We start from the raw sequence: 57276 nt of genomic DNA, 5'->3' as shown, positions 1-57276 counted from the left end.
GCGTCCTCCATGAGGTTGAAGATGGCGACCGCGCCCATGCCGCGCAGCCAGGCCTCGATGTAGCGGATGCCGACCTGGACCGCGTTGACGAGGCCCGCGTACGTCGGCTTGGCTTCGAGGGAGTCGACGGCGATCAGGTCGGCGGCCTTGACGTCGACGTCCTCGCGCAGCCGGTCCTTCTGGTTCGGCTTCTCGCCGAGCACCGCGTCGAAGGACGCCATCGCGATCGGCACGAGGTCCGGGTGCGCGACCCAGGAGCCGTCGAAGCCGTCCCTCGCCTCGCGGTCCTTGTCGGCCTTGACCTTCTCGAAGGCGACCTTGTTGACCTCCTCGTCGCGCCGCGAGGGGATGAACGCCGCCATGCCGCCGATCGCGTGCGCCCCGCGCTTGTGGCAGGTGCGCACGAGGAGTTCGGTGTACGCGCGCATGAACGGAGCCGTCATCGTCACCGCGTTGCGGTCCGGCAGGACGAACTTCGGCCCGCCGTCACGGAAGTTCTTCACGATGGAGAAGAGGTAGTCCCAGCGGCCCGCGTTCAACCCCGAGGCGTGGTCGCGGAGTTCGTACAGGATCTCCTCCATCTCGTACGCCGCCGTGATCGTCTCGATGAGGACGGTGGCGCGGATGGTGCCCTGCGGGATGCCGACGTAGTCCTGCGCGAAGACGAACACGTCGTTCCAGAGGCGGGCCTCCAGGTACGACTCCGTCTTGGGGAGGTAGAAGTACGGGCCCTTGCCGAGGTCGAGCAGGCGCTGCGCGTTGTGGAAGAAGTACAGCCCGAAGTCGACGAGCGCGCCCGGCACCGCGGTGCCCGAACTGTCGACCAGATGGCGCTCGTTGAGGTGCCAGCCGCGCGGGCGCATCACGACCGTCGCCAGCTCCTCGGCCGGCTTCAGGGCGTACGACTTGCCCTCGGGGGACGTGAAGTCGATACGGCGCTCGTACGCGTCGGTGAGGTTGAGCTGGCCGAGGATCACGTTCTCCCAGGTGGGCGCGGAGGCGTCCTCGAAGTCCGCGAGCCAGACCTTGGCGCCCGAGTTGAGGGCGTTGATGGTCATCTTGCGGTCGGTGGGTCCTGTGATCTCGACGCGACGGTCGTTCAGGGCCTCGGGGGCCGGGCCCACCTTCCAGGAGTCGTCGGCCCTGATGGCGGCGGTCTCGGGGAGGAAGTCGAGCGTGGAGGTACGGGCGATCTCGGCGCGCCGCTCGGCACGACGGACGAGGAGCTCGTCACGCCGGGGCGTGAACCGCCGGTGCAGTTCGGCCACGAAGGCGAGTGCGGCGTCCGTGAGGACCTCACCCTGCCGGGGCAGAGGCTCGGCGTCGACGATGGCCAGCGGGGAGGGCGCTGGTGCGGACATGAGCTGTCACTTCCTTCAGCGAGCTGACTTCAGTACACGGCGGCACTGGATGCCAGTGGATACTAATTTCCTCATAGTGGAAGTTCAATGGCGAGCGGCTGTGGGCGGCTGTGGGCGGCTTTGGGTGGCACGTCACTCACTCCAAGTGGATCAGGTCGTCCTCCGTGTCGATGTCGTACGCCTCCGCCACATCACCGCACTCGACGAGCGTGATCGCGTCGTCGTGCGCCTTCAGATAGGCGCGTGCCCCGCGATCCCCGACGGCAGTCGCGCTGATACCGGTCCAGTGGTCGGCGCCGAACAGCACGGGGTGCCCGCGTACACCGTTGTACGAGGCTGCCGCGAGCGATGCCTCGGAGTCGTACGCGGCGAGCACGCGGGCCACCGCCTCCGGCCCGATGCCGGGCTGGTCGACCAGCGACACCAGGGCGGCCCGCGCCCCCGTTTCGGCCAGCGAGTCGAGGCCGGCGCGCAGCGAGGAGCCCATGCCCTCCTCCCACTGGGCGTTGTCGACGAGCACGCAGCCGGGCAGTGCGGCTGTCGCGCGGACCAGGTCCGCCTGCGCTCCCAGGACCACGTGCACTTGGGCGCAGCCGCCCTCGCGGAGTACGCCCGCCGCGTACTCGACGAGGGGGCTGCCTCGGTGTTCGAGCAGCGCCTTGGGGCGCCCGCCTAGCCGCCGGCCGCCGCCTGCCGCGAGTAGCAGGCCCGCCACCTGGTCCCGTTTCCCTGTCATGCCTCTTGCTTACCTGACACTGCGGCGAGTTCATGGTGTCGGTCGACTGAATTTCGGTCCTCGGAGTGGCGCCCACCGCTGCGGGTGGCGTTTACTGGCCCGCGGTCCCCGGTGCCTGACCAACGCCACGGGGTGTTCGACGGAAGCAGTACGTACGTCCGGCGCACGAAGGAGTGCGAGGGGGGAGAGCTGTGTTGCGGAGCTTGGGGCAGAGGTCAGTGACCGGCAGCGACGAGGATCCGAGGGTGGCGGAGCTCAGGACCGCGGTGTCCCGCTTGCGCCGCGAACTTGCCACGCATCCCGCCGAGTTCCCGGATCGCGGGATCGCGGAGGACGAGCTGGCTGCGCTGGCCGCGATGACGGTGAGCGGCATCCCCGAGGTACCGCGGCTGCGCCGCTCGCTGCTGTTGATCGCCGGCTCCATCGGCTCGGTGAGCGCGCTGGCGCCCGGGTTGCGGGAGGTGCGCAGCGCGGTGGAGATGTTCGGGGATCCTCCCCGGCGCTGAGCGCCACTGCCTTCGGCGGTTGGGGCGGTGGGTTCGTGTTTGGGTGCGGGTGCGTTGTGGCTGGTCGCTCCCCCACTCTCGGCTCCTCCCCCACTCTCGGCTTCGCTCGAGCGGGGGGACCCCCATGAGCGGGGGGACCCCCATCGCGGCGGAGCCGCAATTGTCACAGCCCCGCGCCCCTTGGGTCCGTGCGTGGGTCGGGGCCGTGGGCCGGTGCGTCAGCCCGTCGCAGGGCGGGCATACGGCTCTGGCCTGGTACAAGGCCCTGGTCCTCCGAGACCGGACCTAAGCGACGGGCATACGACGCACCGGCCCACGACCCCTCCCGCCGGAGAGAGGGTGCGGGTGCGTTGTGGCCGGCGTCCACGCGGCGGAGCCGCACATTGATGCAGCCCCGCGCCCCTTACGGGGCGCTTGGCCCCGAGCTCGCCAACGCCTCCGACAGTTCCACCGCGATCTGCTGCAGCACGGGCACCGTCTTCTCCGTCATCGCCTCCGTTACCCGGCCGGCCGGGCCCGAGATCGAAATCGCCGCCGCGGTGGGTGAGTTGGGGACGGAGACCGCCAGGCAGCGGACGCCTATCTCCTGCTCGTTGTCGTCCACCGCGTATCCGGAGCGGCGGACCTCTTCCAGTGCGGTGAGGAATGCGTCCGGTGACGTGATCGTCTTGTCCGTGGCGGCCGGCATGCCCGTACGGGACAGCAGGGCGCGTACCTCGTTCGCCGGGAGGTGGGCGAGCAGGGCCTTGCCGACGCCGGTGGAGTGCGGCAGGACCCGGCGGCCGACCTCGGTGAACATCCGCATCGAGTGCTTCGACGGGACCTGCGCTACGTACACGATCTCGTCGCCGTCGAGCAGCGCCATGTTCGCCGTCTCGCCGGTCTCCTCGACCAGGCGCGCCAGGTAGGGCCGGGCCCAGGTGCCGAGCAGCCGGGAGGCGGACTCGCCGAGGCGGATCAGGCGAGGGCCGAGCGCGTACCGGCGGTTGGCCTGCTGGCGTACGTAACCGCAGGCCACGAGCGTGCGCATCAACCGGTGGATCGTCGGCAGCGGCAGCCCGCTGCTCACGGAGAGCTCGCTGAGGCCCACCTCGCCGCCCGCGTCCGCCATTCTCTCCAGCAGGTCGAAGGCGCGCTCGAGGGACTGGACGCCACCGCTGGGTGCGGAGTTCTTCGATGCGGAGGCATCCGCAGGGGCGTCGCTGTCGCTGGACGTCGGCACGGGGCGTTCCTTTCAGGTCCGGCAGGAGAAGCAGCCTATCGGCCGGTCAGTTGGTTGACGGACCGGCTGTGGATAACTACGTTCTGCTCAATGAAAGCGGAATTCCGCTTTATGGAAGATTCCAGGCGGAGGGGTGCGCTCTTGACGAGGTGGAGCCTGCGGGGAAGACTCCTTCAACATAACGTTGAATTTCGCAATGCGGAAGAGGCGGAAGAAAACGGCAGCGCGGAACAGCACGGCTGAGAGGGGCCCGGGTGTCCGACCACGGATGGAGCGAGGGTCAGGGCGAGGTGCGGGGCGATCTGGTCCTGCGCTCGACGCGCGTCGTCACTCCCGAAGGGACACGCGCCGCCTCGGTCGCGGTCGCGGAGGGCAAGATCACGGACGTACTGCCGTACGACACTGAAGTGCCCCCTGGAGCGCGGCTGGAGGACTTCGGCGACGACGTCCTGCTACCCGGCCTCGTCGACACCCACGTGCACGTCAACGACCCTGGCCGCACAGAGTGGGAAGGCTTCTGGACCGCCACCCGCGCCGCGGCGGCCGGTGGCATCACGACGCTGATCGACATGCCGCTCAACTCCCTTCCGCCGACCACGACGGTCGACCACCTTCGTACCAAGAAGGACGTCGCCCGGTCCAAGGCCCATATCGACGTCGGCTTCTGGGGCGGCGCCCTGCCCGACAACGTCAAGGACCTGCGCCCGCTGCACGACGCCGGAGTCTTCGGCTTCAAGGCGTTCCTCTCACCCTCCGGAGTCGACGAGTTCCCCGAGCTGGACCAGGAGCAACTCGCCCGTGCGCTCGCCGAGATCGCGGGCTTCGACGGCCTGCTGATCGTGCACGCCGAGGACCCGCACCAGCTTGCCGCCGCCCCTCAGAAGAGCGGCGGCGCGTACGCCGACTTCCTCGCCTCCAGGCCGCGCGACGCCGAGAACACCGCCATCGCCCAGCTCATCGCGCAGGCGGGGCGCCTCCACGCGCGCGTGCACGTGCTGCACCTCTCCTCCAGTGACGCGCTGCCCCTGATCGCCACCGCCAAGCGGGAGGGCGTACGACTGACCGTCGAGACCTGTCCGCACTACCTCACGCTCACGGCCGAGGAAGTCCCGGACGGGGCAAGCGAGTTCAAGTGCTGCCCGCCGATCCGCGAGGCGGCCAACCAGGACGCGCTGTGGCAGGGCCTGATCGACGGCACGATCGACTGCATCGTGTCCGACCACTCGCCCTCCACCGCCGACCTCAAGACCGCCGACTTCACCACCGCCTGGGGAGGCATCTCCTCACTCCAACTGGGCCTTTCGGCGATCTGGACCGAGGCCCGTAGGCGAGGCCGGTCCCTCGAGGACGTCGTCCGCTGGATGTCCGCGCGCCCCGCCGAACTGGCCGGACTCTCCCAGAAGGGAGCCATCGAGGCCGGCCGCGACGCCGACTTCGCGGTCCTCGCGCCCGAGGAGACCTTCACCGTCGACCCCGCCGCGCTGCACCACCGCAACCGGGTCACGGCGTACGCGGGCCGGACCCTGCACGGCGTCGTCAAGTCCACCTGGCTGCGCGGCCAACGCATCGTGGCCGACGGCGAGTTCGGCGAGCCTGCCGGCCGATTTCTCGAGAGGAACCACTGATCACCGTGACGGCGCAGCATGAATCCCCTGTGGCTCGTTTCACCGGCGACGCGAGCCCGTACGGGGGCGGCGACCCGTACGCGGACTACCGCACCGCCGACTTCCCGTTCACGCGGTACGCCAACCTCGCCGACCGCCGGCTCGGCGCCGGGGTCGTCGCCGCCAACGACGAGTTCTTCGCCCAGCGCGAGAATCTCCTCGTGCCCGAGCGCGCCGAGTTCGATCCCGAGCGCTTCGGGCACAAGGGCAAGATCATGGACGGCTGGGAGACCCGGCGCCGCCGGGGCGCCTCCGCCGAGCATCCGTGGCCCACGGCCGAGGACCACGACTGGGCGCTGGTACGGCTCGGCGCCCCCGGTGTCGTACGCGGCGTCGTCGTCGACACCGCGCACTTCCGCGGCAACTATCCGCAGGCGGTGTCGGTCGAGGGCGTGTCGGTGCCCGGCTCCCCGTCGCCGGAGGAACTGCTGTCGGACGACGTGAAGTGGACAACTCTCGTGCCCCGTACGGCGGTTGGCGGGCACGCGGTCAATGGCTTCGACGTCGCTCTGGAGCAGCGCTTCACGCACCTGCGCGTCAATCAGCATCCTGATGGGGGCATCGCACGCCTGCGCGTGTACGGCGAGGTGGTCCCGGACCCCGAGTGGCTGTCCGTGCTCGGCACCTTCGACGTCGTGGCCCTGGAGAACGGCGGCCAGGCCGAGGACGCGTCCAACCTCTTCTACTCGCCCGCCACCAACACCATCCAGCCGGGCCGCTCCCGCGCGATGCACGAGTGCTGGGAGACGCGGCGTCGCCGCGACACGGGCCACGACTGGATCCGCTACCGGCTCGTGGCTCGGTCCGAGATCCGGGCGATCGAGATCGACACGGCGTATCTGAAGGGCAACTCGGCCGGGTGGGCCTCGGTGTCGTTGAGGGACACCGAGACCGGCGACTGGACGGAGATCCTGCCCCGCACCCGCCTCCAGCCGGACACGAACCACCGCTTCGTCCTGCCCACGCCGGCCGTGGGCACCCACGCACGCGTGGACATCTTCCCGGACGGCGGGATCTCACGGCTGCGGCTGTTCGGCTCGCTGACGGAGGAGGGCATGGCGGAGCTGCGGGGGCGGCTTCGGGAGGTGGAGGGCTGACGGGCGGGGGCGATGAACCCACGGACCGATGAGTTGCGGGCGCAAGAGCGGTCTGAACTGATGACAGAGACATCACCTCCCTCCACGGAAGGCAGTCATCATGGGCAAGCTCAGTCTCACCAGCTTCGTCACCCTCGACGGGGTCTATCAGGCCCCCGGCGGTCCCAACGAGGACACCCGCGACGGCTTCGAGCACGGCGGCTGGAGCGTTCCGTACGGCGATGAGGACTTCGGACGGTTCATCGACGAGGTCTTCGGCCGGGTGGGCGCGTTCCTGCTCGGGCGCCGTACGTACGAGATCTTCGCCGCGCACTGGCCCAGGGTCATCGACCCGGGCGACCCGGTCGCGAGCAAGCTGAACTCCCTGCCCAAGTACGTCGTCTCGTCGACCCTGACGCAGGCCGACTGGGCCGGTACCACGATCGTCCGCGGCGACCTCGCCAAGGAAGTCACCGCAATCAAGGAGAACACCGACGGCGAGCTCCAGGTCCACGGCAGCGGCGCCCTCGCCCAGTCCCTCCTGGCGCACGACCTGGTCGACACGGTGCACCTGCTGACCTTCCCCGTCGTACTCGGCACCGGCCGCCGCCTCTTCGCCGAGGGCGCCGTACCGACCGCGTTCACCCACACCGAGGCGCGCGTCACGAGCACGGGGGTCGCCATCCACACGTATGAGCTGGCGGGGCGCCCGCAGTACGGCTCGTACGAGCTGCCGCCGGACGCCGCGTAGCGCCGTGTGAGCTCTCGACCCGTGGCGATGTCCCTGGTCAGTTTGGCCAGATGTGTTCATTGAATGGACGTAGCGCTTTCGGTGCTGTCGAGGTGTCGGCAAGGATCCAAGCGTCAGCAGGACGCTCGCCCTCGAAACAGAGGAGTGGATCCATGCCCGCGCAGGTGCCAGGCCCGCGGATCGCCGTTGTCGGAGGCGGCATCGGCGGCCTGGCCGCCGCGGCCTTCTTGCGCCGGGCGGGACTGACCGCCACCGTCTACGAGCAGGCGCCCGCGCTCGGCGAGGTCGGCGCCGGACTCGTCGTCGCCCCCAATGCCGTACGACTGCTGCGGCGCCTCGGCGTCATGGAGCAACTGCTGCGCCGGGCCGTGCCGCTGGACTGGGGCTGGGAGTTCCGCCGTTGGGCAGATGGAAGCGTGCTGTCGGTGGAGAAGCTGAGCGGCGTGTGCGAGCGGCTCTATGGCGAGCGTACGTACGTCGTCCACCGGGCCGACCTGCTGGAGACCGTCAAATCGGCCGTGCCCGGCGACTGGGTCCTCCTGGGAGCCCGGTGCACCTCGATCGACGAGAACCCGCACGGTGTGCGGCTGCGCTTCGCCGACGGCAGCCGCGTAGAGGCGGACGTCGTGATCGGCGCCGACGGCGTGCACTCCGTCGTCCGGGGCACGATCGCCGATCCCGCACCACCGGCGTACTCCGGTATCTGCGCCTTCCGCACCATCGTGCCCGCCGACGCCGCCCCCGACTTCGCCCTGCGCTCCGCCCAGACTCTGTGGCTCGGGCCGGGCCGGCATTTCGTGCACTACCCGATCAACGGCGGACGGGCCGTCAATGTCGTCGCCTTCGCCCCCGCCGGGGACTACACGGACGAGTCGTGGAGCGCGACGGCCACGAGCGAGGAGTTCCACGCCGAGTTCGCCGGCTGGGACCCGAGGGTTACGGACCTCATCGCCGCCGGTGGTGTCCCCGGCCGCTGGGCGCTGCTGGACCGGGCGCCGCTGCGGCACTGGAGCCGGGGCCGGGCCACCCTGCTCGGGGATGCCGCGCATCCCATGTTCCCCTTCTTCGCCCAGGGCGCGGCCCAGTCCATCGAGGACGCCGCGGTGCTGGCGCGCTGCCTGGCCGCGTCGGCCGACGATCCCGAGCAGGCGCTGAAGCAGTACGAGGCGGTACGCATCGAACGCACCACCCGCCTCCAGCAGATCAGCCACGCCCGCCGCGACCTCAACCACCTGCCCGACGGCCCCGAACAACAGGCCCGCGACACGGCCCTCGCCGGCTCCGACCCCCTGGTGGGCAACGGCTGGATCTACGGCTACGACGCCGAGGAGGTGCCCATTTCATGAAGCGGCTCATGAACCCGCACGCCGACGACGGAAGGAACCACACCGTGACCGTCACCACGGACGACCAACAGCGCCAGGTCGAGGACGAGTTGGTACAGACCGTGCTTGCATCCTTCCGGAACACCCCGGATCCCCGGCTCAAGCAGCTGATGGAGGCCCTGGTGCGACACCTGCACGCGTTTCTGCGGGAGGTGCGCCTCACCGAGGCCGAGTGGCAGCACGCAGTCGACTTCCTCACCGCGGCCGGCCATATCACCAACGACAATCGGCAGGAGTTCATCCTGTTGTCCGACGTCCTCGGCGCCTCCATGCAGACCATCAACATGAACAACGAGGCGTCCGCCGGCGCCACGGAGGCCACCGTGGTCGGCCCGTTCTTCGTGGAGGGCTCCCCGGAAATCCCCCTGGGCGGCGACATGGCCTTCGGCGCCCCGGGAGAACCCTGCTGGGTCGAGGGCACCGTCACGGACACCGACGGCAACCCGGTGCCGGGCACGCGCTTGGAGGTGTGGGAGGCCGACGAAGACGGCCTGTACGACGTTCAGTACGACGACGGCCACACCGCGGGCCGCGCCCACCTGTACACCGACGACCGGGGCCGATATGCCTTCTGGGGACTGACTCCGACGCCGTACCCCATTCCCCACGACGGGCCGGTGGGGCGCCTGCTCGAGGAGACCGGGCGCTCGCCCCTGCGCGCGTCCCACCTGCACTTCATGGCCACGGCACCGGGCCTGCGCACCCTGGTCACCCACATCTTCGTGGAAGGCGACCAACTCCTGGACTCCGACGCCGTGTTCGGCGTCAAGGACTCCCTCGTCAAGCGCTTCGAACGACAGGCGGCCGGCACGCCCACTCCCGACGGACGCGATCTGTCCGGGCAGAGCTGGTCCCGAGTGCGCTTCGACATCGTGCTCCTTCCGGAACCTTCGCCAGGTCGTTCCAAGTGACACGCTGGCCGCGGCGGTCGATGTCGCGCTCGCGCCCTGGCAGCCCGAGGAGTGACGGGCGAGCGGCGCCGGACCGCGACCGGACGCACCTCGCCCCGCGGCCGATGAGAGTGGGGGTGCCGCGGGGCGAGGCTCTTGCTGTGGAGTTGTGGCTGTTGTTGCGGTCTGCCGGTTCGCTCGTACGTGCCGGTCAGCAGCTGTAGTCGACCAGCTTGAACGATTCGTAGTGGTCGGCGGTGTAGTAGTCCTCCTGGTGCTCCTCACCGGTGACGATGCGACGGGCACCGCGGTCGGAGGAACCAGGCGTGATCACTGTGTACTCGTGGTAGTAGCCGGTGGACTGGCTGGGGAGGAGGCCTTCCCGGTTCTGGAACACGCCGCCGTCCTGCGGGAAGGGGTAGGGACCGCCCTGCTCGATCAGGTCCAGCGTGTCGTGTGCCTGGGGCGGCAGGTTGTCGTAGCAGATGCTGCCGACCGCCGTGGGGGAGGTTTCCGTAGCGTTCGCGGTGACGGCGCCTCCTACGAGGAGGCCGGACAGGACGGCGGCCGCTGCGCCGATGCGAGTGATTCGTGGGGGGAATCTCATGGCTTCATGATGACGCGCGTAGAGAGTGGCATGTCAACGTCAAGTTCGAAGATTTGCCGTCAAGTCCGAGGTGTTTTCGGGAAGTTAACCTGTCGCGCAACGGTCCCCTGAGGTCTGGATGCCATGGCGTCATCACCCGGCTTTCCGGCTCTCGGCGAACGCGAACAGGGCGAACGACAGCACCAGCAGCGCGACGCTCGCGTAGATCTCGTAGTCGTCGAGGAAGCCGACCCGCTGTACGAGACCGATGTCCCAGTCCGTGAACTCGTGCACCAGGCCGGCGGCGCCCTGCAAGAAGGCGATCACACCGAGAAACTCCAGAACCTGCTTCATGGCAGGATCCTCGCCCTGCTGACCTCCTACGTTCATCGGCCGTGGGGCGAGGCATGTCCGACGGAAGTCTGGAGTCCGCTCGGAGTGGCCGCGCCGAAAGTCTGTGGTTGCGCGACTTTGGTCGGCGATCGTGCGCAGAGGAGCGGTGTGGGTGGCTGTGGATGCGTAGATTTGTCGACCGTGAGCGGTGACGAGCGTACGACGGGGGCGGGACCGGGAGCCGGGCCGCGAGCGGGGTCGGGAAAGGCGGGGCTGACGCCGGAGCCGGGGTCCGCGCCGGGGCCGCTGCCAGGGCGGCGCTGGCTGCCGTCGGCGGTCGCCGTCGAGATCGACCCCGACCGGGTGGCGCGCGTCGGGCGGACGGGACGGCCCCGGCGTACCGTGCGGGACTGGGCCGTGGACTTCGCCGCCTTTCTGGTGGCCGTGATCGTCGGGCTGCTCGGTGCCGACACCATGTCCCAGACCCCCGACCTCCCGCGCGGGCTGGAGGTCGCCGACCAGTGGATAGGTGCATTTTCCTGCGCCGCGGTCTGGCTGCGCCGCCGCTGGCCGGTCGGCCTCGCCGTGGTCATGGTTCCCATCAGCTTCGTCTCGACCACGGCGGGCGGGGTCGGCCTGGTCGCGCTGTTCACGCTGGCCGTGCACCGGCCCTTCAAGTACGTCGCCTGGGTCGGCGGTGCCCACGCCGTGCTGTCCCCGCTCTTCTACTATCTGCGGCCGGAGCCAGATCTCGACTACGTCCCGTCGGTGCTTCTCGCGTGGGTGCTCACCGCCGCGATCGTCGGCTGGGGCATGTACGTCCGCTCCCGCCGCCAGCTCCTGCTGAGCCTGCGGGACCGTGCCCGGCGCGCCGAGACGGAGGCCGCGCTCCGTGCCGAGCAGGCGCAGCGGCTGGCTCGGGAGGGGATCGCTCGCGAGATGCATGACGTACTGGCTCATCGGCTGACGTTGCTGAGCGTGCATGCGGGGGCGCTGGAGTTCCGGCCCGATGCGCCGCTGGAGGAGGTGGCCCGGGCTGCCGGGGTCATCCGGGAGAGTGCGCACGAGGCCTTGCAGGACCTGCGGGAGATCATCGGGGTGCTGCGGTCCGGGCCCGCGGGCGCGGAGTCGGGGGAGCCCGGCCGCCCTCAGCCGACGCTCGGGGCGCTGGAGTCGCTGGTCTCCGAGTCGCGTGAAGCCGGGATGAAGGTGAGCCTCGACAACCGCGTTGCCGATGCCGCCTCGGTGCCCGCCTCCGTCGGGCGTACCGCGTATCGGATCGCCCAGGAGGGGCTGACCAATGCGCGCAAGCACGCGCCCGGGGCGGAGGTGACGGTCTCCGTGGCGGGCGGGGCGGGCTCAGGGCTCACCGTGTCGGTACGCAATCCGGCTCCGCCGGGGGAGGTGCCGCTGGTGCCCGGATCCGGGCAGGGGTTGATCGGGTTGACGGAGCGGGCGATGTTGGCGGGGGGCCGGCTTTCGCATGGGCCGGTGGGGGATGGGGGGTTCGAGGTGTCGGCGTGGCTGCCTTGGGGCTCGGGCGGCTAGGTGCTGGGTTGACCACGCCCGCTCAACGCCCCCATAAGAGCGCCCAGTTCATGATTACGTGAGGCCCATGACTCCGATCCGTCTGCTCCTCGTCGACGATGACCCGCTGGTGCGCGCCGGGCTGGCCTTCATGATGGGCGGCGCCGATGATCTCGAGATCGTGGGGGAGGCCGCCGACGGGAGCGAGGTGGAGGAACTCGTCGAGCGGACCCGCCCCGATGTGGTGCTCATGGACATCCGCATGCCGACCGTGGACGGACTCGCTGCCACGGAACGGCTCAGGGAGCGCAAGGACGCGCCGCAGGTCGTCGTGCTGACCACCTTTCACGCCGACGAGCAGGTCCTGAGGGCGCTACGAGCGGGCGCCGCCGGATTCGTACTCAAGGACACGCCCCCAGGGGACATCCTTGAAGCCGTACGCCGTGTCGCGGCAGGCGACCCCGTGCTTTCTCCCGCCGTCACCCGCCAGTTGATGGAGCACGCGGCGGGCGGCAGCGGCCCGGACACTCGGCGCTCGACCGCCCGTACCCGCATCGCCGCGCTCAACGACCGCGAACGCGAGGTGGCCGTCGCCGTCGGCCAGGGCCACTCGAACGCCGATATCGCCCGCGAACTGTTCATGAGCGTCGCCACCGTCAAGACCCACGTGTCCCGCATCCTCGCCAAGCTGGACCTCAACAACCGCGTACAGATCGCGCTGTTGACGTATGACGCGGGGCTCTTGGAAGGCGACGGTCACTAGGGCCGCGCGTTGTCAGACCTGGCCGCCCGGGATCTCCGCCAGCGACACCAACCGGCGCTCGTGCCGCGAGAGTTCGCAGGCCTCGGCGATGCGGAGGGCGTGGAGCGCCTCGCGGCCGTCGCACGGGTTGGGCCGCTCGCCGCGTACGACCTCGACGAAGGCGTGCATTTCGGCCTCGTACGCGGGCGCGAAGCGTTCCAGGAAGCCGGTCCACGGCTTGGTCGCGGGCGGCGGGCCGGTCGGCTCCGTGGAGGCGATCGGTGTGCGGTCGTCCAGGCCGACGCCGATCTGGTCCAGCTCACCGGCCAGTTCCATGCGTACGTCGTATCCGGCGCCGTTGACCCGGGTCGCCGTCGCCGTGGCGAGCGTGCCGTCGTCCAGGGTGAGGACGGCCGCGGCGGTGTCGATGTCGTGCGCCTCGCGGAACATCGAGGGCCCGGCGTCCGAGCCCATCGCGTACACGTGGGTGATCTCATGGCCCGTGACCCAGCGCAGCATGTCGAAGTCGTGCACCAGACAGTCCCGGTACAGGCCGCCCGACAGCGGGAGATACGCGGCCGGGGGCGGTGCCTGGTCGGACGTCATCGCCCGTACGGTGTGCAGCCGCCCGAGGCTGCCCGAGCGCACCGCCTCCCGCGCGGCGGCGTAGCCCGCGTCGAAGCGGCGCTGGAAGCCCATCTGCAGGATCGTTCCGGCCGCCTCGACCTCGGCGATCGCGTTGAGCGTGCCCGGCAGATCGACGGCGATGGGCTTCTCGCAGAACACCGGGAGCCCCGCGCGTGCTGCCCGACCGATCAGTTCGGCGTGGGCCGACGTGGCCGTGGTGATGACGACGGCGTCCACGCCCCAGGTGAAGATCTCGTCGACGCCGGGAGCCGCCGTGGCGCCAAGGCGGTCCGCGAGCCCACGGGCCCGGGCGGTATCCGCGTCGGTGACGATGAGAGAGCCACCGACCTCACGGTGACGACTGAGGGCCGTCGCGTGGAATGTACCGATACGACCCGTTCCGATAAGTCCGATGCGCATGGGAACAACCTGCGGCTGAAACCAGCCCCCTGTCAAGCTTTGTCCTGACAATCGGACTTCACAACTTCCCGTCATCATTTACCAGAGCTACGCTCGCCCCGTGCCCAAACCAGAAGTGGATCCGACCGTGACGCTCCAGCTCAGCGTCGACCGGAGCAGTCCGGTGCCGTTGTACTTCCAGCTGTCCCAACAGCTCGAGGCGGCGATCGAGCACGGCGAGCTGACTCCCGGCAGCCTGCTCGGCAACGAGATCGAGCTCGCCGCGCGGCTCGGCCTGTCCCGGCCGACGGTCCGCCAGGCCATCCAGTCCCTCGTCGACAAGGGCCTCCTCGTACGCCGCCGCGGCGTCGGCACCCAGGTCGTGCACAGCCAGGTCAAGCGCCCGCTGGAACTCAGCAGCCTGTACGACGACCTGGAGGCGGCAGGCCAGCGCCCCGCGACCCGGGTCCTCGTCAACACCGTCGTCCCCGCGTCGGCCGAGATCGCCGCCGCCCTCGCGGTCGCCGAGGGCAGCGACGTACACCGCGTGGAACGCCTGCGCCTGGCCCACGGCGAGCCGATGGCGTACCTCTGCAACTTCCTGCCGCCCGGCCTCCTGGACCTGGACAGCGCCCAACTGGAGGCCACCGGCCTCTACCGCCTGATGCGCGCAGCGGGCATCACCCTGCACAGCGCCCGCCAGACGGTAGGAGCCCGAGCAGCCACCACCGTGGAGGCCGACCGCCTGGGCGAACCAGAGGGCGCCCCCCTCCTCACCATGCAACGCACCACGTTCGACGACACGGGGCGAGCGGTGGAGTACGGCACGCATACGTACAGGGCGTCGCGCTATTCGTTCGAGTTCCAGCTACTGGTACGCCCGTGAGAGTCGCGCTTCTCCAGGGGCGTGCTTTCTCCGAGTGATAAGGGGAGCGCCCCTTTAGGGGCGCGGGGCTGTGTCGATTTGCGGCTCCGCCGCGTGGGCGCGACCAGCCACAACGCACCCGTGACCCGCGAATCAGCCTGCAGCCCCCTGGGCGAGCCCAAGCGAAGCGAAGGGCCTCCCCGTGCAAGCCAGCGCCAGCGTGGGGCAGAATCGGCGCGATGAGCACCTACCGCGACCTAGCCCTCGCACACCGCGGCTCCGCAAGGGCCACCGTCCTGCGGACCGTCGGCACGCGTGAGCGCCGATCGCATCTGACGGCTCCCCGCGTCCCCACCGTCGGCATCGACATCGGCGGTACGAAGGTGATGGCGGGTGTCGTCGACGCGGACGGCAACATCCTCGAGAGGGTCCGCACCGAGACACCCGACAAGTCCAAGAGCCCCAAGGTCGTCGAGGACACCATCGTCGAGCTGGTCCTGGACCTCTCGGACCGGCACGACGTGCACGCCGTCGGCATCGGAGCGGCCGGCTGGGTCGACGCCGACCGCAACCGCGTCCTGTTCGCGCCTCACTTGTCGTGGCGCAACGAGCCTCTGAGGGACCGGATCTCCGGGCGACTCGCCGTCCCCGTCCTCGTCGACAACGACGCCAACTCCGCCGCCTGGGCGGAGTGGCGCTTCGGCGCGGGCCGTGGCGAGGACCATCTGGTCATGATCACGTTGGGTACGGGTATCGGCGGCGCGATCCTCGAGGACGGGCAGGTCAAGCGCGGAAAGTTCGGTGTGGCGGGCGAGTTCGGCCATATGCAGGTCGTACCCGGCGGCCACCGCTGCCCCTGCGGCAACCGCGGCTGCTGGGAGCAGTACAGCTCCGGCAACGCGCTGGTGCGCGAGGCCCGCGAACTCGCCGCCGCCGACTCCCCGGTGGCGTACGGCATCATCGAGCACGTCAAGGGCAACATCTCCGAGATCACCGGCCCGATGATCACCGAGCTGGCCCGTGAGGGCGACGCGATGTGCGTCGAACTGCTCCAGGACATCGGCCAGTGGCTCGGCGTCGGCATCGCGAACCTGGCCGCCGCGCTCGACCCCTCCTGCTTCGTCATCGGCGGCGGTGTCTCGGCGGCCGACGACCTGCTGATCGGCCCCGCGCGGGACGCCTTCCGACGCCATCTGACCGGCCGCGGCTACCGCCCCGAGGCCCGTGTCGCCCGCGCCCAGCTCGGCCCCGAGGCCGGCATGGTCGGCGCCGCCGATCTCGCCCGGCTCGTCGCCCGCCGCTTCCGGCGCGCCAATCGGCGCAGGGTGGAGCGCTATGAGCGATACGAGCGGTATGTGCAGTCGCGCCGTACGACGCAGGGGTCGCTGTGACGACCACTTCGCTGCCCAACCAGACGCCGTCGCCCGACGAGCCGCGCCCGCCCGAGGGCCGCGGCCACATGATCCGCCGCCGCGCCCTGACGCTGCTGATCATCGTGCTGCTGATCGGCATCCCGGCCGGCTATCTGGTCATCTCCGCCAACCAGAGCCGTGACAGCGGCAGGACCAAGGAGGAGAAGTACGCCGCCAGGGGACTCACCCCTGACTGGCCCTCGCGGGTCCAGCGCCGTCTCTACAACGTGCCGATTCCGCCGGGCTCGAAGGAAGTCGCGTACTACGAGACGAACAACTGGCGGACCAGCCGCCTGTACGTCCAGTTCCTCACCAGCGACGACGGCCTCGACACCTTCCTCAAGAGCGTCGGCACCAGCCGCTCCGCCCTGGAGAAGGACGACTTCCCCATCAGCGCCCGGCACCGGAACATCGTCGAGTGGGACTTCACGACACCCGGCCCCTGGTCGGGCCTCACACGGGCGCGGAAGAACCCGACCCCGACCCTGGACATGGTCGTGAACTGGTCGAGGCCCGGCCATCCCATGGTGTACGTGGTCGCCAGAACGACGCCCTGACCCTACTCACCCCTTGGCATCCCTCACCTTCCTGACTGTTCCTGACCTGCCGGTTCGGCCGCCGGGTCCGAATGTCAGACCCGGCCCGTACAGTCGAAGACGAGTGATCCGACTGGTCCGACGGGTGCCGCGGCCGGTCGGTCTGGTGCGACGTGGGTGAGGAGGTGGCGGGGAGCATGAGCGTGGCGGAAGTCGAGGGGCGGCGTGTGGAAGAAGCCGCGCCGACCGCGGTGCCGGTTCGGCTCGCTGCCGTCTTTCTCCCCGCCGGACTGCCACGAGACGGTCGCATCGCCTTCTGGGACCCGGACGGCGGGCCGCTGCCGGAGGGCGAGCAGAGCGAGCTGACGGTCGTACGGCGGCACGGCGCGGGCGTCAGGCGGGGACCGGCGCCCGCCCTGAGCCTGACGGTCGGCGAGGCGTTGCCTCTGCTCGTACGGGCTCGGCGGGACCCCGCGGCACACCCCGCCACGGCCTGCTGGGGCGCGGCCGCGCTGCACGCGCTGCGGCTCCTCGCGCGCGGGCGACTGCTGCCCGGACTGACGAGGGACGGCTACGACGCCTGGCGCGCCGGGCCGCTGGATCCGGACGACATCGCGCACTTGAGAGCGGTGGCGGCGGCCCTCCCGTACGAGGGCCATGCGGTACCTCTCCCTGGTCGGGGCACTCTCCAACTGCCCGACCCGGAAGCGCTGATGCGTGCCTTCCTCGACGCCGTCGCCGACACGCTGCCACGCACCGAGGCCGCGCCGTACGCCGTGGGGAAACCCTTCGCCGCGCGCGAGCCGCAGCGGCTGCCGGACGCCCGGGACTGGGCGGCGGAGGTCGCCGCGGGCATGGACGCGGGCGTACGGATCTCGCTGCGCCTGGACCTGTCCGCGTACGAGCTCTTCGATGACAGTGACCGCGACAGTGGCAACGGCGACGGTGAGGCGATGCGGCGGGCGGGCGCGGCCGTCGTTCAGGTGCACAGCCTTGCCGACCCCACCCTTGTCGTCGACGCCGCGGCCCTGTGGGCGGGCGAGGCCGACGGGACGTTCGGGCCTCGCGCGCGTGTGGACGCCGCCCTGGCGGTTCGGCGCGCGGCGCGCGTATGGCCGCCGCTGGACCGGCTGTCGGAGCAGGACGTGCCGGACGTACTGGCGCTGTCCGAGGGCGAGTTGTCCGATCTGCTCGGCGTCGCGGCGACCCGTCTCGGTGCGGCCGGAGTCGCCGTGCACTGGCCCCGTGACCTGGCCCAGGACCTGAGTGCGGCGGCGGTGGTGCGTCCGGCGCCCGGCTCGGCGACGGACGGTACGGGGTTCTTCGAGAGCGAGGAACTGCTCCAGTTCCGCTGGCAGTTGGCGCTCGGCGGCGATCCGCTCAGCGAGGCCGAGATGGACGAGCTGGCCGAGGCACACCGGCCCGTCGTACGGCTGCGGGACCGGTGGGTGCTCGTCGATCCGGCCCTCGTCCGCAAGGCGCGTAAACGCGAACTGGGCCTGCTCGACCCGGTCGACGCGCTCTCCGCCGCGCTCACCGGCAGCGCGGAGGCCGACGGGGAGACGGTCGAGGCGGTGCCCGTCGGGGCGCTGGCCGCGTTGCGTGACCGGCTGACGGCGGGGGTGCGGCCCGCCGAGCCGCCCGCCGGTCTGACGGCGACGCTGCGGGACTACCAACTGCGTGGGCTGGCCTGGCTCGACCTGATGACCTCGCTCGGCCTCGGCGGCTGCCTCGCCGACGACATGGGGCTCGGCAAGACCGTCACCGTCATCGCCCTCCACCTAAAGCGGGCGCGCAGCGAGCCGACCCTGGTCGTCTGCCCGGCCTCGCTGCTCGGCAACTGGCAGCGGGAGATCAACCGGTTCGCCCCGGGCGTCCCCGTCCGCCGCTACCACGGGCCGGGCCGCACCCTGGACGACCTGGACGGCGGCTTCGTCCTCACCACGTACGGGACGATGCGGTCCGGGGCGGCCCGGCTCGCCCAGCAGCGGTGGGGCATGGTCGTCGCGGACGAGGCGCAGCACGTCAAAAACCCGTACTCGGCCACAGCGAAGGCCCTGCGTACGATCCCCGCGCCCGCCAGGGTCGCCCTGAGCGGGACACCTGTGGAGAACAACCTCTCCGAACTCTGGGCCCTGCTCGACTGGACGACCCCCGGACTCCTCGGCCCGCTGAAGTCCTTCCGCGCCCGGCACGCGCGCGCGGTGGAGAACGGCGAGGACGAGGAGGCCGTGTCCCGCCTCGCGCGCCTGATCCGCCCCTTCTTGCTGCGCCGTAAGAAGTCCGACCCCGGCATCGTCCCCGAGCTGCCGCCGAAGACGGAGACGGACCACCCCGTCCCGCTCACCCGTGAACAGGCCGCGCTCTACGAGGCGGTGGTCCGCGAGTCCATGCTCGCGATCGAGACGACGGACGGCATCGCCCGCCGGGGCCTGGTGCTGAAGCTGCTGGGCGCGCTGAAGCAGATCTGCGACCACCCCGCGCTGTACCTGAAGGAGGACGTCCTGCCGAAGGACGCCTCGCCGAAGGCCGGCGACCGGCTCGCCGCCCGGTCCGGCAAACTCGCCCTGCTGGACGAGCTGTTGGACACGCTGCTCGCCGAGGACGGTTCGGCGCTCGTCTTCACCCAGTACGTGGGGATGGCGCGGCTGATCACCTCCCATCTCGCGGCCAGAGCGGTACCGGTCGAGCTGTTGCACGGCGGTACGCCGGTGCCCGAGCGCGAACACATGGTGGACCGCTTCCAGAGCGGGGCGACGCCAGTCCTGGTCCTGTCCCTGAAGGCGGCCGGCACAGGCCTGAACCTCACGCGCGCGGGCCACGTCATCCACTTCGACCGCTGGTGGAACCCGGCAGTCGAGGAACAGGCCACCGACCGCGCCTACCGCATCGGCCAGACCCAACCCGTCCAGGTCCACCGCCTCATCACCGAGGGCACAGTAGAAGACCGCATCGCCGAAATGCTCGCGTCCAAGCGGGCACTGGCCGACGCGATCTTGGGCTCCGGTGAGGCATCCCTCACGGAGCTCACCGACCGCGAGCTGTCGGACCTGGTATCACTCCGGAGGCCGACGTGATGTCAGCCGACCCCAACGCATCAGCCGAGCCCAACGAGTCGCGGGGGCGCGGCAACTCCGCCGAGAGCGGCACGGCCTCCGAGCGGGGCCGGTCGGTGCAGCCGTCGCACGGAGGTGTACGTCCGGACCCGTCGTCCTCATCCGGTGAGGCCCGGCCTGGCGATGTGGCCCGCCGTGCCCTGTGGGCGGCGCGGCGTGGCGAGGCCGGGGACTCCGGAGCCGACTCGGAGAAGGACGGCTCCGCCGCGCCGCAGGCGCGACCGGCGACACGGGGCACGGATCGCCCGGCCCCCGAGACGAACGCCGCCCGGCTGCGGACGCCACCGCAGGCGCCCCGTCCGGGGGACGTGGCGCGTGAGGCTTTGCGAGCCGCGTCCGGTCGGGCCGCGGGCGCTGCGTCTCGCGTGGAAGGCGGGGCGGAGGCATCCCCGCCGACCGGTGACGGGGTGCCTGGAGCGGCGGGGACTGGGGGCGACGTGCGCTCCGGTGCGATGGCCGAGCCGTCGGATGATGGCCGTGCCGAGGGTGGCCGTCCCGACCCCCGCCGTGTCGAGGGTGGCCGTCCCGACCCCCGCCGTGTCGAGGGTGGCCGTCCCGACCCCCGCCGTGTCGAGGGTGGCCGTCCCGACCCCCGCCGTGTCGAGGGTGGCCGTCCCGACCCCCGCCGTGCCGAGGGTGGCCGTCCCGATGCCGGTCGTCCCGACGTTGGTCGGCCCGGCAGCGGCGGGTCCTCCGGTACTCCGCGCCCCGGTGATGTGGCCCGCGAGGCGCTTCGCGCGGCCCGAACCGGTGCGAGTCGGTCCCGTGCAGCCGTGGGGGACAAGGGAGTTGGTCGGCCGAGCCGTCTCGTCGACCCGAAGCCTTCCGGCTCTGAACGGTCGCCGAGGACAACCGACCGCGGCGCGGCGGCTCCCCGCGACGCCGCCTCCTCGGCGACGAACCCGGAGTCCGCTCCTCCGCCCATCGGGCGAGCGATCCCACCCAGTGCGGCACCCGCGTCCGCCATCGGTTCCGTCGGCCGAGGCGCCCGTACGCGACCCACCGGACCCCGGACGGCCGCGGACGTTTCGGCGCCGCGTTCCAGCTCCGTGCCTGACGAAGCCCCCCGCCCGAACACCACACTCCCGTCCCTCGGCACCGACCTGCGCCGTACCTTCCCCGCCCTGCCGCCGCGGCCACCAGGTGAGGACAGGTTCGCCGAGAGCTGGTGGGGCAACGCATGGGTGCGGGCGTTGGAGGAGGCCGCGCTGGATCCGGCGCGGCTTGGTCGCGGGCGGGCGTATGCGGGCAAGGGGCACGTGGATGCCGTGACCGTCACGCCGGGGCTTGTGCTCGCGTATGTGCACGGGAGCCGGCCGCGGCCGTACCGGGTGCAGATCCGGATGCGCACGCTCGCGGACGAGGACTGGGAGCGGTTCCTGGACGCTGCTGCCGAACGGCCGGGGCACATCGCGGCGTTGCTCGACAAGGACATGCCCCAGTCGCTCGCCGAGTGCGGGGTCGAACTGCTCCCCGGCCCCGGAGACCTTGAACCGCACTGCAGCTGCCCCGACTTCGGCCACCCCTGCAAGCACGCGGCCGCCCTCTGCTACCAAACGGCCCGGCTGCTGGACGAAGACCCCTTCGTACTGCTCCTGCTGCGCGGCCGAGGCGAGCGCGAGCTGCTGGACGAGCTGTCGCGCCGCAACGCCACCCTGGCCGCCCGCTCGGCCCAGGCGGGGCAGGAAGGCCAGGAGGGCCGGGAAGGCAAAGAACCCGGACTCCCCGGCGTACGCGCCCGTGACGCCCTGGCGCCCCGCCAACTCCCGCCGCTGCCCGAGCCGTTGCCCCCGCCCGCGCACCCCGAGCAGCCGCCCGCCTATCCGGCGTCTCCAGGCGGCCCGGACCCGTTCGCCCTCGACCAGCTGGCCACCGACGCGGCCACCCGAGCGCACGCGCTGCTCACCACGGGACGTGACCCGGTCGCGGAGCTGACGCTCTGGCAAGACGCCGTCCGGCTCGCCGCCACCCGCCCCGGCTCCGGCCTCACCGCCACCACCCGCGCCCTCTACGCGTCCCTCGCCTCCGCCGCCGGCCGCACCCCCGCCGACCTGGCACGCGCGGTCGCCGCCTGGCGCCAGGGCGGACTCGAAGGGCTGGCCGTCCTCGAGGAACCCTGGGACCCGCCGGCAGGCCGCTTCGACCGCGCCCGCCCGCTCCTCCTGGCCGCCGACTTCCCCGCCTTCCGCCCCTGGCACAACCACCTCACCCACCCTCGCGGCCACATACAGCTCCGCCTCGGCCACGACGGCGTCTGGTACGCGTACGAATCGGAACCGGGCCACGACGACTGGTGGCCCCGAGGCACCCCCGACCTCGACCCGGTCGGCGCTCTCACCGGCCTGGGCTCACCGACCGAACCATGACCGCGACGCGGAGCATGTTGTCAGGGTCAGCTGCCCTGACCCCCGCTGCCTGTTAAAGGGCCGTCAGGCCGACCGGCTCGGTGGCGCGGACTGGTGGAGCGACGGGCGAGGCGTAGGGCACGTCGGGGAGAGGAGCACGGACCACCTGGTGGCAGTGCGGACAGCGGACGTCCTGACCTGTCCGGTCGGCCGGGGCCGCGAGCAAGTGCCCGCACGAGGCGTGGAATTGCTGCGGCTGCTGACTTGCGTGCGTGTGTGGTGCCTTCTCCATGGTTACGCCGGCGCACCAAGTGGGCGTGCCCCGGGCCAGGGCTCGTCAGCCGTCCGCCGACAGACTCGCCTCTTGCTCTCTTGTGCCCTCTTGGTCGGCTGATTCGCCAGCCGAATATAAGGGCCGATGGCCAACTCCGCCTCCAGGAACGGCGGGTAACAGTAGAATTCCCCGATTCTCCGCCGGGTTTGGCGCGCGCGGATGCGGAGTGTTTGGGGTCACCCTGTCCGAACGCGGCGGCGCACCGGAACAAACCGCAGCGGAAGCCCCGGCACCGCCTGGGCCGCGGCGGCCAGCCTCCTCTCGGGGACCACACCGATCACCGGGTAGCCGCCGGTGGTCGGGGAGTCGGCGAGGAAGACCACCGGTCTGCCGTCGGGCGGGACCTGGATCGCCCCGATCACCATGCCTTCGCTGGGCAGTTCGCCGTGCACCGCGCGCTCCAGGACGGGCCCTTCCGTTCGCAGGGCGATGCGGTTGCTCTGGGTCGAGATGGCGAAGCGGGCGGTGGCGAGAGTACGTAGCGCGGCGGGAGTGAACCAGTCGTCGCGCGGACCCGGGAACACGGGCAGCACCAGTTCGCGGGGCGGGCCCGGCCAGAACACCGTGTCGGCGTAACGAGGTTGGCCCTGCGCCGCCCCGATCGGCAGCACGTCCCCGTCTCGCAGAGGGGCGGGCCCCAGGCCGGAGAGCAGGTCGGTGGAGCGGCTCCCCAGAACCGGGGGGACCTCGATGCCGCCGCCCACCGCGACATAGCTGCGCAGTCCGCAGGCGGCCGTGCCCACCTCGAGCACCGCACCGGCAGGCACATACACGGGGCTCCCGAACGCCGCCGGTCGGCCGTCGATCCGTACGGCGGCGGGGGCCCCGGTGACCGCGACGGTCATGGGCCGGCCGGCCCGTACCGCCACGCCGGTCAGCGTGGTCTCCAGCGTTGCCGCGTCGGCGGGGTTGCCCACCAGCCGGTTCGCCAGTGCGTGGGCGGGCTGGTCCAGCGCGCCCGACCGGGGCACGCCCAGGTGGGCGTGGCCGAACCGACCCAGGTCTTGAAGCGTGGTGAGGGCTCCGGCCCGTACGACCTCGAGCTTGCCGTCGCTCACGGGCACCTCACGCGCCGGCCGCCGTCCTCCGCGGACGAGGGTGTGCACTTGGACGGCTCCTCGGGTACGAACCGCACCCGCGTCCCCGGGCTGAGCAGCGCCGCCGGTTCGCGCTCCATGTCCCACAGCGGAACCTGCGTCGTCCCGATGAGCTGCCAGCCGCCCGGTGAGGAACGCGGATAGATGCCGGTGTACGCGCCGGCGAGTGCCACGGAGCCCTTGGGCACCGAGGTGCGCGGGGCATCACGACGCGGTACGCGGAAGGCGTCGCCGAGCCCCGTCATGTACGCGAATCCCGGGGCGAATCCGCAGAACGCGACCCGGTGCTCGATGCCGCTGTGCACGCCCACCACCTCGTCCTCCGTCACGCCCCACAACTGGGCGACGGCGGACAGGTCGGCGCCGTCATAGCGGACCGGAATCTCCAGCAGCGGGCCGCTGTCCGCGGCCGACTCCGGTACGGTCCACCGGCTCACCTCGGCACGCAGCCGCTCCGCGTCCGGAACTCCGTAGAGCAGCACCGTCTTCTCCCCGGGCACGATCTCCCTGAGCGTCAGCAAGCCCGCGTCGCGGCGGCGCACCACCTCGGCGTGCATCGCCTGAGCCTCCCGCGGAGTCTCCAGGTCGATCAGCAGCGAGTCCTCACCGACCGGCAGCGCCCTCATGCGGCCGCCTCCACATGGACCCCGGCGTCCTCCAGTGCGGTGCGTACGCGCTGCGCCAGTTCCACGGCACCGGGCGTGTCACCGTGCAGGCACAGGGACCTGGCCCGTACGGATACGGGCTTGCCGTCGGGTGTCGTGGTACGGCTCTCGGTGGCCAGCCCGAGGGCCTGCTCGACGACCTGCCGCGGATCGGTGATCACGGCGCCCGGAGTGCCGCGCGGGACCAGCGTTCCCGCCTCGGTGTAGGCACGGTCCGCGAACGCCTCGGTGACGCAGCCCAGTCCAGCCGCGTCCGCCCGGCGGAGGACGGCGGAGCCGGGCAGGCACATCACCGGCAGCCGGGGGTCGGCCAATCGGATCCCACGGACCACGGCCTCGGCCTGCTCCTCGTCGTGCACCACCCGGTTGTACAGCGCCCCATGTGGCTTGACGTAGGCGACCTTCGTTCCCGCCGCCCGGGCGAACACCTCGAGCGCGCCGATCTGGTAGGCGACCTCGGCGGTCAGCTCGTCCGCGGGCAGGCTCATGTCCCTGCGCCCGAACCCGGTCAGGTCCCGGTAGGAGACGTGCGCTCCGATGGTCACGCCCCTCTCGGCCGCGCCCTCGCAGACCCTGCGCATCGTCGCGGCGTCGCCCGCATGGAAGCCGCAGGCGACGTTGGCGCTGGTGACCACGGACAACAGGGCCTCGTCGTCGGTGAGTGCCCACCGTCCGTACCCCTCCGCGAGGTCCGCGTTGAGGTCAATCACGCTGTCGGTCATCGCTTGCTCGGTCTCCTCGGAGTCATCCGTGTTCTGTCCGGCGGTCAGGGGCCTTACACGATGCGGTAGTTCACATCCCGGGCGTCGGTGATCAGCATGTAGCCGGGCGCGTGGGTGATCGCGAAGGGCGGCCGTGAGGCCATCAGCGCGGCCTGCGGGGTGACACCGCACGCCCAGAACACCGGTACGTCCCCGGCCTCGCCCTCCACCGGGTCACCGAAGTCCGGGCGGGAGAGGTCCTTGATGCCCAGCTCCGCGGGATCACCCACGTGTACGGGACCGCCGTGCACGGCCGGCATCAGAGCGCTGATCCGGGTCGCGGCGTCGACGAGTCCGGCCGGAATCTGGCGCATGGAGACCACGAGCGGACCGTGCATCCGGCCGGCCGGGCGGCAGGGCCGGTCCGTACGGAACATGGCGACGTTGCGCCCCTGGTCGATGTGGCGCATCGGCACTCCCGCGTCCGCCAGGGCACCTTCGAAGGTGAAGCTGCATCCGATCAGGAAGGTGACCAGGTCGTCCCGCCAGACATCGCGGACATCCGTCGGCTCGTCGGCCAGCTCGCCGTTCGACCAGACGCGGTAGCGAGGGAGGTCGGTGCGCAGGTCGGCGTCGGGGGCGAGAGCGGTGGTCCACGATCCCGGGTCGGTGACGTCGAGGACCGGACAGGCTTTGGGGTTGCGCTGGCAGAACAGCAGGACGTCGTACGCCCAGTCCGCGGGCACCGAGATGAGGTTGGCCTGGGTGTACCCGGTGCACCAGCCGTCCGTGGGGGTGCTGGCGCCCGCACGGAAGACGGCCCGGGCCTGTGCGGGCGTCTGTGCTCTGGTCCGGACTGCTTCCGTCATCGCGGTCCTCTCGTCACGGCAGTTCGGACTGCTCCTGCCTGCGGGGGTGCGCGTGCCTTCATCAGACCCGCGACCCAACTTTAAGGGATTGTTGAACGATCCGACAAGGGGACTTGTTGTTTCGTTCTCGCTTTCTCGATTCACTGGTGGAGAGACATTTTGAGCCGCCGCAGTAAGCCGGTCGGCCCCGTTCGAAGGATGGACGTCATGGCTGCCGAGATCGACCCGGCCGTGCTCATGGGTGACCGCGAACTGCTCGGCCGCTCCAGTACTGCCGACCGGGTGGCCGAGATTCTGCGTACGCGCATCGCGGAGGGGTACCTGGCGCCGGGCAGCAAGCTCTCGGAGGACTCCATCGGGCAGGCTCTCGGGGTCTCCCGCAACACGCTCCGCGAGGCGTTCCGCCTGCTCACCCACGAGCGGCTCCTCACTCACGAACTCAACCGCGGGGTCTTCGTACGCAGGCTCACGGTCCAGGACGTCGTCGACATCTACCGCGTACGCAAACTCATAGAGTGCGCCGCGGTACGCAGCCTCAGCATGCCGCCCTACGACCTGAGCCAGGCCGAAGCCGCGGTCGCCGAAGGCGAGAAGGCGTCGGAGGAGGGTGCCTGGGCCGACCTCGGGACGGCCAACATCCACTTCCACCAGGCGGTGGTGGGCCTCGCCCGCAGCACCCGTCTGAACGAGCTGATGAGGGGCGTACTCGCCGAACTGCGCCTGGTCTTCCACGCGATGGACAACCCACGCGGCTTTCACGAGCCGTACCTGCCGCGCAACCGCGAAGTCCTCTCCGCCCTCCGGGAAGCGAACGTCGTCAGGGCGGAACTGCTGCTGAGTTCGTACCTCGACGACGCCGAGAAGCAGCTGGTCGAGAGGTACTCGGAAAGCTTCGGGGGCTAGGTTCTGTGGCGTACAGGCCCTGGAAGGAGGCCCGCGCGCACGGCAGTTGTGACACGACCCCTGTCCCGCAGCCTGCTCAAGAAACCGCTCAGACCGTGCAGTCACCCGCACTGCACGGTCTGAGCGGTTTTTTGAGCAGGGCAGGTTCAGCGGAGCTCGGTGCCCTTGGTCTCGGGCAGCCCCAGGAGTGCGACCACCGCGACGGCATAGCCGATGGCGCCGTAGGTCAGCGCGCCGCCGACACCCCCGGAGAATCCGACCGCCGTCGGGAAAACCGCTCCGAGGGCGCGTCCGACGTTGTACGTGAGGCTCTGGCCGGTGCCGCGGACCTCGACCGGGTAGAGCTCGGCGAGATACGAGCCGAAGCCGGAGAAGATGGCCGAGGCGCAGAAGCCGAGCGGGAAGCCGGCGAACATGAGCAGGGTGTTGGAGCCCTCGGGAATGTTGACGTACGTCATCAGCAGGCCGGCGCTGAGGAAGGCGAAGATGGCGAAGGACTTCTTGCGGCCCAGCCGATCGATGACGACTCCGGCGAGGACGTAGCCGCAGAAGGCGCCGGTGATGAGGACGAAGAGGTAGCCGCCGGTGCCGATGGCGGACAGTCCGCGTTCGGTCTTGAGGTAGGTGGGCAGCCAGGTGGCGAAGGTGTAGTAGCCACCCATCACGCCCATGGACAACATGGTCGCGAAGATGGTCCTGCGGGCCAGGCCGCCTTGGAAGACGGCGATCACCGGAACGCGGGCGTCCTTCTTGGTGAGCTTCTCCGCGACCTCGGGGGCGTCCTTCACGCGGAGGCGTACGTAGATCAGCAGTACGGCGGGCAGGGCGCCGGTCCAGAACAGGATCCGCCAGACGATGTCCTGGTCCACCGTGTCGATGAGGATGGTGGAGACGAGGACGGCCAGTCCCCAGCCGACCGCCCAGGAGGCCTGCACCCAGGCGAGGACCTGGCCGCGGTAGCGCGGCTTGGCGTACTCGGCGACCAGGATGGCGCCCGCCGCCCATTCGCCGCCGAAGCCGATGCCCTGGAGCGTGCGCATCGCGAGCAGCATCTCGTAGCTGTTGGCGAAGCCGCAGGCCACGGTGAACACGGCGTAGGTGACCACCGTGATCATGAGGGTTTTGACCCGGCCCACCCGGTCGATCAGCACCCCGGCGAGGACGCCGCCGACCGCGGACGCGAGCAGGGTGGCCGTGGTCAGCAGGCCGGTCTGGGAGGTGCTGAGGCTGAAGTACGCCGCGATGGCCGCCATGCCCAGCGGCAGCACCTGGAAGTCGTAGGAGTCGAGGGCGTATCCGCCGAACGCCCCTTTGAAGGCACGTCGGCCCTGGGTGGACATCGACCGGTACCAGGCGAAGGCGCCGGTTACCTCATCGGCCGCGGTGGCCGTCGTTCGTGTGGGTGTGGTTGTCACGCTGGACCTCACGGGAAGAGGGGACTGGCTGAACGAGACGTCGTGTCAGAGCAGTTGAGGGTCGTCGGGCGGTCCTCGTGAGTCCGGCCGCTGGGGCCTGCCGGTTCGTGGACCTGGCTTGGCACTCGATGTTTGAATAAGCTAGAGATCGTTGAACAATCCTTCAAGAGGTATGGAGGTTTTTTCTACGAGGCGTTTCCGTTTCCCGCGGGTTTCGCGGGCGACGCTGATGCGATCCGGCCACTCCTGGAGGGAGGTTCGTGCAGGGGCTGTGCCGGACGCTCCAGGCGAGCGACCGAGGCGCAGTCAGACGAGGTCCTGAGTATTGAAGAATCGTTCAACGATCTGTCCCTGACTATGTGCCTGTGAAGACCACCAAGAAGTCGTTCACCGTGTGGTGTTCAAGCCCCTGGTTGGGGAGATCCGGCAAGGCTTTTCAGGCCCTTCACGCCGAGACGTAGGGGTTCCCCTCACACTCGACGCTGCGACCCGCATGCGTGCCGTTAGGTTGGGACCGGCCGTGTGAGAACCCGTGAGAGATGAGAGGGTCTGACGGGTGAGCGAGACACCACCGAACACCACCCTGCAATACCGCTTTGACGGGCCAGAAGACGCACCTGTCCTGGTCCTGGGCCCCTCCCTGGGCACGACCTGGCATATGTGGGACCGCCAGGTCCCGGAGCTGATGAAGCACTGGAGGGTGTTCCGGTTCGATCTGCCGGGCCACGGCGGCGCCCCCGCATACCCGGCCGGCTCGGTCACCGATCTCGCCGGCCGGTTGCTCGCCACACTCGACGGACTCGGCGTCCAGCGGTTCGGCTACGCGGGCTGCGCGCTCGGCGGCGCAGTCGGTACGGAGCTGGCTCTGCGCCACCCGCAGCGGGTCGCCTCGCTCGCCCTGATCGCCGCCTCTCCGCGCTTCGGCACGGCCGACGAGTTTCGCCAGCGCGGAGTGATCGTACGGACGAACGGCCTCGACCCCATCGCCCGTACGTCCCCGGAGCGCTGGTTCACCACCGGCTTCGCCGCCGCCCAGCCCGCGATCACCGAGTGGGCCGTGCAGATGGTGCGCACCACCGACCCCGGCTGCTACATCGCCGCCTGCGAGGCGCTCGCCTCCTTCGACGTACGCCCCGAACTCGGCCGCGTCGGCGTGCCCACGCTCGTCCTCGTCGGCTCCGACGACCAGGTCACAGGACCCGCCGAGGCCCGCACCCTGGTCGCCGGAATACCGGACGCCCGCCTCGCCGTCGTACCCGGCGCCTCACATCTGGTCCCCGTGGAGCAGCCCGCCGCGGTCACCGACCTCCTCGTACGGCACTTCACCAGCGCCTGGCAGCCCGCCTTCGACACGACCTCCGGCCATATGGCGATCGCCGCGTCCCCGGTCAAGCCGGTGCTGGCCGCGGCCTCGCCGGTCACGCCCGTCGCCGAGATCGCCGCCGCCGAGCAGCCCGAGGCCCTGAGCAGGCCCGACCCGTACGACGCGGGCATCAAGGTCCGCCGTGAGGTGCTCGGCGACGCGCATGTGGACCGGGCGTTCGCCCAGGCTGACGAGTTCTCCGGGGACTTCCAGGAGTTCATCACGCGCTACGCCTGGGGCGAGGTCTGGGACCGGCCCGGTCTCGACAGACGCTCCCGCAGCTGCGTCACCCTCACCGCCCTCGTCGCGGGCGGCCACCTCGAAGAGCTCGCCTTCCACATCCGGGCCGCCCTCCGCAACGGCCTCACTCCGGCCGAGATCAAGGAAGTACTCCTCCACGCGGCCGTCTACTGCGGCGTACCGGCAGCGAACAGCGCCTTCAAGGTGGCGCAGCAGGTCATCCGCGAGGAGACCACGCCTCAGGAGTGAGCGGCCGGGTATCCCTGGGGAGCCCGGCAGGGGCCCCGGGAGTGCGCCCGCTCAAGACGGCGGGGGCAGGATGGAAAGCATGAAGCTCACGAAGAAGTCGCACGCCTGTATCCGGCTCGAGAAGGACGGGCGCATGCTCGTCATCGACCCCGGCGGTTTCAGCGAGGAGGACGCCGCGGTCGGCGCGGACGCGATCCTGGTCACGCACGAGCACCCCGACCACTTCGACGAGGGCCGCCTGCGAGCCGGTCTCGAGGCCAACCCAGGCGCCGAGCTGTGGACCCTGAAGTCCGTCTCCGACCAGATCGCGGCGGCGTTCCCCGGCCGCGTGCACACCGTCGGCCACGGCGACACCTTCACCGCCGCGGGCTTCGACATCCAGGTCCACGGCGAACTGCACGCCGTCATCCACCCCGACATCCCGCGCATCACCAACGTCGGCTATCTCGTCGACGGCGGCAGAGTCTTCCACCCGGGCGACGCCCTCACCGTCCCCGACCAGCCGGTAGAGACGCTGATGCTCCCGGTCATGGCCCCCTGGAACAAGATCGCCGAAGTCATCGAGTACGTACGCGAGGTCAAACCCCAACGCGCGTACGACATCCACGACGCCCTCCTCACCGACCTCGCCCGCCCCATCTACGACCGTCAGATCGGCGGCCTGGGCGGCGCGGAACACCTGCGGCTGACGCCGGGCACTTCGGCCGAACTCTGAGCTCATGCCTCCTGCGGGTCCGTTGTCAGACCCTCCCGGTAAGTTGTGAGGCATGCGGATTGCCACCTGGAACGTGAACTCGATCACCGCCCGCCTCCCCAGGCTGCTGGCCTGGCTGGAGAGCAGCGGCACCGACGTGCTGTGCCTCCAGGAGGCCAAGACCACCGCCGAGCAGTTCCCCACCGACGAACTGACCAAGCTGGGCTACGAGTCGGCGGTGCACGCGACAGGCCGGTGGAACGGCGTGGCGGTGATCTCCCGCGCAGGCCTCGAAGACGTGGTCAAGGGCCTGCCCGGCGACCCCGGTTACGACGGCGTCCAGGAGCCCCGCGCCATAGCGGCGACCTGCGGCCCGATCCGCGTCTGGTCGGTGTACGTGCCGAACGGCCGAGAGGTGGACCACCCCCACTTCGCCTACAAACTCCAGTGGATCGAGGCCCTCAAGGCAGCGGTAGCGGGCGACGCGTCCGGCAGCCGCCCCTTCGCGGTCCTGGGCGACTACAACATCGCCCCGACGGACGAAGACGTCTACGACATCGCAGCCTTCGAGGGCTCCACCCACGTCACCCCCGCCGAACGAGCCGCCCTCACCGAACTCCGCGAGTCCGGCCTCACGGACGTGATCCCGCGCCCCCTCAAGTACGACCACCCCTACACGTACTGGGACTACCGCCAACTCTGCTTCCCCAAAAACCGAGGCATGCGAATCGACTTGGTCTACGGCAACGAGCCCTTCACCAAGGCGGTCAAGGACTCGTACGTCGACAGGGAGGAGCGAAAGGGCAAGGGCGCGTCGGACCACGCTCCGGTGGTAGTGGACTTGGACGTGTAGGCATGGCGCTTCGGTGCATCCGGGCGCCTGTCTGGGGGCGCCCTTCGGAACCGCCCCGCACGGGAGCGCCCCTATAGGGGCGCGGGGAACTGCGCGACCAGCCACAACGGACCGGCAGCCGCGACACGTAGTGTCACCCACCATCCCCTGGCGGGGGTGTGGGGCGCAGCCCCCAGTCTCGGGAAAGGGCGGGGCTGGGGAACTACGCGACTTGAGACCTTCAAAGGTTGGCGTTACGGCGACTGAAGGTCCTCTGTCATTTCTGAGGATTGCGGAGCTTCGCACCCTTGGCTTTGGCGGCGCTGCGAGCGGCAGGGGCACCCTCCTCTCGTGTCGGGGTTCCTGTCGGCGCGACTGCGCCCAACACGCGGAGCAGACTGGTGTGGAGTGCTTCCGCTGCCTCCTCGCTGGACATCCGGCCGGCGTCTACCTCGGCGCTCGCAGCGTGGCCGAGGTTGATGGTGACAGCGACGAGCCAGTCCGGGGAGAGTCCGCCCCCGAATTCCCCGGTCTCCTGACCGCGCTGGATCACCCGCTTCAGCCGGTCGGCGACCGGCGCATGGCGTTCGTGGTCGGTGTGCGGATCAACGGGCAGCAGGCTGATCTTCTGGAGCAGGACGGGGTATCGCCCGGCTGTCCGGTTGCTGGCATCGAGCAGTCGCAGCAGGGCATCCACAGCAGGTCCCGTGTCAAGGCCGGCGGCGTCCATCGCGGCGACCGCTTCCTCGGTGATCCGGTCGAGGGCTGCTGTCAGCAGTTGTTCCCGCGAGGGGAAGTGGGCGTAGACGGTCTGGCGAGTCACGCCTGCGGCGGTGGCGATGACTTCGACGCTGGTGTCGGGATGTGTGTTCAGGAGCCGGACCGCCGCGTCCAGGATGGCGGCCCGGCTGCGCTGGGCGTCGGCACGGCGATGCGGCGCCTGGCGTGGAGTCATTTCTTACACCTTGTCAATATTGCGGGAGGGTGCATATCTTACAGACTGTAAGAGATAGTGCGCCGACCAGCAGCGTGACGGGAGCACCATGAGTCCGTTCAACGACACCGACCCCAAGCAGTTCATCGCCGATTTCTATGCGTCCTTCCACAACGACCTCCTGGACAGCGACGAGGACCCGGGACTGATCGTCGACCGCTATCACACACCGGACATCGTCCAGATCGCCGACGGACACCGGATGGACCGGGACAAGCTCATCGCGCACACTCGCCCGGTGCGCAAGAACCGGCCCAGCGGCCGCTGGGATGTGCATGAAGCACTGGTGAACGGGGATCGGATCGCCGTCCGGTCCACCTTGTATGTACAGAACCGCAACAGAGCCCTCGCCATCGAGGCGCACATGTTCGCTCAGTTCACCGATGACGGGCGGATGCGCCAGGCACACATACTCACCCGCACCCTCCCAGCGGACGCCGGCCCGGGACAGCCGGCGCCAGAGGTGTCCGAGGGGCAGGTGCGGCCGGCGTGACCGAGAGCACCTACACCGTGAGCGGAATGGTCTGCGACCACTGCGCAGGCTTCGTCACCGAGGAGATTCAACACGTCGCCGGCGTCACCGCCGTGGCGGTGAACGTCGAGAGCGGCACGGTCACGGTGACCAGCGACAGGGATCTCGACATCGCGGACGTGCGCGCTGCGGTCGAGGAAGCCGGCTATGAACTCGACGACCGGTTTGGCTAGAGACCTTCAGCTGGTGTTATTGCGGCTGGTCGAGGCCGGTCTTGGTGATGAATCCGGCGATGAGGGCGGGACGGTACTGCATCCGCTTGAGGCGGGTCTTCACAATCCTGGCGAGCTGGTCGATGGTCCGCTTGGCGAGGTTGGCCAGGGATCGCTTCAGGTGGGACCACACGGCCTCCATCGGGTTGAGTTCCGGCGCATAGGAGGGCAGTTGGTAGACGACCAGCCACGGCCGGGCAGCGATCAGCTGCTGCATGGCCTTGCTGCGGTGAGTGTTCAGATTGTCCCAGATCAGGACGATCGGGCCGCCGAGCTGCTGATGGGCGGCGTCGAGTAATCGCGCGTAGTCGGTCTCGGTGAAACCCTTCTTCTCGCCCTTGCGGCGGCGGTGCAGGCGGGTGCGGCAGATGAGCCGCGGCGCCCGGCCGGGGCGAGTGGCAACCAGACCGGCCGGCGAGATGCGGCCGGAGCCAGCGGCGGAAACCTGCACCAGCGGGGTGCGGCCACGCCGACCCCAGATGCGGCCCTTGGGCGGCCTCAGGCCCTGGCCTGCCTCGTCCTCGAAGCACAGCCAGGCCCCCAGGTCCGCCGCCGTCCTTTATGACGGGCCACTGCTCATCCCTCCAGATGGCGATCTCCTCCTCGTCGCGTTCGGCGGCCCGCCTGGTGGGGACCTGCACGCTCCAGCCGATACGGTGCAGCAGGGCGTCCACCCCGCCGAGGGTGTAGCCGACACCGAACTTCGCCTCGATGAGCTCGGTGATCCTCGCCAGGGTCCAGCACTGGTCCTCATCCCAGCCGTGCGCGGCAGGCCCGGCCTCCAGTTCCTGCTCCAGGGCCCGTAACTGGGCCTCGTCGAGCTTGCAGCGCGCGCCGCCCGGCCCCTTCGAGGCCAGCGCCTCGACGCCGCCTTCGGTGAAGGCCCGATGCCAGCGGTTCGCCGACATCCTTGAGACTCTGAACTGCCGGGCGACCTCCGGCTCGCTCGCCCCATGGGCGAACTTCTCGGCTGCTGCGAACCACACCCGCTCCCGCCGAGCCCGTTCCGCGGCGGTCAGACCACCACCGTCGGGATACCTCATGGAACCGGCATAGCCGACGCCACGTCAGCCGTCACCACCCCGCGCTCGACATAACCCCGACACTTGAAGATCTCTAGCCACGACGGACCCACAGCCGAACCCCTCCGCGAAGCGGCACCGCGGCGCTGCCGCTACAGCAACCGCAAGTCCACAGCCCCAGCCAGCGCAGCGAGCCCCGCATTGCCCGGATGCAGATGATCCCCACTGTCGTAAGCGGGCAACATCCGCGAAGGCCGCGCCGGATCCCGCAACACCGCATCAAAATCCAGCACCCCGTCAAACGAGGAGCTGGCCCGTATCCACGCGTTCACAGCGGAGCGCCCCGCATCGGCGGCAGGAGTGCACCGAGCCTCCCCCTCGCAGGGAACGATCGTCGCGCCCAGCACCCGCAGCCCACGCGCATGCGCCCGGTCGGCGATCTCGCGCAGCCCGGCGATGACCTGCTCCGCACTCGCACCCCATCGCACGTCATTGACGCCCTGGAAGACAACGACCGTACGGGCCGACGTCTGCGCCAGGACATCACGGTCGAGCCGGTTCAGGGCGCTCACGCCGCCCATATCGGTGGAGACGCCGTCGCCCGGATAGCGGTCGGAGACCACACGATTCGCCGAGATGCCGTGGTTCAGGACCCCGTAGTGCGGGACCACGTCCTGGTCCCGCAACCGCCTGGCGAGCACATCGCCCCAGCGAAGGTTCGCGTCCGGCGTCGACTTCTCGCCGTCGGTGATCGAGTCCCCGAGCAGCACCACGGAACCGGGCCCACCGCCCACGTCCACACCGGTCAGCAGCGGCCAGTTGCTGATCGTCGAGGTGTACGCGTCCGGGCCGGCGTCCGCGGCATGGTCGCCCGGCTCGCTGAGATACGACCGCTGGACGGCCAGGCTGTGCATGGGCGCGGCGCTCACCGTTCCCGGCAGATGGAAGCTCACCAGCAGATTGGCGTCCGCGGGCACATCGAAGCCGAGCGGATCGCTGAACGCCTGTGCCCCCGCGGGGATTTCGGTCCCGGCGGCACCCCGGAACGACAGCGGCACGGGGGTACTCCGCGGGCTCGCACCGGACCCCTGGACCGCCACCGTCGCACTCCCGATCCGTACGGGCGCGGCGGCGAAGGTGTTGTCCAGCCGGATCCGTACGCGCGGCCCGCCCGCCGAGGTGTGCACCACGAGGCGCAGCGTCCGGTCCGTCCAGGGCCCGACCGCCCCGTACCCGGAGGTCGAAGTGGCCCAACTGCCCGTCCAGCCGGGCGAGTCGGCGCGTACCGACAGCGCGAACACATGCAGGTCGTCGTTGCGCGGCAGCTGCACGGAGGCGACGGTCCGGCCTTCGGCGAGCGGCACGGTGACGACGTACAGCCGTGCCTTCTCGGCGAGTTGGCCGCCGGGCGTGTTGACGTGCGGCAGTGCCACGGCCTTGGTGGCGAGGGGGCCGCGGCGCCAGTCGGGGGCGGTCAGCCGGTACGTGGAGCGCGAGCCGTTCGCGTACCGCACCACCCCCGTGCCCGTGGCCGCGTCACCGGCCGTGCCCGCCACCAGGAAGGCGAGGGCGTCGCCGCGACCGTGGACCCGGACCAGCTGGCCGTCGGCGCGCACGTTGTCCGGCTGCCCTGCCGCCTTGCGCGGCCAGGTCAGCCGGGCGCCCTGGACGGTCAGTGTGCGGCCCGGCGTCCAGCCCGCGGCGGTCAGGTCCCGAGCCGACAGGGAGCCGCCCGAGCCGTCGAAGTCCGCCTCGCCGGGACGCGCGTCGTCGCTGACGGCCGTGTTGTCGAAGAGCCGCTCCAGCGGGAGCGGCCCGGTCCGGGTGGGCAGCCCGGCCTTCGCGGACGCGGTCGGCACCGCCATCATGAGAAGAGCGAGAGCGACGGCCGGACCCCAGACACGTCGGTGCACGACCGACTCCTCCCGTTTGCCGACAAGACGATCAAGACGATCAAGACGATCGAGACGAACAAGACGACACGTGCGAGACGACAGATGTGACACGACAACTGCGAGACCACAGGTGCTCCGCGAAGCTAAGGAGGCGTCAGGAACTCGTCAATGATCGACGCGCGAACTCCGCGCGAAATCCCCTGGAACAAGCGGCCCAGCGTGCCCTGTGGTGCGCCGGGCGATACGGATGACAGGCTGGGAGTATGAACATCTCGTTCCTGGGCAACTGGCGCAAGAAGCGAGACCCCGCCAGAGTCGCAGTCTTCTCCGACAGCGAGAGCGATCGCGAGGGAGTGGCCGAGCTTCTCTCCGAGTGCGAACTGCTGCGCTCCCAGGCGGAGCGGGCCGGGATCGAACTCGACGACTCCCCGGCCTCGTTGGAGGCGCTCGACCAACTGCTGCCGCGCTGGCGCGACGACGAGGAGAGCCTGCCCTGGCTCGGCAACGACGCCGGCCTCTATCTCGGCACGGTCATCCTGCGCACGGTCCCCGGCGCGACCTGGCAGCTGTGGCCCGACGGCCAGCCGGTGGTGCGGCTGGAGTCCGGCCGGGAGATCGACGTGGTCGCCGCCGGGCACGAGTGGGCGGCCAGCGGCGTACCGGAGCTCTCCCAGCTGTACGGCGAGGTGTCGGAGGCGTAACCGGGCTTATGTCTGAAATGCGCAGGTGTCGTACATTGGCTGCACTTCTGTCTGGATAGCTGGAACGTTTGCGGTCACCGCGACACAGCGACGAGTGAGTAGGGCTGGGCATGGCTGTCGATCCCCTGATCGAGCTGCGTGACGTCAACAAGTACTTCGGCGATCTGCACGTCCTCCAGGACATCAACCTCACCGTCGGCAAGGGGGAGGTGGTCGTGGTCATCGGCCCCTCGGGATCCGGGAAGTCGACGCTGTGCAGGGCGATCAACCGGCTGGAGGTGATCCAGTCGGGGGAGATCAGACTCGACGGCAAGCTGCTGCCCGAGGAGGGCAAGGACCTCGCGAAGCTCCGCGCGGAGATCGGGATGGTCTTCCAGTCGTTCAACCTCTTCGCGCACAAGACGGTCCTGCAGAACGTCTCGCTGGGCCAGGTCAAGGTCCGCGGACGCAAGAAGGACGAGGCCGACCGCCGCTCACATCAGCTCCTCGACCGGGTGGGCCTCGCCGATCAGGCCATGAAGTACCCGGCGCAGCTCTCCGGCGGTCAGCAGCAGCGCGTGGCCATCGCTCGCGCCCTCGCCATGGACCCCAAGGCCATGCTGTTCGACGAGCCGACCTCGGCCCTCGACCCGGAGATGATCAACGAGGTGCTGGAGGTGATGCAGCAGCTCGCGCGCGAGGGCATGACCATGATGGTCGTCACGCACGAGATGGGCTTCGCCCGCTCCGCCGCCGATCGCGTCGTCTTCATGTCCGACGGCCGCATCGTCGAGGACCGCACCCCCGAAGGGTTCTTCACCGACCCGCGGAGCAACCGTGCCAAGGACTTCCTGTCCAAGATCCTCAAGCACTGACGGGTGACGCGTTCAAGAACTCCTTGGGGGAGCGGTATCTCGTGGGCACGGGTGATGACTCGCCCGGCAGCAGTCGGCGATCACTGCCCGCGCAGCGGCACCGACACGTACGACGGGTCGGCCGGGGGTGAGGAGAAGGTCAGCTGCGCGCCGTCCGGGTTGTGCTCGATGTAGAGCGGGTCGACCGTGTCGACGACCAGGGCGAGCCGGTGCCCCGCCGGGACGTCGTACGCCGTGGAGAACAGCTCCAGATCGACGCCGAACGGCTTGCCCGGCGTCTGCCCATGGAACGTATACGGCGCATTGCTGACCAGCTTGCCGATGCCGAGCGGGCCCACGTCGTAGAGGTACGCGACAAGGGTGCCGCTCTCCTTGGTGCTGGTGACCGTGGTGTGCAGCTTCGTGGTCCCGCGCACCCGCTGGGCGCTCGCGTACTTCTCCGACTGCCATACGGCGGCGTGCCGACGGGGGAGTAGCGGCATCGAGGCCATCGGGGGCAGTTTGGCCACCTGGTCGAGGATGCTGGACAGGAAGATGGTGCCGCCGTCCGCACCGGAGTTGGTGTTCGCGCGGATCGTGGTGCTGCCCGCGAGGTCGATCTTCTTCCGGGTCGCGGTGACCGACTTCCAGTCCGGGTAGCCCTCGTAGCCGCCTGTGGAGCGGGACTTGAGCCGGACGGGCTGTTCGCGGTCGATGCCGTTGTCCGCACCCTTGAGGTGGTGGTCGAACCAGCGGGCGGTGTCGGTCCACACGTCGTTGGGCAGGCCGAAGAGGCCGGTCGCCTCATTGGTGGCGTGGTCGCCGGGGCGCAGTTCCAGCCGCTTGGGGCCGGTGAGCTTCTCGTAGAAGTCGGCGTACTGGTTGGGCGGGAAGATCGTGTCGCCCCAGGCGTTGGCCATCATGACCGCCGTGCCGTTGGCGTTGATCCGGTCGACGTACGTCGCGGGGGAGCGCTTCTTCCCCCAGGCGATGAGCTCCGGCTCCCTGGCCAGGTTGGAGGCGAAGAAGTCCTTGTAGATCTGCTTGAGTTCGGGGCTCTGGCGGCCGGTGATGTTGCCTGCGACGTCCAGCAGGGCGGTCGCCTGGGAGTGCTGGGTGCGGCCGGAGTAGATCGAGTCGATCAGGTCGGCCCAGCCGCTGAGCGCGGCGACCGCTTTGACGCGCTTGTCGTGTGCGGCGGCGAGCAGGCTGATGCCCGCGCCGTACGAGAGGCCTGCTACGCCGACCTGGTCCGCGTCGGCCGGGGTGTTGGCGAGGGCCCAGTCGATGACCTTGGAGGCGTCGGCGATGTCCGGCGGGCCCGCCACTTCGATGTAGCCGCCGGACTCCCAGAAGCCGCGGACGTTGTAACTGACGACCACATAGCCGGAGTTGGCGAGCTTCTTGGCCTGGGCGAGGTACTCGACCTGCGGCAGGCCCCAGCTCGTCGGCAGGACGATGAGCGGGTAGCGGCGGGTGCCGTCGGCGCCCGCGGGGGTGACGACATTGGCCTTGAGGGTGGTGCCGCCGTCGCCGGCGATGTCTACGAACCGGACGCCGCCGGCCGCGGCCGACGCGCCGGGCGCCGACTGAGCGGCAGGGGCCAGCCCGATGGCCGTACCGGCGAGCAGGGTCGCCGAAACGGCACCGACGGCGGTGGTACGCAGGCCCTTGCGAGGGCTTCCCATGGGTCACTCCTCACTCGTGTCAGTGCAAAGTGACCCGACGGTAACCGCCGCCTCTTACCGCAGGTAACCCGTCGGTAAGTTACGTGCGAGTAACGATCGTTGAAATGTGAATGTACTTAGGAGGCTCCATGTCCCTTCTGAGGAGCGACCTCCACGGCCGCCGGGGTCTGCGCGGCCTTCGTGACGTCCGCGACGAGTTCGACCACATCAGACCCGTACGCCTGCGAGTTGACGACCTTCAAAAGCAGAACGAAGGAGTTGTTGCCGTGCTTGCGCGCCAACTTCTCGTGCTGGCGGGCGAGATAGCGCGTGGCCGCTTGGTTGGTGATCGCGCGCTGGCCGCAGAAGACGAACACGGGTCGCGTCATATGGCCCTGGCCGGCGGTGAGCCGAGCGAAGAACGCGTACTCGGTCTTGCCGGGCTCCAGGCGGTAGGTCTCGCCGCCGATGTGGAAGGCGCCGCGGTCCGGGCCCGGCTCCGGGTCCGTGTTCAGGCGGATGCCCGGCAGCAGTGAGTGCAGATGCGCGGCCATCCGGCGGTTCGCCGAGGGATGGCCCACACAGAACTCCGTACGTTCCCCGAAACCCTGCTGTGCCGCGTCGTGCGCGACGAGTTGGGAGTGGGCGCCGCAGTCCTTGATCAGCGCGGAGAGTTCGAGCAGCGCGGCCACATCGTGGCGCACGACCGTGAGATCCGGGCCGCCCGCGTCGCGATTCACCACCAGAAGCGACTCGGAGTTCTCGGGCAGCCCGAAAAACGCCTGCTTACGGCGGAGTCTGCGCTTCCACAGGTATGTACGGGCGAGCCAGCCGAGCGCGGCGCCGATGACGGCCAGGGCCGCGCCCAGAACGATGTTGCGCACGTCGTCAGTCATGGGCGCGCATGGTAGCGGGCGCGCCGGAACACTGTTCGAGGAGTCCCTGACGGGGCCATGGCGAAGAAGTACGCTGCGCAGACGGCTGATAACTGGAGGTATGGATGCGTCGTCCGGTGAGACGGAAGTTCGTGGTCCTGGCGGTCTCGGCCGCCGTGGTGTCGGCCGGGGCGGCGGCACCCCCGTCGGCACCGGCGGGCGCGACGCCGAAGAAGGAGCCGGTCGCCGTCGGATACGGCGGGGCCGTGGCGAGCGTGGACGCGGACGCGTCCGCCGCCGGTATCGAGGTCCTGCGCAAGGGCGGCAACGCGGTGGACGCGGCCGTCGCCACGGCCGCGGCGCTCGGCGTCACCGAGCCGTACTCCGCGGGCATCGGCGGAGGCGGCTACTTCGTCTACTACGACGCCAAGTCCCGTACGGTGCACACCATCGACGGACGCGAGACGGCACCGCTGACCGCCGACTCGGGACTCTTCCTGGAGAACGGGCAGCCGATCCCGTTCGCCGAAGCGGTGACCAGCGGCCTCGGCGTCGGCACGCCCGGCACGCCCGCCACCTGGCAGACGGCACTCGACGCCTGGGGCAGCAAACGGCTCGGCCCGCTGCTGAAGCCCGCCGAGCGGCTCGCGCGCGAAGGGTTCACCGTCGACCCGACCTTCCGCTCCCAGACGGAGTCCAACCAGGCCCGCTTCAAGGACTTCCCCGACACGGCCGAACTGTTCCTCCCCGGCGGCCAACTGCCCGTGGTCGGCACCACCTTCAAGAACCCCGATCTGGCACGCACGTACGCGGAGTTGGGCCGCAAGGGCGTCGGCGCGCTCTACCACGGCAAGCTGGCCCGGGACATCGTCGACACCGTCAACGACCCGCCCGTGGACCCGGATTCCGGGCGCAACGCCCGCCCGGGCGAGCTGTCCCTGAAGGACCTCGCGGCGTACGAGACGAAGCGGCAGGCCCCGACGAAGACCAAGTACCGCGGTCTGAACGTCTACTCCATCGCCCCCTCTTCTTCCGGCGGGACGACGGTCGGCGAGGCGCTCAACATCCTTGAGAACACGGATCTTTCGAAGGCCTCGGATGTCCAGTACCTGCACCGCTACATCGAGGCGAGCCGTATCGCCTTCGCGGACCGGGGGCGCTGGGTGGGCGACCCCGCCTTCGAGGACGTACCGACGAAGGAACTGCTGTCGCAGAAGTACGCCGACTCGCGGGAGTGCCTGATCAAGGACGATGAGGTGCTGACGAGCCCGCTGGCGCCGGGCGATCCGCGGGACCCCGTGGCCTGCGGGACCGGCGGTAAGGCGGCGCCGACGACGTACGAAGGTGAGAACACCACGCATCTCACGGCGGCCGACAAGTGGGGCAACGTCGTCGCGTACACCCTCACCATCGAGCAGACCGGCGGCAGCGGCATCACCGTTCCGGACCGCGGCTTCATCCTCAACAACGAGCTGACGGACTTCTCCTTCGCCCCCGCGAGCCCCGATGTGCATGACCCGAACCTGCCGGGTCCGGGCAAGCGGCCGCGCTCGTCGATCTCGCCGACGATCGTGCTGGACCAGCACAACAAGCCGGTGGTGGCCCTCGGTTCGCCGGGCGGGGCGACCATCGTCACGACCGTGCTGCAGACGCTGACGGGCTTGGTCGACCGCGGCATTCCGCTGGTCGACGCGATCGCCGCACCGCGCGCGAGCCAGCGCAACCAGACGACGACCGAGCTCGAACCCGGCCTGTGGAACAGCGAGTTGAAGGCTCAGCTCGAGTCGATCGGCCATGGCTTCCGGCAGAACCCGGAGATCGGCGCGGCGACGGGCGTCCAACGGCTGCCGAACGGGAAGTGGCTGGCCGCGGCGGAGAAGGTACGACGCGGGGGTGGCTCGGCGATGGTGGTGACGCCGGAGAGGTAGCTCGGCCTTGGGCGTGGCCGGTCTTGCCGTAACTCAGCCTTCGGCTTGACCGGCCTCGTCGGTACTGCCGCCCTTGCTGCCGTCGGTGCTCTCGTCCGTACGGAACACCGGCTCGCCGAACTCGATGTCCACCGTCACGCGGCTGCCCGCCGGGAGCCGGCCGTCGAGGAGGAGGCGGGACAGGCGGTTGTCGATCTCCCGCTGGATGGTGCGGCGCAGCGGCCGGGCGCCGTACTCGGGCTCGTGTCCGCGCTGCGCGAGCCAGTCGACGGCGTTCTCGGTGAAGGTGACCGTGATGTCCCGGGCGAGCAGCCGCTGCCGCGTCTGATCCAGCAAGTGCTCGGTGATGCGGTGCAGTTGATCGCTGGTGAGCTGCCGGAAGACCACGATCTCGTCGATCCGGTTGAGGAACTCCGGCCGGAAGTGCTGACGCAACGGGCGCAGGATCTGCTCACGGCGGGCCTGCTCGTCGGCCTCGGCGTCGCGCGCGGAGAACCCGAGGCCGGTGCCGCGGGTGATCGCCTCGGAGCCGAGATTGCTCGTCATCACGATCACGGTGTTGGCGAAGTCCACCGTGCGGCCCTGCGCGTCGGTGAGCCGGCCGTCGTCCAGCACCTGCAACAGGATGTTGAACACATCGGGGTGGGCCTTCTCCACCTCGTCGAGGAGAAGCAGCGAGTACGGATGCCGCCGTACGGTCTCGGTGAGCTGCCCGGCCTCCTCGTGGCCGACATAGCCGGGCGGGGCGCCGACGAGCCGGCTGACGGTGTGCCGTTCCTGGTACTCGCTCATGTCCAGGCGCACCATCCGCTCCTCGCTGCCGAACAGGGCCTCCGCCAGCGCACGGGCCAGCTCCGTCTTGCCGACCCCGGTCGGGCCGAGGAAGAGGAAGCTGCCGATCGGCCGGTCCGGGCTGGCGAGCCCGGCCCGGGAACGCAGAATCGCGTCGGCCACGACCCTGACCGCCTCGTCCTGCCCGACGACCCGCTCATGCAGATGCTCCTCCAGGCCGAGCAGCCGGTCCTTCTCCTCGGTCGTGAGACTGCTGACCGGGATACCGGTCTGCCGGGAGACCACCTCGGCGACGGCCTCGGCGGTGACCTCGAGCTGCTGTCCTTCGTCGGCCTCGCCGTCACGCCCGGCCTCGATCTTCGTCTTCAGCTCGCTGATCCGGTCGCGCAACTGCGTGGCCTGCTCGTACTGTTCACTCGCCACCGCCTGGTCCTTGTCCCGGGTGAGCTGCTCGACCTCGCGTTCCAGGGCGCGTACGTCGGTGCCCTTGGTCCGGGCGCGCAGGCGTACCCGAGCGCCCGCCTGGTCCATCAGGTCGATGGCCTTGTCCGGCAGATGGCGGTCCGTGATGTAGCGGTCGGACAGTTCTACGGCGGCGACCAGGGCCTCATCGGTGTAGCGGACCTGGTGATGGGCCTCGTACCGGTCGCTCAGGCCGCGCAGGATCTCCAACGCGTCCGACGGGGAGGGCTCGGGGACCAGGATCGGCTGGAACCGGCGCGCCAGGGCCGCGTCCTTCTCGATCCGGCGGAACTCCTCCAGCGTCGTGGCACCCACCACGTGCAGCTCACCGCGGGCCAGCGGCGGCTTGAGGATGTTGCCCGCATCCATCGAACCGCCCTCGCCGCTGCCTCCGGCGCCGACGACGGTGTGCAGCTCGTCGATGAAGACGATCAGCTCGTCGGAGTTCGCCCGGATCTCGTCGACGATGTTGGTCAGCCGCTCCTCGAAGTCACCGCGATAGCGCGTGCCCGCGACCACGCCCGACAGGTCCAGGGCGACGACGCGGCGGCCGGCGAGGACATCGGGCACATCGCCGTCGGCGATGCGCTCCGCGAGGCCCTCCACGATGGCGGTCTTGCCCACGCCCGCGTCGCCGATGAGCACCGGGTTGTTCTTGCCTCGGCGGGACAGCACCTCGACGGTCTGCTCGATCTCCGTGTCCCGTCCGATGACCGGGTCGATACGGCCCTGCCGCGCGAGGTCGGTGAGATCGCGGCCGTACTTGTCGAGGGTGGGGGTGGGGGAGGAACGCGCCCGCTCGGGGTGCGCGGGGGCGCCTGCCGCCGGGGCCGAGCCCTCGGGCGGGCGGGGGGAGGGGGAGAACCGGGCGGCGTTCAGGATGTGTCCGGCTGCGGAGTCGGGGTTGGCGGCGAGGGCGCTGAGGACGTGTTCGGGGCCTATGTAGCCGACGCCCTCCGCCCTGGCGAGGGCGTGGGCGTCGAGGAGGGCGCGTTTTACGGCGGGGGTGATGCCGAGGGGGGTGTGGGGGCGGTCTGGGCGGCCGTCGGGACCGCCGTCGGGTCCGTTTGCGGAGCGGTCCTCGGGACGGTTCTCGGGGCGGGTGGGTGACTGGTCGGGCTTGATGGCGGACTGGTCGCCGGACCTGCTGTCGGGCGGGCCCACGCGCTCGTCGATCTCGGTGGCCAGCGCGTCGGGGTCGGCGCCGGCGCGGGCCAGCAGGCTTCGGGTGGGTTCGACGGCGAGGGCGGCGCGGAGGAGGTGCTGGGTGTCCAGGTCCGTGCTGCCGTGTTCGGTGGCGTAGGTCGCGGCGGTGGCCACCAGCTGGCGCGCCGGGCCGCTCATCAGCCGGCCTATGTCGATATGCCGGGGAGCGGGGCGTGGCCCGCCCCCGAAGAAGCGTGCGAAGAATTCTCCGAAGGGGTCCGGTCCGTATCCCTCCGGGCCTGGGAAGCCGCTGGTCATGGCCATCCTCGCTTGTCGACTTGCCGTCGGGCTCGCGAGTGCCCATGCCTCCGGCGGTTACACGTGGGGGTTCGGGGGTGGATGGGGGTTCGTTTTTTGGTGCGGGTTCGTTGGGGCTGGTGGCGCGGCCCCGCGGGGTGCCTCCGGCGGTGGCGCGGTTGGGTTCGTTGGCGGGTGCGGCGCCGTCGCGGCTGGTCGCGCCAGCCCCGCGGGGTGCCTCCGGCGGTTGGGCGGGTGCGGGTTGTGTGTGGCTGGTCGCGCAGTTCCCCGCGCCCCTTGGGTGCGTGGTGGGTGCGGGGCCGCGGTCCGGTGCGTCAGCCCGTCGCCAACAGGGCATACGGCCCCTTGCTTCCACAGGGTGCTGGTGTGCCCAGACCGAAGCTAAGCGACGGGCATAGGACGCACCGGCCCACGTCCCCTCCCGCCGGCGGGAGAGTGCCGGTTTCGTCGGGGCTGGCGAGCATGGCGGCTGGTGAGCTTCGTGGCTGACGGTTCCGGGGGCGCCCCTTTAGGGGCGCGGGGAACTGCGCGACCAGCCACGACGCACCCGCAGCCGAGACACAACTGTCACCCACCACCCCGATAGGCACCCCACCCACCCCGTGAACCCACCCACCCACCCACCCGCCGTAGGCGCCCCACCCCCAGCCGGGGGCTGTGGGCGCAGCCCTCAGTTTCGGGAAGGGGCGGGGTTGGGGAAGAGAACCGCCGCGACGGGGCCCTCAGCGAGCCGTCAAGACTCGCGGGCCCGCGTCCGTGATGGCTACCGTGTGTTCGGCGTGGGCCGCGCGGGAGCCGTCGTTGGTTCGGAGGGTCCAGCCGTCCGAGGCGGCGTGGTAGCCGTCGGTGCCGCCGGCGATGAGCATCGGCTCGATCGCGAGGACCATGCCGTGGCGGAGGGGCAAGCCGCGGCCGGGACGGCCCTCGTTCGGGACCGGAGGGTCCTCGTGCATACGGCGCCCGATGCCGTGGCCACCGAAGCCGTCCGGAATGCCGTAACCCGCCGCCCGGCACACCGTGCCGACGGCATGGGCGATGTCGCCGATGCGGTTACCGACGACGGCCGCCTCGATGCCCGCCGCAAGCGCACGCTCGGCCGTCTCCACGAGGCGTACGTCGTCGGGCCGCGGCCGGCCCACGACGAAACTGATCGCCGAGTCGCCGACCCAGCCCCCCAGTTCGGCCCCGAAGTCGGCGGAGACCAGGTCACCGTCGCGCAGCCGGTACCCGGTCGGGATCCCGTGCACGATGGCGTCGTTCACCGAGGTGCACAGGACCGCAGGGAAGGGCGTAGGAGCGAAGGAGGGCCGATAACCGAGGAAGGGGGAGCCGGCGCCGGCGGCGCGCAGGACGTCGTGGGCGACCTCGTCCAGTTCCAGCAGCGATACGCCCACGGCAGCAGCCTTATGTACCGCCGTGAGGGCCTGGCCCACAACCTGGCCCGCTTCGTACATGGCGTCGATCGACGTGTCTGTTTTGAGTTCCACCATGCCAATTACTATACCGGTCGGCGCCCATTACTATACCGCTCACCGGTATTAGTATGGTGGGCATGGTACGCACCCCCCTGACCCCCGAAGAGCGTGAACGCGGCGAGCGGCTCGGCCAGTTGCTGCGTGAGGCCCGTGGCGGCCGCAGCATGGCGGAGGTCGCCGCCAGCGCGGGCCTCTCCGCCGAGACGCTCCGCAAGATCGAGACCGGCCGTGCCCCGACGCCCGCCTTCTTCACCGTGGCGGCACTGGCCGGAGTGCTGGGTCTGTCGATGGACGAGATCGTGGGGAGGTGCGCGCCTGCCGGGGTGTAGCGTCCTGCGCGTATACGGGACTTGACGGCCTCAGAAGTCGAACCGCGCACGTCAAGTTCCGAGTTGCGCGGAGCACTCTGCGTCCGGTCCGAAAACCTCTCGTAGCGCATCCGTAACATGAATGGTGTTTTCTACCGGAACGGAGTACTCCAGGCCGGCGTGGGGTGAACGTAATGGCGGTGGATCAACTCCCGGGGCAGGTGCGGGAGTTCGCGCAGTATCTCAAGGGACTGCTGACCCGGCTCGACCAGGGCGGCGGGTGGTGCGGTGTGTTCTGGCAGCGCGATCCCGACGGGATGCGGGCCTGCATGGATGGCTGGGAGGTGCCGCCCTGGGACGTTGTGGAGGCGCTTCTCCAGGACCTCGCGCTCGCATACGGCGACCGGGCCGCCGCCCAGGAGACCGAGCGGGCGCGCGCCTTGCATCAGGCCTCACTCGCCGCGTACGACGCCCGGCCCGGCGGCCGGGAGGCCCTCGGTGACCGCCTCGACGTGATGCTCCGCGAACAGCGCTACGCCGCCGAACGCCAGGTGGAACTGACCCAGGCTCTGCGCACCGCCGCCTCCCGCGACGAGGCCGACTCCATACGCCTCGACCTGGCCTGGGCCCGCGACGACCACGAACGCGCCACCGCTCGCTGTGCCGAAATCCGGTCCCGGATGGAGGAGTTGGACCGCCGGACGACGGGCGGTCAGGCTATGACGATTCCTCCGGGGGACGGCGGGGGTGTCGTCTGGGTCGATGAGGAGGCCGACGACCGTGCCACCGGCGGGCGCGTGGGCGCGCGGCGTCAGGAGTCGGTCGCGGACGACTGGCCCGACATCTGGCGGGACTCGACCGCGCGGCGGGCCGCCTGGGAGCCCGACGTCGGCGTGAACACCCCGACGTCCGCCTCCTCCGCACCTTCACCTGAGCACGCCACGCCGTCGGACGACCGGCCCTCCGCGGCCGACGTCCGCCCCGCGCCCTCCGAACCCGCCCCCAAAGCGGCCAAGCAACGCTCCAAACGGCGGCCCCGGGGCAGTGCCCGTTTCGCCGGGATGGAAGCGGACCCGGGTGCCAGCGCCGTACCGGACATGGCCGCTCCTGTCGCCACGGACCGCAGCCCGCGGGGGGTCCGTTACGTGGGGGTCGCCGAGGAAGCGGAACCTCGGCCGTCGGCGCCGCGTCAGCCGGCGGGGCGGCGTGAGGCCTTGGACGACGAGGCGCGGCGGGCCACGGTCGAGACCGTTGAGCGGCTCGTACGGTTGCGGCGTGAGGGCCACAGCGGGGAGGCGCACGCCCTGCTGGCCGAGGCCGCGTACTGGCCTGCGGCCCGGCTTCCTCTTCTCGCCGCCGAGTTGCATCGTGCGGGGTTGGGGGCGGATTGGGCCACGTTGTTGTGGGAGGCGGTTTCGTTGCCGGCCGATCGGTTGGTTGCGGCGGCCGATGCGCTTGCCGCTGCCGGGCGTACGGCGGATGGTCGGCAGATGCTGCGACAGGGTGTCGCGCGGCCTGCCTCGGAGATCGGCGAGGCGGTGTTGGCGCTTGCCGAGGAGGGGCGCGACCGTGAGGTGCGTGCGCTTCTCGATGCGTACGTGCGCGTCCGTACGCCCGAGGAGGCGGCCCGCAGCGCGGCCCCCGACCCGGCGCGCCTCGCGCCCCTCCTCCTGTCGGCCTCCAAGGCCGTCTCGGAGGAACGCCACTGGGACCTGGTCCATGCGTTGCGCGTAGCTGGTTACACGGCTTGACCCCTGGCAGTCCGGCGCCCACGGGGGGTGGTGGGTTCGGTTCATGGGCGACTGCGGGCCCGTCGTTGGCGGTTCCTTTCCCCAACCCCGCCCCTTCCCGAAACTCGGGGCTCCGCCCCCAGGCCCCTCTGCGTGGGGTGGGCGGGGTGCCTGCGGCGGGGTGGGGGGGCGCTTACCGCGGGTGGGTGAGGTGCCTACCGGGGTGGGGTGTCGGGGTTGTGTCGCGGCTGCGGGTGCGTTGTGGCTGGTCGCGCAGTTCCCCGCGCCCCTAAAAACTCCCTAAAAACCTGCGACTGCCCGCACCCGGAAGAGCAAGCGACCCGAAAAGCCCGCATGCCCCACGTGCCCGCAGCTTCTCAACAGCGGGAGGCCCCGCACGCCCGACTGCCCGCGGCTTCCCGCCGGCGGGAGGCCCCGCACGCCCGACTGCCCGCAGCTCTCAGCGGCGGGAGGCCCCGCACGCCCGACTGCCCGCGGCTTCCCGTCGGCGGGAGGCCCAGCACGCCCGACTACCCGCGGCTTCCCGCCGGTGGGAGGGGACGTGGGCCGGTGCGTCGTATGCCCGTCGCTTAGCTTCGGTCTGGGCATACCTGCGCCCTGTGTCAGCAAGGGGTCGTATGCCCTGTTGGCGACGGGCTGACGCACCGGACCGCGGCCCCGCACCCACCAACCACCTAGGGGCGCGGGGAACTGCGCGAGCAACCACCACGCACCCGCACCCGCCCAACCGCCGGAGGCACCCCGCGGGGCGGCGCGACCAGCCACAATGGCGCCGCAGCCGACAACGGACCCAACCGCACAACCGCCGGAGGCAACCCGCCGCCAACGAACCCAATCGCACCACCGCCGGAGGCACCCCGCCGGCAACAAACCCAACCCGCCCCCAGGCGCCCCAACCGGAGGAAGAAACATGATCGACTCCACCGGTTAACGCCGATGGTCTTGCCGAGCGCAGCGGCTCCGCTTACTTTCGGGGCTCCAGCGTCTACGGGCGTAGAGACGCTGACGCAGACGCAGACGCAGACGCAGACGCAGCCGCAGACGCAGCCGCTGACGCCCGGTCGACCGGTCGAAGGAGCAAGCTCATGGCCAACGTCGTACGTGCCGCCCTGGTCCAGGCCACCTGGACCGGCGACACCGCATCCATGGTCGCCAAGCACGAGGAACACGCCCGCGAAGCGGCCCGTCAGGGCGCGAAGGTCATCGGATTCCAGGAAGTCTTCAACGCGCCGTACTTCTGCCAGGTGCAGGACCCGGAACACTACAAGTGGGCCGAGCCGGTACCGGACGGCCCGACCGTGACCCGTATGCAGGAGCTCGCGCGCGAAACCGGCATGGTCATCGTCGTCCCGGTCTTCGAGGTCGAACAGTCCGGCTTCTACTTCAACACCGCCGCCGTGATCGACGCCGACGGCACCTTCCTCGGCAAGTACCGCAAGCACCACATCCCCCAGGTCAAGGGCTTCTGGGAGAAGTACTACTTCAAACCGGGCAACCTCGGCTGGCCCGTCTTCGACACGGCCGTCGGCAAGGTCGGCGTCTACATCTGCTACGACCGCCACTTCCCGGAAGGCTGGCGCCAACTCGGCCTCAACGGCGCCCAGTTGGTCTACAACCCGTCCGCCACCTCCCGTGGTCTCTCCGCCTATCTCTGGCAGTTGGAGCAGCCCGCCGCCGCCGTCGCCAACGAGTACTTCATCGCCGCGATCAACCGCGTCGGCCAGGAGGAGTACGGCGACAACGACTTCTACGGGACGAGTTACTTCGTCGACCCCCGCGGGCAGTTCGTCGGCGAGACCGCGAGCGACAAGACGGAGGAGCTTGTCGTACGCGACCTCGACTTCGATCTCATCGAGGAAGTGCGTCAGCAATGGGCCTTTTACCGGGACCGCCGGCCCGACGCCTACGAGGGACTGGTGCAGCCATGAGTGACCTGGATCTGTTCGCCCGCCACAAGGCAGTCCTCCCTGACTGGCTCGCCCTCTACTACGCCGATCCTCTCGAGATCACCCACGGCGAGGGCCGCTACGTCTGGGACGCCGCGGGGAAGAAGTACCTCGACTTCTTCGGCGGCATTCTGACCACCATGACCGCGCACGCGCTCCCCGAGGTGACGAAGGCCGTCAGCGAGCAGGCCGGGCGGATCATCCACACTTCGACCCTCTACCTCAACCGGTCGATGGTCGAACTCGCCGAGCGTATCGCCCAGTTGTCCGGCATCCCGGACGCCCGTGTCTTCTTCACGACGTCCGGCACGGAGGCCAACGACACCGCGCTGCTGCTGGCGACCGCGTACCGGCAGAGCAACCAGATCCTGGCGATGCGCAACAGCTACCACGGCCGTTCGTTCAGCGCGGTCGGCATCACCGGCAACAAGGGGTGGTCGCCGACCAGCCTCTCGCCGCTCCAGACGTTGTACGTCCACGGCGGCGTCCGCACCCGCGGTCCGTACGCCGACCTCGACGACGCCGAGTTCATCGCTGCCTGCGTCGCCGACCTCGAGGACCTGCTCGGCCATGTCCGCGCGCCCGCGGCCCTGATCGCCGAGCCCATTCAGGGTGTCGGCGGCTTCACCGCACCGCCGGACGGACTGTACGCGGCTTTCCGTGAGGTGCTCCAGGAGCGCGGCATCCTGTGGATCGCCGACGAGGTGCAGACCGGCTGGGGCCGGACCGGCGACCACTTCTGGGGCTGGCAGGCTCACGGCGACTCAGGACCGCCGGACATGCTGACCTTCGCCAAGGGCATCGGCAACGGTATGTCGATCGGCGGTGTCGTCGCCCGAGCCGAGGTCATGAACTGCCTTGACTCCAACTCCATTTCGACCTTCGGCGGCTCTCCGGTCACGATGGCCGCCGGGAACGCCAACCTCACGTACCTCCTCGAACACGACCTTCAAGGCAACGCCCGACGCGTCGGCGGCATGCTCATCGAGCGGCTGCGGGCCGTCGCCGCGCAGCATCAGGGCGTACGCGAGATCCGTGGCCGCGGGCTGATGATCGGCGTCGAGCTGGTGAAGCCCGGCACCGACGAGGCCGACCCGGACGCGGCTGCCGCCGTGCTCGAAGCGGCCCGCGAGGAAGGCCTGTTGATCGGCAAGGGCGGCGGCCACAACACCAGCGTCCTGCGCATCGCCCCACCGCTCTCACTCACCGTCGCGGAGGCCGAAGAGGGCGCCGCGATCCTCGAGCGCGCGCTGCGGAGCGCCCCGTAGGACATCGGCGACGGTCGTCCCGGCGCCCGTCGATCCGGACGGCGCCGGGCGATCCGTACGTCATCAGTACCCACCACCGCGACCAAGGAGAGGACCATGAGCAGTCGTACCGTCATCCGCGGTGGCCTCGTCATCACCGCGTCCGACGAGATCCACGCCGACGTCCTGATCGAGGACGGCCGTATCGCCGCCCTCGCCGCCTCCGGCACCCCGGCCGCCGAGGCCTGGACCGCCGAGCGCATCATCGACGCCACCGGGAAGTACGTGATCCCGGGCGGTGTCGACGCCCATACGCACATGGAGTTGCCGTTCGGCGGCACCTTCGCCTCCGACACCTTCGAGACCGGCACCCGGGCCGCGGCCTGGGGCGGCACCACGACGATCGTCGACTTCGCGGTGCAGACCGTGGGCCACTCGCTCCGTGAGGGCCTGGACGCCTGGAACGCCAAGGCCGACGGCAAGTGCGCCATCGACTACGGCTTCCACATGATCGTCTCCGACGTCAACCCGGAGACCCTCAAGGAGATGGACCTGCTCGTGGAGGAGGGCGTCACCTCCTTCAAGCAGTTCATGGCCTACCCCGGCGTCTTCTACAGCGACGACGGCCAGATCCTGCGCGCCATGCAGCGCTCCGCCGAGAACGGCGGGCTGATCATGATGCACGCCGAGAACGGCATCGCGATCGACGTCCTCGTCGAGCAGGCGCTGGCGCGGGGGGAGACGGATCCGCGGTATCACGGCGAGGTGCGGAAGGCGCTCCTCGAAGCCGAGGCCACTCACCGCGCCATCAAGCTCGCCCAGGTCGCGGGCGCCCCGCTGTATGTCGTGCACGTCTCGGCGATGGAGGCAGTCGCCGAGCTGGCACGGGCGCGCGACGAGGGTCTGAACGTCTTCGGCGAGACCTGCCCGCAGTATCTGTTCCTGTCCACGGACAACCTCGCGGAGCCGGACTTCGAGGGGTCCAAGTACGTGTGCTCCACGCCGCTGCGCCCCAAGGAGCACCAGAAGTACCTGTGGCGGGGCCTGCGCACGAACGATCTCCAGGTCGTCTCCACCGACCACTGCCCCTTCTGTTTCGTCGGCCAGAAGGAACTGGGCCGCGGTGACTTCTCCAAGATCCCCAACGGTCTGCCGGGCGTCGAGAACCGTATGGACCTCCTCCACCAGGCCGTCGTCGACGGACACATCACCCGCCGCCGCTGGATCGAGATCGCCTGCGCCACTCCGGCCCGGATGTTCGGCCTGTACCCGAAGAAGGGCACCATCGCGCCGGGCGCCGACGCCGACGTCGTCATCTACGACCCGGGGGCCGAGCAGGTCCTGTCCGCCGACACGCACCACATGAACGTCGACTACTCGGCGTACGAGGGCAAGAGCGTCACCGGCCGCGTCGAGACGGTCCTCTCGCGGGGCGAACTCGTCATCACCGAGCGGGAGTTCACCGGACGTGCCGGTCACGGTGTCTACACCCCGCGCTCCACCTGTCAGTACCTCAACTAGGAGCGGCGCCCATGGACTTCGGACTCGTCCTGCAGACCGACCCGCCCGCCTCCCGCGTCATCAGCCTGATGAAGCGGGCCGAGCGCAACGGCTTCACGTACGGCTGGACCTTCGACTCCGCCGTGCTCTGGCAGGAGCCGTTCGTGATCTACAGCCAGATCCTGTCGAACACGTCGAAGCTGAAGGTCGGCCCGATGGTCACCAACCCGGGCACCCGCACCTGGGAGGTCACCGCCTCGACCTTCGCCACGCTCAACGACATGTTCGGCAACCGGACGGTGTGCGGCATCGGCCGCGGCGACTCCGCGATGCGGGTCGCGGGTCGCAAGCCCAACACCCTGGCCCGTATCAGCGAGGCCATGAAGGTGATCCGGGCGCTGGGCAGCGGTGAGGAGGCGGACCTCGGCGGCACCGTCATCAGGTTCCCGTGGATCAAGCCCGGCGCCGAACTCCCGGTCTGGATGGCCGCGTACGGTCCGAAGGCCCTGAAGATGACCGGTGAGGAGGCCGACGGCTTCATCCTCCAGCTGTCTGATCTGTATCTGACCGAGTACATGGTGAAGGCGGTGAAAGACGCGGCGGTCGCGGCCGGTCGTGACCCGTCCGACGTCAAGATCTGCGTGGCCGCCCCGGCGTATGTCACCGAGGACGACTCACCGGAGGCGCTCGCGCACGCGCGTGAACAGTGCCGCTGGTTCGGCGGGATGGTCGGCAACCATGTCGCGGACCTGGTGTCCAAGTACGGGTCCGACGGCGCCGTGGTTCCGGAGACGCTCACCGACTACATCAAGGCCCGCGAGGGGTACGACTACTCGCACCACGGGCGCAGCGGCAACCCGGACACCCAGTTCGTGCCGGACGAGATCGTCGACCGGTTCTGCGTCATCGGCCCGGTCGAGAAGCACGTGGAGAAACTGAACGCGCTGCGTGAGCTGGGCGTCGACCAGTTCGCCGTGTACGACATGCATGACGCGCAAGAGGCCGTGATCGACGCGTACGGCCAGAAGGTCATCCCCGCGCTGAACGCCTGATCCGTACCCGAACCGCTCCTCCTGACTCCCCAACGCCCCACACTTCCCCCTCCCCGCCGTCCCGGGGAGGGGTGGGCGACGCCGGCAATGGGCAGGCATGTCCCACGCCGCCCTGCCCGCCCCGGCGCCGGCCAGGCCCCCGCACGGCCAACTCCCGTCCCACCTCCCTTGATTGGCCTGCCCATGACCGAAACCGTCCCCACGGGTCCGCCGCCGAGCCAGACCACCGACGCCAACGGCCGGATCGAACTCGCCCCCGGCGCCTTCCCCGCCGACAGTCCCTTCGCCAACGAGGACCTGCGTCCCGTTCCGCTCGCCGATCGGCGCTGGACGACCTACAACTTCGCCGCGCTGTGGATCGGGATGGCGGTCAACGTGCCGTCGTGGACGCTCGCGGCCGGCCTGGTCGCACTCGGCATGGACTGGAAGCAGTCCGTGCTCACCATCGCGCTCGGCAACGTCATCGTGCTGCTGCCGATGCTGCTGACCGGCCACGCGGGGCCGAAGTACGGCATTCCGTTCCCCGTGCTCGCCCGTGCCTCCTTCGGGCTGCGCGGCGCCAATCTGCCGGCGCTGCTGCGCGGCCTTGTGGCCTGCGCCTGGTTCGGCATCCAGACCTGGATCGGCGGTCAGTCCATCTACTTCCTCGCCGGGAAGCTGTCCGGGGCGGGCAGCTGGTGGACCGACGCCGGCAAGGTCGGCGGCTATCCGTGGACACAGTGGCTGTGCTTCCTGCTCTTCTTCGCCGTCGAGATCGTCATCATCCTGCGCGGCATGGACGCGGTGCGGCGGCTGGAGAACTGGGCGGCGCCGCTGATGCTGGCCGGCGCGGTGGCGCTGCTGGTGTGGATCGCGAACAAGGCGGGCGGCTTCGGCCCGCTGCTCGACCAGCCCTCACAGCTCGGCTGGGGCGCCGACTTCTGGAAGGTCTTCTTCCCGGCGCTGATGGGCATGATCGGCTTCTGGTCGACGCTCTCCCTCAACATCCCCGACTTCACCCGCTTCGGCGCCGGACAGAAGGCCCAGGTGTGGGGCCAGTCGCTGGGACTGCCGACCACCATGGCCGCGTTCGCACTGCTGTCGGTGCTGGTCACCTCTGGCGCGCAGGCCGTGTACGGCGAGCCGATCTGGGACCCGAGCCAGCTCGCGGCCCGGATGGACAGCACGATCGGGGTGCTCTTCGCGCTCTTCATACTGCTGCTCGCCACGCTGTCCACGAACGTCGCCGCCAACCTGGTCAGCCCGGCGTACGACCTGTCCAACCTGGCCCCGAAGCTCATCAACTTCCGCACCGGGGCGCTCATCGCCTGCTGCATCGGCGTGGTCATCTTCCCTTGGAAGCTGATCGAGAACCCGGACGTCTACATCTTCACGTGGCTGGGTACCGTCGGCGGCCTCCTCGGCACCGTGGTCGGCATCCTCATCGCCGACTATTGGCTGGTCCGCCGTACTCACCTGGACCTGTCCGGCCTCTACACCGAGGGCAGCCGCTACTGGTACAGCTCCGGCTGGAACTGGCGGGCACTGGTGGCCTTCGCCGTAGGCGCCGTCCTCGCCGTGGGCGGCTCGTACTCCAACGTCGACGCCGACGGCAACAAGGCCGGCCCCTTCCCGGCGGACGGACTGATCCCGTTCCTGAAGCCGCTCGCCGACTACGGCTGGGCGGTGGGCCTGGCGGCGTCGGTGCTGCTGTACGTGGTGCTGATGGGCGGCAGGGAGCGCGAGCCCAAGGACGTGTGACGGGTTGGTGCGGGCCGCGCTGGTGGAAAACGGGCTCTACTGAGCCTTCTCCAGCGCGGCCACCGCCTCCTTGGCCGCCTTGATGGCGCCCTTGTTGATCTCGTCCGTACTGGGTGCCTTCTTCGACTCGAAGTCACTGCCGTTGTAGGTGACGACCACCATCGCGTTGGACGCGCGGACGATCACCATGCCTTCGCGCGTCTGCTGCTTGTCCTCGGTGGTGAGGTTCACCACGGAGTACGCCTCGTCCCCGAGACCGGGGACCGCCCCTCCGCCGCCGTGCTTCGCGACGCGCTCCTTGTAGGCCGTCGCCGCGATCTGGTCGCTCTTCTTGATCTCGTACGAGACGTCGAGCCAGCGGTAGTCGAACTCCTTGAGCGCGTTCCATGAACAGGTGCGGCGCACCGACTCGTTGGTCGACGGGATCTCCTTGCCGGCCGCCTTGGCGCCCGGCACCAGCGAGGTCACCGTCTTCTCCGCGAGCCCCAGGCAGGGCTTCGGTGACACGCGGTACGTCCGGGTCGCCGCCGCCGTGGACGGCGCGGACGGCGACGCGCTGGGTCTGTCCGAGGCCGCCTTGTCATCCGCGTCCCCGGCCGGGGACGCTGCGAACGGCCCGGACGCCAGCGCCCAGCCCGCCGATGCGAGCACGGCGACCGGCAGCAGACGCGCGGTGAGGGCGAGCGGCAGAGGAAGAGAACGCACGGCGCACTTCTCGTGAGGGGACGGGTGCGGAGGGGGCCACACTGCGGACGGTACGCCAGTGTCACATGCCTCCCAGTGAGGCGGTAGCCCGAACTCGCTCCGTGACCGCGTGGCCACAGGGTCCGGAGTGGATCCTTCCGCCGGGGCCGCGTGCGAGGATCGGCGCGTGATCGCGATACGCCGCAGGTCGTCCCCGTATGCCGCCGTGCTCGCCTGCCTGTTGGCGCTGAGTGCGAGCGGGTGTGGGCTCTCCGCCGAACTGGAGCGTGAGCGCAATCCGGACCCCGGGCCGAGGCCGTCCTCGACACCGCCCGCGGTGTCGGCCGCCCCGGTGCCCGAGTCCTCCGCGTCCGTGCCCGTCCAGGAAGCGGGTGGCTGCCCGTCGTCCGGTGTCCGCCTGGACGCGGGTCCGATCAACGGCGCCATGGGTTTGCGTGGCATGACCCTCACGCTGACCAACTGCGGTGAGCGGCCTTACGAGTTGAACGGCTACCCGTCCGTCACCGTTCTCGACGAGGCGGGCGAACCGTTCCCGGAAGTGCGGACCGTCGAGGGAACGGACCAGGTGCCCATGGCCTCGGGCGGCCCCGGCCCCGAGCCGCTGACCCTCGCTCCGGGCGAGACCGCGCAGGCGGGCCTGGTCTGGCGGATGCACGCCGAGGACGGTGTGTACCTCCGGGTGACCCCACAAAAGGGGCGCGACACCGTGACCGTACGCCCCGAGCAGGCCCTCG

49 protein-coding genes (2 of these 49 only partly in view) are annotated in these 57276 nt (G+C 70.1%); 30 read left to right on the top strand and 19 right to left on the bottom strand.

All coding sequences use genetic code 11. The features are described 5' to 3' along the window. A protein-coding gene (gene aceB / locus OHT21_RS08795; protein ID WP_328767692.1) for a malate synthase A crosses the window boundary here: on the bottom strand, positions 1-1361 show its 5' portion. 271 nt of this gene lie to the left of the window's left edge; only the first 1361 of its 1632 coding nucleotides appear in the window; its start codon is at positions 1359-1361; its stop codon lies off the left edge, out of view. 136 nt (positions 1362-1497) lie between these two features. After that, on the bottom strand, positions 1498-2097 hold the full coding sequence (locus OHT21_RS08790; RefSeq protein WP_328767691.1) for a nucleotidyltransferase family protein: 600 nt from the start codon (positions 2095-2097) through the stop codon (positions 1498-1500). A gap of 191 nt (positions 2098-2288) precedes the next feature. Here OHT21_RS08790 and OHT21_RS08785 point away from each other — a divergent pair, with 191 nt between their 5' ends. Then, positions 2289-2603, top strand: coding sequence for a DUF5955 family protein (locus OHT21_RS08785; RefSeq protein ID WP_328767690.1), 315 nt, complete (start codon positions 2289-2291; stop codon positions 2601-2603). A 403-nt stretch (positions 2604-3006) separates the two neighbouring features. On the opposite strand, the gene OHT21_RS08780 is transcribed toward OHT21_RS08785, so the two are convergent. Beyond that, positions 3007-3825: an IclR family transcriptional regulator gene (locus OHT21_RS08780; protein ID WP_328767689.1), complete on the bottom strand. Its 819-nt coding sequence runs from the start codon at positions 3823-3825 to the stop codon at positions 3007-3009. Positions 3826-4079: 254 nt separating this feature from the next. On the opposite strand from OHT21_RS08780, the gene allB reads away from it, so the two are divergent. The 5 genes from allB (at position 4080) to OHT21_RS08755 (ending at position 9612) form a co-directional block, all read left to right on the top strand. Then, complete coding sequence (gene allB, locus OHT21_RS08775) at positions 4080-5450, top strand: allantoinase AllB (protein ID WP_328767688.1); 1371 nt, start codon at positions 4080-4082, stop codon at positions 5448-5450. 5 nt (positions 5451-5455) lie between these two features. Next, the gene (alc, locus tag OHT21_RS08770; protein WP_328767687.1) at positions 5456-6586 is read left to right on the top strand and encodes an allantoicase; all 1131 of its coding nucleotides are present in this window, start codon (positions 5456-5458) and stop codon (positions 6584-6586) included. Positions 6587-6686: 100 nt separating this feature from the next. Then, positions 6687-7316: a dihydrofolate reductase family protein gene (locus OHT21_RS08765; RefSeq protein WP_328767686.1), complete on the top strand. Its 630-nt coding sequence runs from the start codon at positions 6687-6689 to the stop codon at positions 7314-7316. A 152-nt stretch (positions 7317-7468) separates the two neighbouring features. After that, a complete protein-coding gene (locus OHT21_RS08760) occupies positions 7469-8662 on the top strand; it encodes an FAD-dependent monooxygenase (protein ID WP_328767685.1) in 1194 nt (397 codons plus the stop codon). After that, positions 8659-9612, top strand: a complete 954-nt coding sequence (locus OHT21_RS08755) for an intradiol ring-cleavage dioxygenase (protein WP_443050330.1) — start codon at positions 8659-8661, stop codon at positions 9610-9612. The genes OHT21_RS08760 and OHT21_RS08755 overlap by 4 nt, the downstream gene beginning before the upstream one ends. A gap of 190 nt (positions 9613-9802) precedes the next feature. Here the strand turns inward: OHT21_RS08755 and OHT21_RS08750 are convergent, their stop codons facing one another. Both OHT21_RS08750 and OHT21_RS08745 read right to left on the bottom strand, forming a co-directional pair. Next, positions 9803-10198 carry a ribonuclease domain-containing protein gene (locus OHT21_RS08750; protein WP_328767684.1) on the bottom strand — a complete coding sequence of 132 codons (396 nt, stop codon included), beginning with the start codon at positions 10196-10198 and terminating at the stop codon, positions 9803-9805. 132 nt (positions 10199-10330) lie between these two features. Next, positions 10331-10531: a hypothetical protein gene (locus tag OHT21_RS08745; RefSeq protein WP_328767683.1), complete on the bottom strand. Its 201-nt coding sequence runs from the start codon at positions 10529-10531 to the stop codon at positions 10331-10333. Positions 10532-10783: 252 nt separating this feature from the next. Here OHT21_RS08745 and OHT21_RS08740 point away from each other — a divergent pair, with 252 nt between their 5' ends. Both OHT21_RS08740 and OHT21_RS08735 read left to right on the top strand, forming a co-directional pair. Then, a complete protein-coding gene (locus OHT21_RS08740; RefSeq protein WP_328774006.1) occupies positions 10784-12058 on the top strand; it encodes a sensor histidine kinase in 1275 nt (424 codons plus the stop codon). 67 nt (positions 12059-12125) lie between these two features. Then, positions 12126-12800 (top strand): response regulator transcription factor, encoded by a 675-nt coding sequence (locus OHT21_RS08735; protein WP_328767682.1) that lies wholly within the window; start codon positions 12126-12128, stop codon positions 12798-12800. A gap of 12 nt (positions 12801-12812) precedes the next feature. Here OHT21_RS08735 and OHT21_RS08730 read toward each other — a convergent pair whose 3' ends face one another. Then, positions 12813-13826, bottom strand: coding sequence for a Gfo/Idh/MocA family protein (locus OHT21_RS08730; RefSeq protein ID WP_328767681.1), 1014 nt, complete (start codon positions 13824-13826; stop codon positions 12813-12815). A gap of 127 nt (positions 13827-13953) precedes the next feature. Here OHT21_RS08730 and OHT21_RS08725 point away from each other — a divergent pair, with 127 nt between their 5' ends. The 5 genes from OHT21_RS08725 (at position 13954) to OHT21_RS08705 (ending at position 22100) form a co-directional block, all read left to right on the top strand. Further along, positions 13954-14691 (top strand): GntR family transcriptional regulator, encoded by a 738-nt coding sequence (locus OHT21_RS08725; protein ID WP_328774005.1) that lies wholly within the window; start codon positions 13954-13956, stop codon positions 14689-14691. Positions 14692-14909: 218 nt separating this feature from the next. Beyond that, on the top strand, positions 14910-16061 hold the full coding sequence (locus OHT21_RS08720) for an ROK family glucokinase (protein WP_328767680.1): 1152 nt from the start codon (positions 14910-14912) through the stop codon (positions 16059-16061). Next, positions 16058-16639 (top strand): sugar kinase, encoded by a 582-nt coding sequence (locus OHT21_RS08715; RefSeq protein ID WP_328767679.1) that lies wholly within the window; start codon positions 16058-16060, stop codon positions 16637-16639. Before OHT21_RS08720 ends, OHT21_RS08715 begins: the two co-directional genes overlap by 4 nt. 176 nt (positions 16640-16815) lie before the next feature. Then, positions 16816-19695, top strand: coding sequence for a DEAD/DEAH box helicase (locus OHT21_RS08710; RefSeq protein ID WP_328767678.1), 2880 nt, complete (start codon positions 16816-16818; stop codon positions 19693-19695). A gap of 491 nt (positions 19696-20186) precedes the next feature. Then, complete coding sequence (locus tag OHT21_RS08705) at positions 20187-22100, top strand: SWIM zinc finger family protein (protein ID WP_443050622.1); 1914 nt, start codon at positions 20187-20189, stop codon at positions 22098-22100. 489 nt (positions 22101-22589) lie between these two features. On the opposite strand, the gene OHT21_RS08700 is transcribed toward OHT21_RS08705, so the two are convergent. Genes OHT21_RS08700 through OHT21_RS08685 form a run of 4 tightly spaced genes read right to left on the bottom strand, consistent with a single transcriptional unit; the run spans position 22590 to position 25745 of the window. Then, positions 22590-23471 (bottom strand): biotin-dependent carboxyltransferase family protein, encoded by an 882-nt coding sequence (locus OHT21_RS08700; protein ID WP_328767677.1) that lies wholly within the window; start codon positions 23469-23471, stop codon positions 22590-22592. Next, positions 23468-24136, bottom strand: coding sequence for a 5-oxoprolinase subunit B family protein (locus tag OHT21_RS08695; RefSeq protein WP_328767676.1), 669 nt, complete (start codon positions 24134-24136; stop codon positions 23468-23470). The genes OHT21_RS08700 and OHT21_RS08695 overlap by 4 nt, the downstream gene beginning before the upstream one ends. Then, entirely contained in the window at positions 24133-24897 is a 765-nt protein-coding gene (locus OHT21_RS08690; RefSeq protein ID WP_328767675.1) for a LamB/YcsF family protein, read from the bottom strand. Before OHT21_RS08690 ends, OHT21_RS08695 begins: the two co-directional genes overlap by 4 nt. Positions 24898-24950: 53 nt before the next feature. Next, positions 24951-25745: a putative hydro-lyase gene (locus OHT21_RS08685; RefSeq protein ID WP_328767674.1), complete on the bottom strand. Its 795-nt coding sequence runs from the start codon at positions 25743-25745 to the stop codon at positions 24951-24953. Between the two features lie 207 nt (positions 25746-25952). On the opposite strand from OHT21_RS08685, the gene OHT21_RS08680 reads away from it, so the two are divergent. Next, the gene (locus tag OHT21_RS08680; RefSeq protein WP_328767673.1) at positions 25953-26648 is read left to right on the top strand and encodes a GntR family transcriptional regulator; all 696 of its coding nucleotides are present in this window, start codon (positions 25953-25955) and stop codon (positions 26646-26648) included. A 146-nt stretch (positions 26649-26794) separates the two neighbouring features. On the opposite strand, the gene OHT21_RS08675 is transcribed toward OHT21_RS08680, so the two are convergent. Further along, complete coding sequence (locus OHT21_RS08675) at positions 26795-28063, bottom strand: MFS transporter (protein ID WP_328767672.1); 1269 nt, start codon at positions 28061-28063, stop codon at positions 26795-26797. 556 nt (positions 28064-28619) lie between these two features. Between OHT21_RS08675 and pcaDC the strand changes: the two genes are divergently transcribed. The 3 genes from pcaDC to OHT21_RS08660 all read left to right on the top strand — a co-directional run bounded on the left by pcaDC (position 28620) and on the right by OHT21_RS08660 (position 31462). Beyond that, positions 28620-29915, top strand: a complete 1296-nt coding sequence (gene pcaDC / locus OHT21_RS08670; protein ID WP_328767671.1) for a bifunctional 3-oxoadipate enol-lactonase/4-carboxymuconolactone decarboxylase PcaDC — start codon at positions 28620-28622, stop codon at positions 29913-29915. 79 nt (positions 29916-29994) lie between these two features. Beyond that, entirely contained in the window at positions 29995-30630 is a 636-nt protein-coding gene (locus OHT21_RS08665; protein ID WP_328767670.1) for an MBL fold metallo-hydrolase, read from the top strand. 52 nt (positions 30631-30682) lie between these two features. Beyond that, the gene (locus OHT21_RS08660) at positions 30683-31462 is read left to right on the top strand and encodes an exodeoxyribonuclease III (RefSeq protein ID WP_328767669.1); all 780 of its coding nucleotides are present in this window, start codon (positions 30683-30685) and stop codon (positions 31460-31462) included. A gap of 256 nt (positions 31463-31718) precedes the next feature. Here the strand turns inward: OHT21_RS08660 and OHT21_RS08655 are convergent, their stop codons facing one another. Continuing rightward, entirely contained in the window at positions 31719-32396 is a 678-nt protein-coding gene (locus OHT21_RS08655) for a TetR/AcrR family transcriptional regulator (protein ID WP_328767668.1), read from the bottom strand. Positions 32397-32484: 88 nt separating this feature from the next. Here OHT21_RS08655 and OHT21_RS08650 point away from each other — a divergent pair, with 88 nt between their 5' ends. Then, on the top strand, positions 32485-32928 hold the full coding sequence (locus OHT21_RS08650; protein WP_328767667.1) for a nuclear transport factor 2 family protein: 444 nt from the start codon (positions 32485-32487) through the stop codon (positions 32926-32928). After that, positions 32925-33140, top strand: a complete 216-nt coding sequence (locus OHT21_RS08645) for a heavy-metal-associated domain-containing protein (RefSeq protein WP_328360226.1) — start codon at positions 32925-32927, stop codon at positions 33138-33140. The genes OHT21_RS08650 and OHT21_RS08645 overlap by 4 nt, the downstream gene beginning before the upstream one ends. 16 nt (positions 33141-33156) lie before the next feature. On the opposite strand, the gene OHT21_RS44615 is transcribed toward OHT21_RS08645, so the two are convergent. Both OHT21_RS44615 and OHT21_RS08630 read right to left on the bottom strand, forming a co-directional pair. Next, positions 33157-34222, bottom strand: a protein-coding gene (locus OHT21_RS44615) for an IS630 family transposase (protein ID WP_443050329.1) whose coding sequence is annotated in 2 segments (ribosomal slippage) — positions 33157-33736 and positions 33735-34222 — 1068 coding nt in all. Because the reading frame shifts where the segments join, the coding sequence is not laid out codon by codon here. A gap of 131 nt (positions 34223-34353) precedes the next feature. Next, the gene (locus OHT21_RS08630) at positions 34354-36069 is read right to left on the bottom strand and encodes an SGNH/GDSL hydrolase family protein (protein ID WP_443050621.1); all 1716 of its coding nucleotides are present in this window, start codon (positions 36067-36069) and stop codon (positions 34354-34356) included. Positions 36070-36359: 290 nt separating this feature from the next. Between OHT21_RS08630 and OHT21_RS08625 the strand changes: the two genes are divergently transcribed. Then, positions 36360-36797: a DUF6278 family protein gene (locus OHT21_RS08625; protein ID WP_328767666.1), complete on the top strand. Its 438-nt coding sequence runs from the start codon at positions 36360-36362 to the stop codon at positions 36795-36797. Positions 36798-36907: 110 nt separating this feature from the next. Beyond that, the gene (locus OHT21_RS08620) at positions 36908-37651 is read left to right on the top strand and encodes an amino acid ABC transporter ATP-binding protein (RefSeq protein WP_328767665.1); all 744 of its coding nucleotides are present in this window, start codon (positions 36908-36910) and stop codon (positions 37649-37651) included. A gap of 80 nt (positions 37652-37731) precedes the next feature. Here OHT21_RS08620 and OHT21_RS08615 read toward each other — a convergent pair whose 3' ends face one another. Together OHT21_RS08615 and OHT21_RS08610 are read right to left on the bottom strand one after the other, a co-directional pair. Next, a complete protein-coding gene (locus OHT21_RS08615; RefSeq protein WP_328767664.1) occupies positions 37732-39318 on the bottom strand; it encodes an alpha/beta fold hydrolase in 1587 nt (528 codons plus the stop codon). Between the two features lie 116 nt (positions 39319-39434). Further along, positions 39435-40193: a hypothetical protein gene (locus OHT21_RS08610; RefSeq protein ID WP_328767663.1), complete on the bottom strand. Its 759-nt coding sequence runs from the start codon at positions 40191-40193 to the stop codon at positions 39435-39437. A 104-nt stretch (positions 40194-40297) separates the two neighbouring features. On the opposite strand from OHT21_RS08610, the gene ggt reads away from it, so the two are divergent. Next, a complete protein-coding gene (gene ggt, locus OHT21_RS08605) occupies positions 40298-42100 on the top strand; it encodes a gamma-glutamyltransferase (RefSeq protein ID WP_328767662.1) in 1803 nt (600 codons plus the stop codon). A gap of 33 nt (positions 42101-42133) precedes the next feature. Here the strand turns inward: ggt and OHT21_RS08600 are convergent, their stop codons facing one another. Together OHT21_RS08600 and map are read right to left on the bottom strand one after the other, a co-directional pair. Then, positions 42134-44818, bottom strand: a complete 2685-nt coding sequence (locus OHT21_RS08600; protein WP_328767661.1) for an ATP-dependent Clp protease ATP-binding subunit — start codon at positions 44816-44818, stop codon at positions 42134-42136. Positions 44819-45540: 722 nt separating this feature from the next. Continuing rightward, positions 45541-46308: a type I methionyl aminopeptidase gene (gene map, locus OHT21_RS08595; protein ID WP_328767660.1), complete on the bottom strand. Its 768-nt coding sequence runs from the start codon at positions 46306-46308 to the stop codon at positions 45541-45543. A 62-nt stretch (positions 46309-46370) separates the two neighbouring features. On the opposite strand from map, the gene OHT21_RS08590 reads away from it, so the two are divergent. From OHT21_RS08590 to OHT21_RS08560, 7 genes are all read left to right on the top strand, one after another. Beyond that, positions 46371-46622 (top strand): helix-turn-helix domain-containing protein, encoded by a 252-nt coding sequence (locus OHT21_RS08590; protein ID WP_328767659.1) that lies wholly within the window; start codon positions 46371-46373, stop codon positions 46620-46622. Between the two features lie 173 nt (positions 46623-46795). Next, positions 46796-48352, top strand: a complete 1557-nt coding sequence (locus tag OHT21_RS08585) for a hypothetical protein (RefSeq protein ID WP_328767658.1) — start codon at positions 46796-46798, stop codon at positions 48350-48352. Between the two features lie 1085 nt (positions 48353-49437). Then, positions 49438-50280: a nitrilase-related carbon-nitrogen hydrolase gene (locus tag OHT21_RS08580; RefSeq protein ID WP_328767657.1), complete on the top strand. Its 843-nt coding sequence runs from the start codon at positions 49438-49440 to the stop codon at positions 50278-50280. Beyond that, positions 50277-51566: an aspartate aminotransferase family protein gene (locus OHT21_RS08575; protein ID WP_328767656.1), complete on the top strand. Its 1290-nt coding sequence runs from the start codon at positions 50277-50279 to the stop codon at positions 51564-51566. The genes OHT21_RS08580 and OHT21_RS08575 overlap by 4 nt, the downstream gene beginning before the upstream one ends. Positions 51567-51662: 96 nt before the next feature. Then, positions 51663-53066, top strand: a complete 1404-nt coding sequence (gene hydA, locus OHT21_RS08570; protein WP_328767655.1) for a dihydropyrimidinase — start codon at positions 51663-51665, stop codon at positions 53064-53066. Between the two features lie 11 nt (positions 53067-53077). Further along, on the top strand, positions 53078-54097 hold the full coding sequence (locus OHT21_RS08565; protein ID WP_328767654.1) for a TIGR03842 family LLM class F420-dependent oxidoreductase: 1020 nt from the start codon (positions 53078-53080) through the stop codon (positions 54095-54097). Between the two features lie 183 nt (positions 54098-54280). Next, positions 54281-55837, top strand: a complete 1557-nt coding sequence (locus tag OHT21_RS08560; protein ID WP_328767653.1) for an NCS1 family nucleobase:cation symporter-1 — start codon at positions 54281-54283, stop codon at positions 55835-55837. 36 nt (positions 55838-55873) lie between these two features. Here the strand turns inward: OHT21_RS08560 and OHT21_RS08555 are convergent, their stop codons facing one another. Beyond that, positions 55874-56542, bottom strand: a complete 669-nt coding sequence (locus tag OHT21_RS08555; RefSeq protein WP_328767652.1) for a hypothetical protein — start codon at positions 56540-56542, stop codon at positions 55874-55876. Between the two features lie 166 nt (positions 56543-56708). Here OHT21_RS08555 and OHT21_RS08550 point away from each other — a divergent pair, with 166 nt between their 5' ends. Beyond that, positions 56709-57276 carry the 5' portion of a DUF4232 domain-containing protein gene (locus OHT21_RS08550; RefSeq protein WP_328767651.1) on the top strand. Its footprint extends 53 nt past the window's final position, so only the first 568 of its 621 coding nucleotides appear in the window; its start codon is at positions 56709-56711; the stop codon falls past the right edge of the window.

Source organism: Streptomyces sp. NBC_00286, assembly GCF_036173125.1.
GTDB lineage: Bacteria > Actinomycetota > Actinomycetes > Streptomycetales > Streptomycetaceae > Streptomyces.
Note: the sequence above shows the minus strand (reverse complement) of the source record. Positions and strands in the feature narration are given on the sequence as shown.

What these genes read in the sequence shown, in the direction of transcription:
- OHT21_RS08790 (WP_328767691.1), bottom strand. Translation starts at nt 2,097, where the DNA reads ATGACAGGGAAACGGGACCAGGTGGCGGGCCTGCTACTCGCGGCAGGC.
- OHT21_RS08765 (WP_328767686.1), top strand. Translation starts at nt 6,687, where the DNA reads ATGGGCAAGCTCAGTCTCACCAGCTTCGTCACCCTCGACGGGGTCTAT.
- OHT21_RS08760 (WP_328767685.1), top strand. Translation starts at nt 7,469, where the DNA reads ATGCCCGCGCAGGTGCCAGGCCCGCGGATCGCCGTTGTCGGAGGCGGC.
- OHT21_RS08755 (WP_443050330.1), top strand. Translation starts at nt 8,659, where the DNA reads ATGAAGCGGCTCATGAACCCGCACGCCGACGACGGAAGGAACCACACC.
- OHT21_RS08750 (WP_328767684.1), bottom strand. Translation starts at nt 10,198, where the DNA reads ATGAGATTCCCCCCACGAATCACTCGCATCGGCGCAGCGGCCGCCGTC.
- OHT21_RS08745 (WP_328767683.1), bottom strand. Translation starts at nt 10,531, where the DNA reads ATGAAGCAGGTTCTGGAGTTTCTCGGTGTGATCGCCTTCTTGCAGGGC.
- OHT21_RS08735 (WP_328767682.1), top strand. Translation starts at nt 12,126, where the DNA reads ATGACTCCGATCCGTCTGCTCCTCGTCGACGATGACCCGCTGGTGCGC.
- OHT21_RS08730 (WP_328767681.1), bottom strand. Translation starts at nt 13,826, where the DNA reads ATGCGCATCGGACTTATCGGAACGGGTCGTATCGGTACATTCCACGCG.
- OHT21_RS08720 (WP_328767680.1), top strand. Translation starts at nt 14,910, where the DNA reads ATGAGCACCTACCGCGACCTAGCCCTCGCACACCGCGGCTCCGCAAGG.
- OHT21_RS08710 (WP_328767678.1), top strand. Translation starts at nt 16,816, where the DNA reads ATGAGCGTGGCGGAAGTCGAGGGGCGGCGTGTGGAAGAAGCCGCGCCG.
- OHT21_RS08705 (WP_443050622.1), top strand. Translation starts at nt 20,187, where the DNA reads ATGGCCGAGCCGTCGGATGATGGCCGTGCCGAGGGTGGCCGTCCCGAC.
- OHT21_RS08695 (WP_328767676.1), bottom strand. Translation starts at nt 24,136, where the DNA reads ATGAGGGCGCTGCCGGTCGGTGAGGACTCGCTGCTGATCGACCTGGAG.
- OHT21_RS08690 (WP_328767675.1), bottom strand. Translation starts at nt 24,897, where the DNA reads ATGACCGACAGCGTGATTGACCTCAACGCGGACCTCGCGGAGGGGTAC.
- OHT21_RS08685 (WP_328767674.1), bottom strand. Translation starts at nt 25,745, where the DNA reads ATGACGGAAGCAGTCCGGACCAGAGCACAGACGCCCGCACAGGCCCGG.
- OHT21_RS08680 (WP_328767673.1), top strand. Translation starts at nt 25,953, where the DNA reads ATGGCTGCCGAGATCGACCCGGCCGTGCTCATGGGTGACCGCGAACTG.
- OHT21_RS08665 (WP_328767670.1), top strand. Translation starts at nt 29,995, where the DNA reads ATGAAGCTCACGAAGAAGTCGCACGCCTGTATCCGGCTCGAGAAGGAC.
- OHT21_RS08660 (WP_328767669.1), top strand. Translation starts at nt 30,683, where the DNA reads ATGCGGATTGCCACCTGGAACGTGAACTCGATCACCGCCCGCCTCCCC.
- OHT21_RS08655 (WP_328767668.1), bottom strand. Translation starts at nt 32,396, where the DNA reads ATGACTCCACGCCAGGCGCCGCATCGCCGTGCCGACGCCCAGCGCAGC.
- OHT21_RS08650 (WP_328767667.1), top strand. Translation starts at nt 32,485, where the DNA reads ATGAGTCCGTTCAACGACACCGACCCCAAGCAGTTCATCGCCGATTTC.
- OHT21_RS08630 (WP_443050621.1), bottom strand. Translation starts at nt 36,069, where the DNA reads ATGATGGCGGTGCCGACCGCGTCCGCGAAGGCCGGGCTGCCCACCCGG.
- OHT21_RS08625 (WP_328767666.1), top strand. Translation starts at nt 36,360, where the DNA reads ATGAACATCTCGTTCCTGGGCAACTGGCGCAAGAAGCGAGACCCCGCC.
- OHT21_RS08620 (WP_328767665.1), top strand. Translation starts at nt 36,908, where the DNA reads ATGGCTGTCGATCCCCTGATCGAGCTGCGTGACGTCAACAAGTACTTC.
- OHT21_RS08615 (WP_328767664.1), bottom strand. Translation starts at nt 39,318, where the DNA reads ATGGGAAGCCCTCGCAAGGGCCTGCGTACCACCGCCGTCGGTGCCGTT.
- OHT21_RS08610 (WP_328767663.1), bottom strand. Translation starts at nt 40,193, where the DNA reads ATGACTGACGACGTGCGCAACATCGTTCTGGGCGCGGCCCTGGCCGTC.
- ggt (WP_328767662.1), top strand. Translation starts at nt 40,298, where the DNA reads ATGCGTCGTCCGGTGAGACGGAAGTTCGTGGTCCTGGCGGTCTCGGCC.
- OHT21_RS08600 (WP_328767661.1), bottom strand. Translation starts at nt 44,818, where the DNA reads ATGACCAGCGGCTTCCCAGGCCCGGAGGGATACGGACCGGACCCCTTC.
- map (WP_328767660.1), bottom strand. Translation starts at nt 46,308, where the DNA reads ATGGTGGAACTCAAAACAGACACGTCGATCGACGCCATGTACGAAGCG.
- OHT21_RS08590 (WP_328767659.1), top strand. Translation starts at nt 46,371, where the DNA reads ATGGTACGCACCCCCCTGACCCCCGAAGAGCGTGAACGCGGCGAGCGG.
- OHT21_RS08585 (WP_328767658.1), top strand. Translation starts at nt 46,796, where the DNA reads ATGGCGGTGGATCAACTCCCGGGGCAGGTGCGGGAGTTCGCGCAGTAT.
- OHT21_RS08580 (WP_328767657.1), top strand. Translation starts at nt 49,438, where the DNA reads ATGGCCAACGTCGTACGTGCCGCCCTGGTCCAGGCCACCTGGACCGGC.
- OHT21_RS08575 (WP_328767656.1), top strand. Translation starts at nt 50,277, where the DNA reads ATGAGTGACCTGGATCTGTTCGCCCGCCACAAGGCAGTCCTCCCTGAC.
- hydA (WP_328767655.1), top strand. Translation starts at nt 51,663, where the DNA reads ATGAGCAGTCGTACCGTCATCCGCGGTGGCCTCGTCATCACCGCGTCC.
- OHT21_RS08565 (WP_328767654.1), top strand. Translation starts at nt 53,078, where the DNA reads ATGGACTTCGGACTCGTCCTGCAGACCGACCCGCCCGCCTCCCGCGTC.
- OHT21_RS08560 (WP_328767653.1), top strand. Translation starts at nt 54,281, where the DNA reads ATGACCGAAACCGTCCCCACGGGTCCGCCGCCGAGCCAGACCACCGAC.